51 protein-coding genes, 2 pseudogenes and 1 riboswitch (1 of these 54 only partly in view) are annotated in these 55026 nt (G+C 67.5%); of the genes and pseudogenes, 27 read left to right on the forward strand and 26 right to left on the reverse strand.

Going from position 1 to position 55026, the window contains the following annotated elements; translation table 11 throughout:
• Positions 1 to 391: 391 nt before the first annotated feature.
• On the reverse strand, positions 392 to 967 hold the full coding sequence (locus tag ACI2JH_RS14740) for a DUF4124 domain-containing protein (RefSeq protein WP_101098583.1): 576 nt from the start codon (positions 965 to 967) through the stop codon (positions 392 to 394).
• 46 nt (positions 968 to 1013) lie between these two features.
• The gene (metF, locus tag ACI2JH_RS14745) at positions 1014 to 1841 is read right to left on the reverse strand and encodes a methylenetetrahydrofolate reductase [NAD(P)H] (RefSeq protein WP_101098607.1); all 828 of its coding nucleotides are present in this window, start codon (positions 1839 to 1841) and stop codon (positions 1014 to 1016) included.
• Positions 1842 to 2061: 220 nt separating this feature from the next.
• Here metF and ACI2JH_RS14750 point away from each other — a divergent pair, with 220 nt between their 5' ends.
• The 5 genes from ACI2JH_RS14750 to ACI2JH_RS14770 all read left to right on the forward strand — a co-directional run bounded on the left by ACI2JH_RS14750 (position 2062) and on the right by ACI2JH_RS14770 (position 8117).
• Complete coding sequence (locus ACI2JH_RS14750) at positions 2062 to 2946, forward strand: alpha/beta fold hydrolase (protein WP_404736573.1); 885 nt, start codon at positions 2062 to 2064, stop codon at positions 2944 to 2946.
• A 57-nt stretch (positions 2947 to 3003) separates the two neighbouring features.
• Positions 3004 to 4044 (forward strand): sensor histidine kinase, encoded by a 1041-nt coding sequence (locus ACI2JH_RS14755; protein WP_101098608.1) that lies wholly within the window; start codon positions 3004 to 3006, stop codon positions 4042 to 4044.
• Complete coding sequence (locus ACI2JH_RS14760; RefSeq protein ID WP_101098585.1) at positions 4041 to 4772, forward strand: LytTR family DNA-binding domain-containing protein; 732 nt, start codon at positions 4041 to 4043, stop codon at positions 4770 to 4772. Before ACI2JH_RS14755 ends, ACI2JH_RS14760 begins: the two co-directional genes overlap by 4 nt.
• A 311-nt stretch (positions 4773 to 5083) precedes the next feature.
• A complete protein-coding gene (locus ACI2JH_RS14765) occupies positions 5084 to 7486 on the forward strand; it encodes a hypothetical protein (RefSeq protein WP_404736574.1) in 2403 nt (800 codons plus the stop codon).
• 73 nt (positions 7487 to 7559) lie between these two features.
• Positions 7560 to 8117, forward strand: a complete 558-nt coding sequence (locus ACI2JH_RS14770) for a DUF3228 family protein (RefSeq protein WP_404736575.1) — start codon at positions 7560 to 7562, stop codon at positions 8115 to 8117.
• Between the two features lie 129 nt (positions 8118 to 8246).
• Here the strand turns inward: ACI2JH_RS14770 and ybaK are convergent, their stop codons facing one another.
• Together ybaK and ahcY are read right to left on the reverse strand one after the other, a co-directional pair.
• Positions 8247 to 8714: a Cys-tRNA(Pro) deacylase gene (ybaK, locus tag ACI2JH_RS14775; protein ID WP_319278268.1), complete on the reverse strand. Its 468-nt coding sequence runs from the start codon at positions 8712 to 8714 to the stop codon at positions 8247 to 8249.
• A gap of 156 nt (positions 8715 to 8870) precedes the next feature.
• On the reverse strand, positions 8871 to 10316 hold the full coding sequence (gene ahcY / locus ACI2JH_RS14780) for an adenosylhomocysteinase (protein ID WP_404736576.1): 1446 nt from the start codon (positions 10314 to 10316) through the stop codon (positions 8871 to 8873).
• A gap of 35 nt (positions 10317 to 10351) precedes the next feature.
• Positions 10352 to 10426, reverse strand: a riboswitch (S-adenosyl-L-homocysteine riboswitch).
• A 108-nt stretch (positions 10427 to 10534) separates the two neighbouring features.
• On the opposite strand from ahcY, the gene ACI2JH_RS14785 reads away from it, so the two are divergent.
• The 3 genes from ACI2JH_RS14785 (at position 10535) to ACI2JH_RS14795 (ending at position 16845) form a co-directional block, all read left to right on the forward strand.
• Positions 10535 to 13030, forward strand: coding sequence for a S9 family peptidase (locus ACI2JH_RS14785; RefSeq protein WP_404736577.1), 2496 nt, complete (start codon positions 10535 to 10537; stop codon positions 13028 to 13030).
• Between the two features lie 174 nt (positions 13031 to 13204).
• Positions 13205 to 15916 carry a phosphoenolpyruvate carboxylase gene (gene ppc, locus ACI2JH_RS14790; protein WP_404736578.1) on the forward strand — a complete coding sequence of 904 codons (2712 nt, stop codon included), beginning with the start codon at positions 13205 to 13207 and terminating at the stop codon, positions 15914 to 15916.
• Between the two features lie 653 nt (positions 15917 to 16569).
• Positions 16570 to 16845, forward strand: coding sequence for a hypothetical protein (locus ACI2JH_RS14795; RefSeq protein WP_319278261.1), 276 nt, complete (start codon positions 16570 to 16572; stop codon positions 16843 to 16845).
• A 35-nt stretch (positions 16846 to 16880) separates the two neighbouring features.
• Here ACI2JH_RS14795 and ACI2JH_RS14800 read toward each other — a convergent pair whose 3' ends face one another.
• On the reverse strand, positions 16881 to 17387 hold the full coding sequence (locus ACI2JH_RS14800) for an acyl-CoA thioesterase (RefSeq protein ID WP_101098593.1): 507 nt from the start codon (positions 17385 to 17387) through the stop codon (positions 16881 to 16883).
• A gap of 112 nt (positions 17388 to 17499) precedes the next feature.
• Positions 17500 to 18711: pseudogene (metK, locus tag ACI2JH_RS14805) on the reverse strand (methionine adenosyltransferase).
• A gap of 222 nt (positions 18712 to 18933) precedes the next feature.
• Here metK and ACI2JH_RS14810 point away from each other — a divergent pair.
• Complete coding sequence (locus tag ACI2JH_RS14810; protein WP_349998929.1) at positions 18934 to 19968, forward strand: metal-dependent hydrolase; 1035 nt, start codon at positions 18934 to 18936, stop codon at positions 19966 to 19968.
• 121 nt (positions 19969 to 20089) lie between these two features.
• On the opposite strand, the gene ACI2JH_RS14815 is transcribed toward ACI2JH_RS14810, so the two are convergent.
• From ACI2JH_RS14815 to ACI2JH_RS14830, 4 genes are all read right to left on the reverse strand, one after another.
• A complete protein-coding gene (locus ACI2JH_RS14815) occupies positions 20090 to 20917 on the reverse strand; it encodes a methyltransferase domain-containing protein (protein ID WP_101098596.1) in 828 nt (275 codons plus the stop codon).
• Positions 20918 to 20961: 44 nt separating this feature from the next.
• Positions 20962 to 21957 carry a tRNA dihydrouridine synthase DusB gene (gene dusB / locus ACI2JH_RS14820; protein WP_101098609.1) on the reverse strand — a complete coding sequence of 332 codons (996 nt, stop codon included), beginning with the start codon at positions 21955 to 21957 and terminating at the stop codon, positions 20962 to 20964.
• A 282-nt stretch (positions 21958 to 22239) separates the two neighbouring features.
• Complete coding sequence (locus ACI2JH_RS14825; protein WP_101098597.1) at positions 22240 to 23202, reverse strand: ribokinase; 963 nt, start codon at positions 23200 to 23202, stop codon at positions 22240 to 22242.
• A gap of 42 nt (positions 23203 to 23244) precedes the next feature.
• Positions 23245 to 24543, reverse strand: coding sequence for a NupC/NupG family nucleoside CNT transporter (locus ACI2JH_RS14830; RefSeq protein WP_101098598.1), 1299 nt, complete (start codon positions 24541 to 24543; stop codon positions 23245 to 23247).
• Positions 24544 to 24734: 191 nt separating this feature from the next.
• Between ACI2JH_RS14830 and ACI2JH_RS14835 the strand changes: the two genes are divergently transcribed.
• From ACI2JH_RS14835 to ACI2JH_RS14845, 3 genes are all read left to right on the forward strand, one after another.
• A complete protein-coding gene (locus ACI2JH_RS14835) occupies positions 24735 to 25706 on the forward strand; it encodes an aldo/keto reductase (protein WP_404736579.1) in 972 nt (323 codons plus the stop codon).
• A gap of 194 nt (positions 25707 to 25900) precedes the next feature.
• The gene (hemP, locus tag ACI2JH_RS14840) at positions 25901 to 26095 is read left to right on the forward strand and encodes a hemin uptake protein HemP (protein WP_057507839.1); all 195 of its coding nucleotides are present in this window, start codon (positions 25901 to 25903) and stop codon (positions 26093 to 26095) included.
• A gap of 168 nt (positions 26096 to 26263) precedes the next feature.
• On the forward strand, positions 26264 to 26818 hold the full coding sequence (locus ACI2JH_RS14845; protein WP_404736580.1) for a Hemin transport protein: 555 nt from the start codon (positions 26264 to 26266) through the stop codon (positions 26816 to 26818).
• An 11-nt stretch (positions 26819 to 26829) separates the two neighbouring features.
• On the opposite strand, the gene ACI2JH_RS14850 is transcribed toward ACI2JH_RS14845, so the two are convergent.
• The 4 genes from ACI2JH_RS14850 to ACI2JH_RS14865 form a co-directional block, all read right to left on the reverse strand.
• Positions 26830 to 27168, reverse strand: coding sequence for a DMT family protein (locus ACI2JH_RS14850; RefSeq protein ID WP_057507846.1), 339 nt, complete (start codon positions 27166 to 27168; stop codon positions 26830 to 26832).
• Between the two features lie 64 nt (positions 27169 to 27232).
• Entirely contained in the window at positions 27233 to 28375 is a 1143-nt protein-coding gene (locus tag ACI2JH_RS14855; protein ID WP_404736581.1) for an alginate lyase family protein, read from the reverse strand.
• 246 nt (positions 28376 to 28621) lie between these two features.
• Positions 28622 to 31138: an ABC transporter permease gene (locus ACI2JH_RS14860; RefSeq protein WP_404736582.1), complete on the reverse strand. Its 2517-nt coding sequence runs from the start codon at positions 31136 to 31138 to the stop codon at positions 28622 to 28624.
• Positions 31135 to 31782 (reverse strand): ABC transporter ATP-binding protein, encoded by a 648-nt coding sequence (locus tag ACI2JH_RS14865; RefSeq protein ID WP_404736583.1) that lies wholly within the window; start codon positions 31780 to 31782, stop codon positions 31135 to 31137. The genes ACI2JH_RS14860 and ACI2JH_RS14865 overlap by 4 nt, the downstream gene beginning before the upstream one ends.
• Before the next feature lie 75 nt (positions 31783 to 31857).
• Between ACI2JH_RS14865 and ACI2JH_RS14870 the strand changes: the two genes are divergently transcribed.
• The 3 genes from ACI2JH_RS14870 to ACI2JH_RS14880 all read left to right on the forward strand — a co-directional run bounded on the left by ACI2JH_RS14870 (position 31858) and on the right by ACI2JH_RS14880 (position 34682).
• Positions 31858 to 32502, forward strand: coding sequence for an arylesterase (locus tag ACI2JH_RS14870; protein ID WP_101098611.1), 645 nt, complete (start codon positions 31858 to 31860; stop codon positions 32500 to 32502).
• Between the two features lie 87 nt (positions 32503 to 32589).
• Complete coding sequence (locus tag ACI2JH_RS14875) at positions 32590 to 33303, forward strand: response regulator transcription factor (RefSeq protein WP_042613699.1); 714 nt, start codon at positions 32590 to 32592, stop codon at positions 33301 to 33303.
• Positions 33304 to 33410: 107 nt separating this feature from the next.
• On the forward strand, positions 33411 to 34682 hold the full coding sequence (locus tag ACI2JH_RS14880; RefSeq protein WP_182657043.1) for a HAMP domain-containing sensor histidine kinase: 1272 nt from the start codon (positions 33411 to 33413) through the stop codon (positions 34680 to 34682).
• 80 nt (positions 34683 to 34762) lie between these two features.
• Here ACI2JH_RS14880 and ACI2JH_RS14885 read toward each other — a convergent pair whose 3' ends face one another.
• A complete protein-coding gene (locus ACI2JH_RS14885) occupies positions 34763 to 35470 on the reverse strand; it encodes an SGNH/GDSL hydrolase family protein (RefSeq protein ID WP_372487468.1) in 708 nt (235 codons plus the stop codon).
• A gap of 200 nt (positions 35471 to 35670) precedes the next feature.
• On the opposite strand from ACI2JH_RS14885, the gene ACI2JH_RS14890 reads away from it, so the two are divergent.
• The 8 genes from ACI2JH_RS14890 to ACI2JH_RS14925 all read left to right on the forward strand — a co-directional run bounded on the left by ACI2JH_RS14890 (position 35671) and on the right by ACI2JH_RS14925 (position 41685).
• Positions 35671 to 36051 carry a diacylglycerol kinase gene (locus tag ACI2JH_RS14890; RefSeq protein WP_101098606.1) on the forward strand — a complete coding sequence of 127 codons (381 nt, stop codon included), beginning with the start codon at positions 35671 to 35673 and terminating at the stop codon, positions 36049 to 36051.
• A gap of 33 nt (positions 36052 to 36084) precedes the next feature.
• Complete coding sequence (locus tag ACI2JH_RS14895) at positions 36085 to 36837, forward strand: TerC family protein (protein WP_042613703.1); 753 nt, start codon at positions 36085 to 36087, stop codon at positions 36835 to 36837.
• Between the two features lie 597 nt (positions 36838 to 37434).
• Positions 37435 to 38076, forward strand: coding sequence for a LemA family protein (locus ACI2JH_RS14900; RefSeq protein ID WP_042614774.1), 642 nt, complete (start codon positions 37435 to 37437; stop codon positions 38074 to 38076).
• Positions 38077 to 38079: 3 nt separating this feature from the next.
• A complete protein-coding gene (locus ACI2JH_RS14905) occupies positions 38080 to 38964 on the forward strand; it encodes a TPM domain-containing protein (protein ID WP_404736584.1) in 885 nt (294 codons plus the stop codon).
• Entirely contained in the window at positions 38964 to 39458 is a 495-nt protein-coding gene (locus ACI2JH_RS14910; protein ID WP_182657046.1) for a TPM domain-containing protein, read from the forward strand. Before ACI2JH_RS14905 ends, ACI2JH_RS14910 begins: the two co-directional genes overlap by 1 nt.
• 48 nt (positions 39459 to 39506) lie before the next feature.
• Entirely contained in the window at positions 39507 to 40397 is an 891-nt protein-coding gene (gene lgt / locus ACI2JH_RS14915) for a prolipoprotein diacylglyceryl transferase (RefSeq protein ID WP_404736585.1), read from the forward strand.
• Positions 40394 to 41188, forward strand: coding sequence for a thymidylate synthase (locus tag ACI2JH_RS14920; protein WP_404736586.1), 795 nt, complete (start codon positions 40394 to 40396; stop codon positions 41186 to 41188). Before lgt ends, ACI2JH_RS14920 begins: the two co-directional genes overlap by 4 nt.
• Before the next feature lie 17 nt (positions 41189 to 41205).
• A complete protein-coding gene (locus ACI2JH_RS14925) occupies positions 41206 to 41685 on the forward strand; it encodes a dihydrofolate reductase (protein WP_404736587.1) in 480 nt (159 codons plus the stop codon).
• 15 nt (positions 41686 to 41700) lie between these two features.
• Here the strand turns inward: ACI2JH_RS14925 and ACI2JH_RS14930 are convergent, their stop codons facing one another.
• From ACI2JH_RS14930 to ACI2JH_RS14970, 9 genes and pseudogenes are all read right to left on the reverse strand, one after another.
• A complete protein-coding gene (locus tag ACI2JH_RS14930) occupies positions 41701 to 42738 on the reverse strand; it encodes a symmetrical bis(5'-nucleosyl)-tetraphosphatase (RefSeq protein ID WP_404736588.1) in 1038 nt (345 codons plus the stop codon).
• A 15-nt stretch (positions 42739 to 42753) separates the two neighbouring features.
• Entirely contained in the window at positions 42754 to 43134 is a 381-nt protein-coding gene (gene apaG / locus ACI2JH_RS14935; protein ID WP_042614797.1) for a Co2+/Mg2+ efflux protein ApaG, read from the reverse strand.
• A gap of 13 nt (positions 43135 to 43147) precedes the next feature.
• Positions 43148 to 43960, reverse strand: coding sequence for a 16S rRNA (adenine(1518)-N(6)/adenine(1519)-N(6))-dimethyltransferase RsmA (gene rsmA / locus ACI2JH_RS14940; RefSeq protein WP_404736589.1), 813 nt, complete (start codon positions 43958 to 43960; stop codon positions 43148 to 43150).
• Positions 43957 to 44967 (reverse strand): 4-hydroxythreonine-4-phosphate dehydrogenase PdxA, encoded by a 1011-nt coding sequence (gene pdxA / locus ACI2JH_RS14945; protein ID WP_404736590.1) that lies wholly within the window; start codon positions 44965 to 44967, stop codon positions 43957 to 43959. The genes rsmA and pdxA overlap by 4 nt, the downstream gene beginning before the upstream one ends.
• 18 nt (positions 44968 to 44985) lie before the next feature.
• Positions 44986 to 46317, reverse strand: a pseudogene (locus tag ACI2JH_RS14950) (peptidylprolyl isomerase); the annotation flags it as partial.
• A complete protein-coding gene (gene lptD, locus ACI2JH_RS14955) occupies positions 46314 to 48737 on the reverse strand; it encodes an LPS-assembly protein LptD (RefSeq protein ID WP_101098285.1) in 2424 nt (807 codons plus the stop codon). The gene lptD and the pseudogene ACI2JH_RS14950, both read right to left, overlap by 4 nt.
• A gap of 91 nt (positions 48738 to 48828) precedes the next feature.
• Positions 48829 to 49761, reverse strand: a complete 933-nt coding sequence (locus ACI2JH_RS14960; RefSeq protein ID WP_101098286.1) for a histone deacetylase family protein — start codon at positions 49759 to 49761, stop codon at positions 48829 to 48831.
• Positions 49762 to 49783: 22 nt separating this feature from the next.
• Positions 49784 to 50338, reverse strand: coding sequence for a cob(I)yrinic acid a,c-diamide adenosyltransferase (locus tag ACI2JH_RS14965; RefSeq protein ID WP_349999528.1), 555 nt, complete (start codon positions 50336 to 50338; stop codon positions 49784 to 49786).
• Between the two features lie 10 nt (positions 50339 to 50348).
• The gene (locus tag ACI2JH_RS14970) at positions 50349 to 50933 is read right to left on the reverse strand and encodes a hypothetical protein (RefSeq protein WP_101098288.1); all 585 of its coding nucleotides are present in this window, start codon (positions 50931 to 50933) and stop codon (positions 50349 to 50351) included.
• Positions 50934 to 51040: 107 nt separating this feature from the next.
• On the opposite strand from ACI2JH_RS14970, the gene ubiH reads away from it, so the two are divergent.
• Positions 51041 to 52246, forward strand: coding sequence for a 2-octaprenyl-6-methoxyphenyl hydroxylase (gene ubiH, locus ACI2JH_RS14975; RefSeq protein WP_404736591.1), 1206 nt, complete (start codon positions 51041 to 51043; stop codon positions 52244 to 52246).
• Positions 52243 to 53424 carry a UbiH/UbiF family hydroxylase gene (locus ACI2JH_RS14980; protein WP_319278939.1) on the forward strand — a complete coding sequence of 394 codons (1182 nt, stop codon included), beginning with the start codon at positions 52243 to 52245 and terminating at the stop codon, positions 53422 to 53424. Before ubiH ends, ACI2JH_RS14980 begins: the two co-directional genes overlap by 4 nt.
• A 39-nt stretch (positions 53425 to 53463) precedes the next feature.
• Here ACI2JH_RS14980 and ACI2JH_RS14985 read toward each other — a convergent pair whose 3' ends face one another.
• Positions 53464 to 53853: a hypothetical protein gene (locus tag ACI2JH_RS14985; protein ID WP_101098291.1), complete on the reverse strand. Its 390-nt coding sequence runs from the start codon at positions 53851 to 53853 to the stop codon at positions 53464 to 53466.
• Positions 53854 to 53938: 85 nt separating this feature from the next.
• Between ACI2JH_RS14985 and ACI2JH_RS14990 the strand changes: the two genes are divergently transcribed.
• Together ACI2JH_RS14990 and ACI2JH_RS14995 are read left to right on the forward strand one after the other, a co-directional pair.
• Complete coding sequence (locus ACI2JH_RS14990; RefSeq protein ID WP_404736592.1) at positions 53939 to 54373, forward strand: hypothetical protein; 435 nt, start codon at positions 53939 to 53941, stop codon at positions 54371 to 54373.
• An 18-nt stretch (positions 54374 to 54391) separates the two neighbouring features.
• On the forward strand, positions 54392 to 54928 hold the full coding sequence (locus tag ACI2JH_RS14995) for a hypothetical protein (protein ID WP_404736593.1): 537 nt from the start codon (positions 54392 to 54394) through the stop codon (positions 54926 to 54928).
• A 45-nt stretch (positions 54929 to 54973) separates the two neighbouring features.
• Here ACI2JH_RS14995 and rlmM read toward each other — a convergent pair whose 3' ends face one another.
• On the reverse strand, positions 54974 to 55026 hold the 3' portion of the coding sequence (gene rlmM, locus ACI2JH_RS15000) for a 23S rRNA (cytidine(2498)-2'-O)-methyltransferase RlmM (RefSeq protein ID WP_404736594.1). Its footprint extends 1030 nt past the window's final position; the window shows 53 of its 1083 coding nt (coding positions 1031-1083); the start codon falls outside the window, past its right edge; its stop codon occupies positions 54974 to 54976.

The following is a 55026-nucleotide window of genomic DNA, read 5'->3' on the forward strand; positions in this document are numbered from 1 at the left end:
GGCGCTACAGCGAGCGCGCGGCGCGGCCTGCGTCCGGCATCGGGAACCCGGAACGGAACGCCGCCGAGCATGGCTCGGCGCTACAGCGAGCGCGCGGCGCGGCCTGCGTCCGGCATCGGGAACCCGGAACGGAACGCCGCCGAGCATGGCTCGGCGCTACAGCGAGCGCGCGGCGCGGCCTGCGTCCGGCATCGGGAACCCGGAACGGAACGCCGCCGAGCATGGCTCGGCGCTACAGCGAGCGCGCGGCGCGGCCTGCGTCCGGCATCGGGAACCCGGAACGGAACGCCGCCGAGCATGGCTCGGCGCTACAGCGAGCGCGCAGCGCGGCCTGCGTCCGGCGGCGTCGCGAACCCGGAACGGAACGCCGCCGAGCGCGGCGACGCAGCGGTTACAGCGTGATCCAGAAGCATCCATATTGCCGGCGCAGCCCCAACACGCTGCGCGCCGGCGTGGCGGTGCCCGGCAGTACCTGCTCCAACCGCAGTGCGATCGGATTGGGGCGATCTTCCGCGGGCTCGGCCACGCCTTCCGCCGCGGGCAGCAGCGGTTCCTGCGTCTGCGGATACACCGGCACGATATCCACCAGCGGGCGCCGCGCGATGGACTCCAGCTGGCCCAGGATGCGCTGCGCACCGGCGTCGGATACCGACCCCCACAGGTACAGCGTGGAAAGACGGTTGACGTCGTTCGCCGCCATCGCGCCACGCAGCGCGCCCACCAGTTCACTCAGCCTGCGTGGACAGCTGGCCCCGAGCGTATTGCGCTCCTGGCGGTTGCCGGCCGCCGCGGCGGTGGGTTCCGGCAGCCGCGAACGGGCACCCAGGCTTTCGCAGGGGCGATCAGTGTAGACACTTTGTCCGCCGGCATCGGTGCAGCGGTTCAGGCGCTGCGCCTGCTGCGCATGGGCCGGCGCGGGCAGGGCGGACAGCAGCAGGAGCAACGGCAGGCAGGCAAGGGTTCTCATTGCCTGCAGGGTAGCGCCCGGCGCCCGCCCACGCGATGAAAACGCGTCAGCCGTGCAGCAGTTTCAGCACCGACGTCGTCGGCTTGGCCAGGTTCAACGTGTAGAAATGCAGGCCGGGTGCGCCACCCTCCACCAGTCGCTGGCACAACTGCGCCACTACCTCGGCGCCGAAGGCACGGATCGATTCGCTGTCATCGCCATAGGCCTGCATCTTGCGCCCGATCCAGCGCGGGATTTCCGCGCCGCACTGCTCGGAAAAACGACGCAGCTGGCTGAAGTTGGAGATCGGCATGATGCCCGGCACGATCGGCACGCTGACACCGAGCGCGCGTACCGCATCGACGAAGTGGAAGTACGCATCGGCGTTGTAGAAATACTGGGTGATCGCTGCATCGGCCCCGGCATCCACCTTGGCCTTGAAATGCTTCAGGTCGGCCAGCGCGTCGCTGGCCTGCGGGTGGGTTTCCGGATACGCGCCGACCTCGATGCGGAACGCGTTGCCGTGCTCGGCTCGGATGAAATCGATCAGCTCGGCGGCGTAGCGCAGGTCACCGGGGTGGCCCATGCCCGAAGGCAGGTCGCCGCGCAGGGCGACGATGCGGCTGCAGCCGATGGCGCGGTACAGCTTGAGCAGCTCGCGGATTTCCTGGCGGCTGCCGCCGACGCAGGAAAGATGCGGGGCAGCCTCGAATCGATGGTGCTGCTTGAGGTGGCGCACCGTTTCGGAGGTATAGCTGAGCGTGGAGCCGCCGGCACCGAACGTGCATGAGACGTACTCGGGCCTGAAGCTGCGCAGCTTGGCGGCGGTACGGTCCAGCTGGCTGCGCTGCTCATCGGTCTTGGGTGGGTAGAACTCGAAACTGAGAGAGGTCATGGCGATGGCGGCGGCGGGCTTGGTGTAAGTATATCTCTTCATCGCGATAGATATGCAAGTCATTCGGCCGTCCTGCCTGTCGGCCGCTTGCCGTGCGTCGTTGACCGTTGGTCATTCTTTATGCCGCGCGGCGCCCTGCCACGGCACGCTGTGCTTCCCTGCAACGACTGGAGTTCGACAGATGAAGCGCTCTCTCTCCCGGAACCGAGCCGGACGCGTCATGCTGGCCATGAACGGACTGCTGGCCCTGCTGGCCTGCATCGGCACCAGCCAGGCGGCCACTATCGGAAAGCCCGGCCACCTGCAGGTGGAAGTGGTCGGCAGCGGCCGCCCGGTGCTGATGATTCCCGGCCTCAACAGTGGCGCAGAAGTCTGGCGCGCGACCTGCGCGGCCTTGCAGCCGCAGGTGCAGTGCCACCTGGTGCAGCTGCCCGGTTTTGCAGGTGCAGCCGCGGCCGACCCGCTCCCGGAGGATTTCCTGCCGGCCATGCGTGACGAACTGCTGGCTTACGCCAAAGCGCAGAAACTGCAGCAGCCGGCCGTCATCGGCCACAGCCTTGGAGGCGTGCTGGCGTTGCAGATGGCGATCGCCGCGCCCAACGCGATGGGGCCGCTGGTCATCGTCGATTCGCTGCCGTTCTATGCGGCCATCCAGAATCCGCAGACCACCGCAGCAGGCGCCAAGCCGATGGCCGACCAGATGCGGGCGGGCATGTTGACGGCCGAACCGGCCGCTTACCAAGCCCAGGCCGAGGCGGCATTGAAGGGCATGCTGCATGATCAGGGCCACATGCCGGTGCTGGTGCGCTGGGCCCGCGAAAGCGACCGTGCCACCACGGCGGCGGCGATGCATTCGATGCTGGTGAACGACCTGCGCGATGCGGTGGCAGGCATCCGCTCGCCGGCCCTGGTGCTGGGTAGCTGGGCGGCGTATCGGCCGATGGGGGCCACTGAAGCGTCCACTCGTGGCATCTTCGCGGCACAGTACGCCAACCTGCCGGGTGTGCGTATCGAGATGAGCGCGGAAGGTTTCCACTTCCTGATGTGGGATGATCCGCAGTGGCTGTACGGGCAGATCCGCAGCTTCCTGAAGACCACGGACTGACAAGGCGCCTTGATGCGTGGCGTCAGCCCGCCACGCATGACCCGCCCAGGCAAGCCCATGCACGAACCGAATTCCCCGCTGCGCTTCTGGTTGCTCAATACCACCGCCTGGGCCGCCTACGCGCTGCTCAACGTGTTCCTGATGGCCCAGTTTGGCGGCGCCAGCAGTGGCGGCATGCTGATAGGGGTGACGTTGGCAGGGGCGCTGTGGGCGATCAGCAGCGTGCTCCGCTGGCGTGCGCTCACTGCGCACTGGTGGGACGATCCCGCGCCGTTGCTGCTGTCCAAGCTGGCTGCCAGCGTTGTGTTCGGCGCGCTGCTCGCGCAGGCGGTGATTGCCGCCGTGCTGTTGGCTTCACTGCGCAACGGATGGGTGCGACTGCCCACGGGCACCGCCGATTACAGCTTCGCAACGGCGCTCGGATACTGGCTCAACACAGTCATCGTGCTGGCCTTGTGGACGGGTATATGGGCCGGGCTGCACAGCTTGCGGCGTGCACGCCTGGCCCAGCTGGCGCAGTTGCGCGCCGAAGCCGCGCGCAGCGCACTGGCGCGTGATGCCCTGCGCGCGCGACTCAATCCGCATTTCGTTTTCAACGCCCTGAACAACCTGCGCGCGTTGATCCACGAAGACCCGGAACGCGCACGGGAAATGGTGACCCGATTGTCGCGCAACCTGCGCCACGCGCTGGAACATGGCGGCGCCGGCCGGGTGACACTGGATGAGGAGCTGGCCGTGGTCGATGACTATCTCGCCATCGAAGCGGTTCATTACGAACAGCGTCTGCGCGTGGTCAAGGACATAAGCGCGGACGGCGGCGCGCTGTTGCCGGCCATGGCGCTGCAATTGCTGGTGGAAAATGCGATCAAGCATGGCATCGCGGTGACCCCCTCCGGTGGCGAACTGCACATCGCCGCACGGCAGCAGGACGGCGCGCTGCATATCAACGTGGAGAATCCGCTGGGCGTCGCCGCCGATACCGCCGGCCATGGCGTTGGCCTTGCCTACCTGCGCGCCCAACTGGAAGGCACCAGCGGCCGCTTTGAACTGCGGCGCGAAGGGGACCGCATGCGGGCCGTGCTGGAGGTGCCGCAATGACCGCGCCGTTGCGGGTATTGATTGTGGATGACGCGCGTCTGGCACGGCAGGAACTGCGCACTTTGTTGTCTGGGTTGCCGTGGGTGAGCTGTGTCGGCGAGGCCGATGACGTACCGGCCGCGCGCGAGGCCATCGCCCGCCTGCGTCCAGAGGTGGTACTGCTGGATGTGCAGATGCCTTCCGGCAGCGGCTTCGATGTACTCGATGGGCTGGAAGGGGTGCCGCTGGTGGTGTTCGTCACCGCCTACGATGCCTACGCGGTACAGGCCTTCCAGGCCAACGCACTGGATTATCTGGTCAAACCGGTGGAAGCGCCGCGCCTGCAGCAGGCACTGCAACGCGCGCTGGAGCGGCGCGCATCCGACGAGGCCGGGACGGGCGAACGTGCGCTGCTCGGCCCGCAGGACCAGGTGTTCCTGCGCGATGGTGAACGCTGCTGGTTCGTGGCAGTGGCCGAGATCAGCCGCATCGTGGTGGACGGCAACTACGCGCGCCTGTGGTTCCGCGACCAGAACGCCCTGCTGGCGCGCAGCCTGAGCGCGCTGGAGGCGCGGCTGCCTGCGGCGCTGTTCTTCCGGGCCAACCGCAACACGCTGGTCAACCTGCGGATGGTGCGGGCAGTGGAGCCGACCATCGCCGACGGCTACCAGCTGATCCTGGCCGACGGGGGGCGCGCCGAGGTATCACGCCGGCAGGCCCGCGAACTTCGCGAGCGGATGGCGCTTTGAGTGGGAGCTGCGCGGTGGTGCGATGAACGCAGGCGGCCATTATCTGCAAGCGCGCCACTGGATGCTGCGGGTAACGTCGTGCGACCCGCAAGTGAAGGTTCCCCATGCCCCTTTGTCCCTCGGCGCGCTGTGGTACTTCCGGATCCATCAACGTCATGGACACGCTGCGGTCGTTGTTACCCGCTGCCGGTCCCCTGCAGCTGCGCCAAGTGTGCAACCGCGCACCGCCGCAGGAACGCCCGCGGTTGCCCTCTTCCGCGGTCTGCCGCGAGCTGGTCAGCTGGGGCGGTGACATCCTGCTGCGCCGTGCTGTGCAGGCTGGCGCACGGACGTGGCCGGAGCTGACGCACGTGTATGCGGCAAGCCGCATCGTCCTTGCGCTGTGTGCCGTGCATCGTGGTGAATTCGCCGCAGCGTCCGCGCAGCTGCCATGGGCGGCACTCGCGCCGCCACAGGTGCTGGCCTGGGCACGGGCAACACTGCAAGGGCTGTTGCCGCAATGGGTGATGCTCGGGTTGGACAATGATCCGACGCTGGCGCTGTTGGCCGCCGTGGCGCTGCTGCATGAACTGCATGCAACGCCGGAGAGCAGCCATCTGCCGGCACCGTCCTGGTCTGCCGCCACTACGCTGGGCAGGCTGCGGGCGGCGTATGAGCGCCTTCGAAGCGTGCTGCAAGCGGACGCGGCGATGGACCGGCTGCGCCTTTCCGGCTCAAGCCATCGACGACCAGATATCGGCAACCGCACGCAGGCAAGCGGTCCCGCGGCGCTGGGCACGGCACTCCAGCGCCGGGGCGCGGGTCCGTTCGGCGACGTTGCCTCGTATGCCGCCAGCCTGGGCGCGCCGTCAACGGGAGCAGGTGCCTGGTTGTTCGCGGGGGCATCGGCATCGCCCAGAGGAGGCGATGGTGCCAGCCACTCGCACCCACACCCGCGGCCGCATGCCGGGCACCTCGGCACGCGGGCGATGACCGGCGGTGGGGAACGCCGCAGTCCGCTGCAGCATCGGCCGATGACGAGCGGAAGCCTGCGCGGCACTGGCAGGCGGCAGGGCGAAAGCAGCCACCGCGAACGCATGCACAGCAATGCGCCCAACGCGATGGCCGGCTACGCAGACGGGCCCAAGGAATTGCTCATGAGTCCGGTCTACCCTGATCAGGCCGGCGGCGGCCCCGCCGGAACCCGACTTGATCCGGCAGTGCAGCCACATGCGGGGGCAGCCCCTCGCGGCGTAGCAGCGGTTGGATCAATGCAGCAGCGGGCCGGGTCCGGGCAGGGCGTCGGGTCGCGCCCGCGGGCGGATGATCCATCCTTCGCAAGCGAGGCGCTGGCCGTGCCCGTTGGTACGGTGGAATGCCTGCAGGTTGACGATGAGCGTGTCGCCCTGCTGCTGGTCAGGCAGCAGCGCTATCGCCCGCCCCTGATGCGGTTCTGCATTCCTTCCAGCGACACGGCCTGGTTCAAGGGCCTGTTCGGTGGATCCAGGGCCACTCCCCGCGGCATGCGGCGCTGGATGGTGAGCGAGCTCGTGCACGAGCATGTGCCGCACACCCTGCGTCCACTGAGCGTACGCCGCCATGGCGGCGCGGACGACATGCTGCTCGATACCCCCTCCCCGTGGCGGTGGCTGGGCGATGAGCGCATCTTCTCCCTGCTGACGGTGTCGCTGCTGGATGACCGGCTGCGACCCGAGGCGCGGGGATGGAACCCGCAGTTCATGCCGCGCAACAGTTTCACGGTGATGCAGCACGCCGGAGTCGATGGCCATGATCGGTTGTATCTTGCCTACTTCCTGCACCGCGAGCACTCCGGAAACAGTGGCGTCAACGCAGGGTTCCTGGAAGTAGAGGTGAGCGCGGCAGGCCAGTTGAGTATTGCCGACAAGGTGCATGGGGCAGGCATCGTCGGCGATACCCTCGAAGTGCTCGTGGCCAGCATCGAGAAGCTGACCGGCCTGCGCTGCACCGATTCGGCCGATCACGTGCTGGAGGGCGACGTGGCCCCGCGGGCGCGCAATATGTTCGTCGATATCAACGAGACGAGGTCACTCCACGCGGATCACCCCCTGCCGTTGAACCGGGCATTGGACCCGTTCTCCCCGGTCGTGATGGAGGCTGTCGGCTACGCTCGGCCCTTCACGCTGTATCTGGGAAGCTTCCTGGCATTGGAGGACAGGATCCTGTTCGCCGATGCAAACGGGCTCAGCGGAGCGCTGTACTACATCGGCGGCGCGTCGGCGGGCGAGGCGCGCGCGCTGCGCTGCGATACGCTCGATGTGTGCACGTTCGCTGCCTTGCACGGCCTGCAGTCGGGCCGGCGCTACACCGCTGATGAGGTGGTCCAGGCACTACAGGAAAATGACCTTCTGTCGATGCCGCAGGAGGCGCCGGCAGCGTCCTCCGGTGATGAGCGAGTGTACGTGCAGGGCGATCAGGCTGCCGCGCCCGCGGCGCTGATGGCATCTTCCGGCCCTCTGCCGGCATCGACGTATGTACTCGATGCAGGCAGGGTGCAGTACACCGACCACGATGGGCGGGCGGGATCGCTGCAATTGCGGTGCGTTGACCGCTGGGGTGATCCACGCTACAGGTGGCTGGGTGCAGGCAACGAGCGCCGATTCGCTGCCCGCATCAGGTTGCACGCCGGCCGCGACTACACGGGAGCCGATATCCGACGCCTGTTCGAAAAGGATGGCTTCGTGGAAGGGGCCTGACGTTTCCCGATTGCGACTATCGCTGCATCGCGCGCCCAGCTAGTCTGGCGGGGTTGACCGCCCTGATGCCGCCATGTCCATCGTACTGACCGAATTCGCTCGTCCCCGCCTGTTTCCGCGTACCCCGCGCGCCAACACCATCCAGGATTGTTCGGCCGAACAGTTCGTGCAGCACCTCAACACGCACGCACCGTTCAAGGTGCTCGATGGCTATGCGCCGTTCTGCAAGCTGCATGTGTACGAGAACTGGACCAGCACGCGCTGCTTGACCGTACCGATCACCGTGGCCAACCAGCACCAGCTGCGCAGCGGCTACGAAGCGCGCAACCGCGACGAACTGCCGGTGCTGGTGCGCTGGTTCGAAGGGGTGGAATCCCCGGTGGCGGACTACCTGGTGGTGATCCTGTACAGCGCCGAGCAGCTGGCGAAGGAGGGGACGCACATCACCGCCGGCTGGGGCATCGTCGGCTGCATCTACACCGCCGAACCCGAAGAAGTGCCGATGGCACCGATTACCATGATGCGCAACGCGCTGGGCGTGGAGGAGGGAGGCTCCGGCGTGCCCCTGGACCGCGAGGCCTACGCGCGCGCGGTGGCGTTCTGGGAAGCCAACGCCAACTGGCGCGGGTGATCGGTCGCGCCGTGGGGATTTATAGCGCCGAGCCATGCTCGGCGAGCGCACCACGCGGCACTTCTGCGGCGATCCATGGACGGCGCGAGAGTCCGCCGAGCATGGCTCGGCGCTACCGCCAGGGCAGGATCAGCGTCGGATCGTGGCGAACACCGCACCGGTCAGCCGCGCCAGTTCGACCGGCGCCAGCTCCACTTCCAGGCCACGCCGTCCAGCACTGACATGCAGCGTCGGCAGTTCCTGCGCGCTGGCATCAATGAACGTACGCAGCCGCTTCTTCTGCCCCAACGGGCTGATGCCACCGACCAGATAGCCGGTCGCGCGCTGCGCCGCATCCACCGGCGCCATCGCGCATCTGCGGCAGCCTGCTGCATCGGCCAGCGCCTTCAGGTCCAACTGCCCGGCCACCGGCACGATGGCCACCAGCAGCTCATGGGTTTCGGTGCTTGCGAGCAGGGTCTTGAACACCTGTTCCGCCTTCAGTCCGAGCTTCTGCACGGCCTCGCCGCCGTAGGAATCGGCCTGCGCGTCGTGCACGTAGCTGCGCACGGTGTGGGCGATTTTCTCGCGTTGGAGCAGGTTGATGGCCGGAGTCATGCCGGCATCGTAGCGCGCTGTTGAACGGCGTGGCTTGACCCGGGCCATGGACTCGGCAAACCGGGATTGCCGGCCAGCACCCGGTACCACCGGGCATCAAACAAGAACGGGCGCCCGAAGGCGCCCGTCCAGACGATCTGCGATGTTACTTGCGGATCAGTAGCGGTAATGCTCCGGCTTGAACGGACCTTCCACCGGCACGCCGATGTAATCGGCCTGTTCCTGGCTCAGGGTGGTCAGCTTGACGCCGATCTTTTCCAGGTGCAGGCGAGCGACTTCCTCGTCCAGCTTCTTCGGCAGCAGGTAGACCTTCTTCTCGTAGCTGTCCTTGTTCGCCCACAGGTCGATCTGCGCCAGGGTCTGGTTGGCGAACGAGTTGGACATCACGAAGCTCGGGTGGCCGGTGGCGCAGCCCAGGTTCACCAGGCGGCCGTCGGCCAGCAGGAAGATCGCATTGCCGTTGTCGAACACGTACTTGTCGACCTGCGGCTTGATGTTGATCTTCTGCACGCCGGCCAACGCGTTGAGCGCATCGACCTGGATCTCGTTGTCGAAGTGGCCGATGTTGCAGACGATGGCCTGGTCCTTCATCTTGCTCAGGTGTTCGATGCGGATGATGTCCTTGTTGCCGGTGGTGGTGACGTAGATGTCGCCACGGCCAAGGGTGGATTCGATGGTGTTGACCTCGAAGCCTTCCATCGCCGCCTGCAGGGCGCAGATCGGATCGATCTCGGTGACCACCACGCGCGCGCCGTAGGCACGCAGCGATGCGGCGCAGCCCTTGCCGACGTCACCGTAGCCACAGACCACGGCGACCTTGCCGGCCAGCATCACGTCCATCGCGCGCTTCAGGCCATCGGCCAGCGACTCGCGGCAGCCGTACAGGTTGTCGAACTTGCTCTTGGTGACCGAGTCGTTGACGTTGATAGCCGGGATCAGCAGGGTGCCGGCCTGGGCCAGCAGGTACAGGCGGTGCACGCCCGTGGTGGTCTCTTCGGAAACGCCCTTCCAGTCCTTGACCACGCGGCCCCAGTAACCCGGGCGCTCGCTGGCCACGCGCTTGAGCAGGTTCTTGATGACCTGCTCTTCATGCGAAGCAGCCGGCTCGTCGACCCAGGTGCTGCCGTTTTCCAGCTCGTAGCCCTTGTGGATCAGCAGGGTGACATCGCCGCCATCGTCGACCACCAGCTCCGGACCGGTCAGGGTGCCGTCGGCCAGGGTGAAGGTCAGCGCGTCCAGCGTGCAGTCCCAGTATTCTTCCAGCGTCTCGCCCTTCCAGGCGAACACCGGCGTACCAGAGGCGGCGATCGCCGCGGCGGCATGATCCTGGGTGGAGAAGATGTTGCACGAGGCCCAGCGCACGTCGGCACCGATGTCCTTCAGCGTTTCGATCAGCACCGCGGTCTGGATCGTCATGTGCAGCGAGCCGGTCACGCGCACGCCCTTCAGCGGCAGGTCGGCCTGGTGCTTGCGGCGGATCGACATCAGGCCCGGCATCTCGTGCTCGGCGATGTCCAGTTCCTTGCGGCCCCAGTCGGCCAGCGAGATATCGGCGATCTTGTAATCACCTTCGGTGGAGAAGGTCTTGGCAACAGCGTTCATTCATTGCTCCGGTTGTGGACGAGCGGCTGCTCGTATCTAGCCGGGCGCCGTTTTACATTGCCACCCTCCGAGCCTGGCCGGGTTGTCCGGTCGCAGCGCCCCTCGGCAGGGGAAGGCGGCCATTATATCGCGGCCCGGGGGGGCCCCAACCATCGGCAGGGGGTGAACAGCGCGGCGGCTGTTAAGGTCGGGTATTCACACGCATCAAAAGGATGGTCATGAGCAAGCGCGCGCGCCGCACGGGGCGTTGGAACGGAGTGGTGCTGGCGATGTCCCTGCTGGCGATGACGCCGGCCGTGTGGGCCGCCGCGCCGACCGCTGCGGCCGCCACCGGCGCCACGGGCTATGAGCTGCCTTCGGCCGCGCTGCAGGCAGTGGTGGACCAGCCACGTGCGCCGGGCCTGTTCCTGTCCCCGCAGCGCGATCTGGCCGCCATGCTGCAGATGCCGCCGTTGCCGTCCATCGAGGTGGTCGCGCAGCCGGAGCTGAAGCTGGCCGGCCGCCGGATCAACCCGCGCACGTTCTCCGACAGCCGTTTCAGCTACGGCGCCAAGCTGTGGCTGATGGGCATCGCCGATGGCAGGGAACGGCAGATCACCGGCCTGCCGCCGGCGCTGTCGGTGGCCAGCCTGGCCTGGTCGCCGGACCAGAAATGGCTGGCCTTCAACCAGGTGGATCCGGCCAGCGGTGCCAACGAGTTGTGGCTGGTGGACGTCGCCAGCGCCAGCGCACGGCGGCTGCGCGGTGAGCTGAACACCGTGCTCGGCGATGGCTACCAGTGGTTGCCCGACAGCCGCGGCCTGCTGGTGATGAGCCGCCTTGGCGATGCCGGCAGCCCGCCGTCGCGCGACGTGGCGCCAACCGGCCCGGCCGTCCAGCAGACCAGTGAGGGCAGTGGCGTGGTGTCCATCCGCACCTACCAGGACCTGCTGAAGAACGAGGCTGACGCGCGCCTGTTCGATTACTACGCCAACAGCCAGCCCACCGAAATCGGCCTGGACGGCCAGTCTCGCGCGGTCGGCACGGCCGGCGTGTACCTCGGCCTGAGCCTGTCACCGGACGGTGGCTACCTGCTCAGCCAGCGCGTGCAGCGGCCGTATTCGTACGTGGTGCCGGTGAGCAGTTTCCCGCGCCGCATCGAAGTGCTCGACCGCGCCGGCAAGCTGGTGCACACCGTGGCCATGCGGCCGCTGGTGGAAGGCCTGCCGACCGGCAACGATGCCGAAGTGACCGGCGTGCGTGACATCAGCTGGCGTGCCGATGCACCGGCCACCCTGGTGTGGGCCGAAGCCCAGGACGGCGGAGACCCGAACCGGCAGGCCAGCATCCGCGATGCGGTGCTGATGCAGGCCGCACCGTTCGACAAGCCGCCGGTGACCCTGGCCCAGCTTGGCAGCCGCTATGCCGGCATCACCTGGGCACGCGGCGACCTGGCCCTGCTCAACGAGTCGTGGTGGAAGACCCGCCGCACCAAGACCTGGTTGATTGCCCCGGATGAGGCGGCGACCGATCCGAAGCTGCTTTTCGACCGCGATGCGCAGGACCGTTACAGCGATCCGGGCAAGCCGGGAACGCTGCGCGACGACAACGGTCGCGCACTGCTGCAGACCAGTGCCGACGGCAACAGCATCTACTTCTACGGTGCCGGTGCATCGCCGGAAGGCGACCGTCCGTTCCTGGACCGCTACGAGCTGGCGACCGGCAAGACCACCCGCCTGTTCCATTCGCAGGCGCCCACCTATTCGGTGCCGATCGCGCTGCTGGGTACGGATGCATCGTCGCTGCTGTTCACCCGCGAAAGCCCGGAGCAGCCGCCGAACTACTTCGTGCAGCCGCTGGGCGATGCGGCGGCGGCACCGCGCGCGCTCACCACGTTTGCCCATCCGCTGCCGCAGCTGCGTGGCGTCAGCAAGGAGCAGATCCGTTACAAGCGCAGGGACGGCGTGGACCTGACCGCGACCCTGCTGCTGCCGCCGGGCTATGACCCCAAGCGTGATGGACCGCGCCCGCTGCTGATGTGGGCCTACCCGGGCGAGTACAAGAGCGCGGCGGCGGCCAGCCAGGTCACCGGCTCGCCGTACCTGTTCAATGCGGTCAGCTACTGGGGCCCGCAGGCGTTCCTGGCCAAGGGCTACGCCGTGCTGGCCAGCCCGACCATGCCGATCATCGGCGAGGGCGACAAGGAGCCCAACGACACCTATCTGGAACAGCTGGTGTCCAACGCACAGGCAGCGGTGGATGAAGTGGTGCGCCGTGGCGTCACCGATCGCGACCACATCGCCATCGGCGGGCACTCCTACGGGGCGTTCATGACCGCCAACCTGCTGGCGCACAGCCGCCTGTTCAAGGCCGGCATCGCGCGCAGCGGCGCTTACAACCGCACGCTGACGCCGTTTGGTTTCCAGGCCGAAGAGCGCAACTACTGGCAGGCGCAGGACACCTATCTGAAGATGTCGCCGTTCAACTACGCAGCCAACATCAAGGATCCGATCCTGTTCATCCATGGCGTGGACGACAACAATTCCGGTACCTTCCCGATGCAGAGCGAGCGCATGTTCGCAGCAGTGAAAGGCCTGGGCGGGACGTCGCGGCTGGTGATGCTGCCCAACGAATCGCACGCCTACCGCGCACGCGAATCGATCATGACGATGCTGGCCGAGAGCGAACGCTGGCTGGAGCAGACCATCGGCAAGGGCGAGCGCATCGGCCGGTAGCGCCGAACGGCAACGGCGTGACGACCAACGGTCGTCACCCACCGATGCAGGGGCGTGACGGCCAGCGGCCGTCACTACCGGGCGTGGCGGTCACTACTGAAACCAACCGTCGGTATTCAATTGAACTGCGCTAGGCTTGGCGAGGGATCCTTGCTTGAGGTTCGTGCGTCGCCGATGAACGAGTTCCGCAGCAGCATCATGTTCGCCAACCCCGATATTCCCCTGCGTGACGACGTGCGCCGCCTCGGCGCACTGGTCGGCGACCTGCTGGTCGAGCAGGTATCGGAGGCCTTCTTCGACGACGTGGAAAGCGTGCGCACCCGCGCCATCGCACGGCGTGAGAACCAATCGCCCCTGTCCGACCTCGCCGATGGGCTGGCCGGCCGCTCCCCGCAGCAGGCCGAAGCGATGGTGCGCGCGTTCAGCACTTACTTCCAGGTGGTCAACATCGCCGAGCGCGTGCACCGCATCCGCCGCCGCCGCGACTACCAGCGCGCCGGCACGCGCACCCCGCAGCCGGATGGCCTGCAGGATGCCTTGCAGCAGCTCAAGGCCCAGGGCGTGACCCTGCAGGAACTGCAGGACTGGTTGCCGCGCATCGACCTCGAGCCGGTGTTCACCGCCCATCCCACCGAGGCGGTACGCCGCGCGCTGCTGGAAAAAGAGCAGCTGATGGTGGCCAGCCTGGTCGACAACCTGGATGGCCAGCGCACGCCCGGCGAAGCGGCCGCCGATGATGCGCGTTTCCGCATGGCGCTCACCGCCTCCTGGCAGACCACTGATTCCTCGCCGGTGCGTCCCACCGTGGATGATGAGCGTGAGCACGTCGGCTTCTACCTGGTGCAGGTGCTGTACCGGGTGATCCCGGTGCTGTACGAATCGCTGCAGCAGGCGCTGGTGGATACCTTCGGCGAAGGCCTGCCCCTGCCGCGGCTGCTGCGCTTCGGCACGTGGGTGGGCGGGGACATGGACGGCAACCCGAATGTGGACGCCGGCACCATCCGCAACACGCTGGATGCACAGCGCCGCGCGGTGCTGGCGCAGTACCAGAAGGAACTGCTGCAGCTGGCCAGCCTGCTCAGCCAATCCACCGAACGGGTGGGCGTCAGCGATGCGCTGCAGGCGCGGCTGGCGGACTACCAGCAGCGGCTGCCGGACGTGCAGTCGCGCCCGCGCCACGGCGACATGCCGTACCGGCTGTTGAACGACCGCATGCGCGCGCGGCTGCAGGCTACGCTGGACGATGCGCCGGGTGCGTATGCCGGGCCGGATGAACTGATCGACGACCTGCAGCTGATCTTCGACAGCCTGCGCGCCAACCGCGGCGAACACGCCGGTGGCTTTGCGGTGCAGCGCCTGCTGTGGCGGGTGAAGACCTTCGGCTTCCACCTGGCGCGGCTGGACGTGCGCCAGGAATCGAGCGTGCATGCGCGCGCGCTGGCCACCGCGCTGGATGGCGAGGCCGCATGGGATGCCCGCGATGCGAAGGCACGCGCGGCCTTGCTGGGGCCCTACGCCAGCGGCGAACAGGCACTGCCGCAGGCGGACGAGGAAGGCAACCAGCGGCTGGATGCGGTGTTCGCCGCGCTGGCCGATGCGCGCCGCCGGCACGGCGCCGATGCGCTGGGCAGCTACATCATTTCAATGGCACATGACCGCGGCGACGTGCTGGCGGTGCTGGCATTGGCGCGGCGTGGCGGACTGGTGGATGAAGCCGGCGGCGTGCCGCTGGATATCGCGCCGTTGTTTGAAACCGTCGACGACCTGAAGCACGGCACCGCAACCCTGCGCGACCTGCTGGCCGACCCGGTGTACCGCGCGCACCTGCACGCGCGCAACGACGTGCAGATGGTGATGCTGGGGTACTCGGACAGCAGCAAGGACGGCGGCATCGCCGCCTCGCGCTGGGGACTGCAGCGGGCCCAGGTGGAACTGCTGGAGGTGGCCGCTGAAAGCGGTATCGCGCTGACCTTCTTCCATGGCCGTGGTGGGTCGATCAGCCGTGGCGGTGGCAAGACCACCCACGCCGTGGATGCATCGCCGCGTGGCAGCATCGACGGTCGCCTGCGGGTCACCGAGCAGGGCGAAGTGATCCACCGCAAGTACGGCATCCGCGCGCTGGCGGTGCGCTCGCTGGAACAGGCCACCGGCGCGGTGCTGCGTTCCAGCCTGCGTCCGCGCGCGCCTGAGCCGCGCGAGGAGGCATGGCGGCCGGTGATGGACGTGGTGGCCGAAGCGAGCAGCACCGCCTACCGTGCGTTCGTCGGCCAGCCGCGCTTCATGGACTACTTCCGCACTGCCACGCCGATCGATGTGATCGAGCGGATGACGCTGGGCTCACGCCCCTCGCGCCGGCTGGGCCAGGATGCGGCGCTGACCAACCTGCGCGCGATTCCCTGGGTGTTCGCCTGGAGCCAGGCGCGTGCGGTGATCCCGGGCTGGTATGGCGTGGGCAGCGGCCTGCAGGCTGCGGTGGATGCCGGACATGAAGACACCCTGCGGCAGATGGCGCGCGACTGGCCGTTCTTCCGGACGTTCCTGGATGACATCGCGATGGTGTTGTCGAAGGGTGACATCACCATCGCCGAACAGTTCTCGCGGCTGTCCGGTGAGCTGCACGGCAGCTTCTTCCCGAAGGTGCAGGACGAATGGGCGCTGACCGAGCGCTGGGTGCTGGCGCTGACCGGCCAGCAGTCGTTGCTGGAACACGACCAGCGGCTGGCGCTGTCGATCCGACTGCGCAACCCCTACGTGGACCCGATCAGCGTGCTGCAGGTGGACCTGCTGCAGCGCTGGCGCGCCAGCGGCGGTGAAGACGAGGACCTGCTGCGCGCGCTGGTGGCCTGCGTCAACGGGGTATCGCAGGGCGTGCAGAACACCGGCTGAGCACGCTGCCGGGGACGCCCCTGTCGGTGGGTGACGAGTGTCCAATGGTGGGTGACGATCGCCTGATGGTGGGTGACGACCGTTGGTCGTCACGCTCCTGGCGGTGAAGCGTGACGACCAACGGTCGTCACCCACCAGATCAAAGTCGTCACCCCCCAGATCAAAGTCGTCACCCGTCCAGGCAGGAACCTTATTCCGACGCAGGCGGGTTCGGTGCTCCTGCCGCAACTGGCGGCGCAGCAGTGCGGCGGCCTTCCTCACCCACTGCCACCAAACGAGAACGGCGTTGATCGCGCTTGCAGCTCAGGTTCTGGACGCGTCAACGGTGGTTTGCACGGTGTTCATGACATCGGCTGACGATCAATCGTCGTCATCTACTATGGACGGTGCTCACTGAGTGGGTCAGTGTGGCATGGGTCCATGACTCAGGTGGCGCCGATTCAGCTGGCGCCCGGTTGGCAGGACAGTCCAGTCTGCGGGCGGATGCGGTGCCATCAGACGCATCCAGCCGAGGGGGGCGCAACGGGCGCCCATGCTGGACGTATGTGGACCGGAGGGGGCGCGGGACACAGAGTCGTGTGCCATGAATCAGAACGCGGATGGGTGCTGCCCGCCTCTAAGCTCGAGCCTCCTTCTACGAGGTGAGGTGTTCCATGAATGTAATCGTGCAACGTGCCAGCCCGCTGCCTATCGTGGCCTTCCTGATGGCGATCGCGGGATGGACGCTGCTGCCGGTAATCGGCAGCATCATCGCCCTGATATGTGCCGGCCAAGCGCGTAGGGAGGCCGCTCACCGCGCTGATCTTGCCGATGATGGGGGGCTGCTCAAGGCAGCGCAGGTGCTGGGCTGGTCGGCCATCGGCGTAGCGCTGCTGGTTGTGGCGGCACTGCTCGTGCTGCTGCGTGTGTCGGCCCACCAGGTCGCCTGACGCACTGAACCATCCCGCCGCCGTCGCCGGCCGGATCAGACCTCCGGCGCCGGCGGGTTGGAGGCCAGCAGTTCCAGGTGGCGCTGTTCCATTTCCTGCCGCAACTGGCGCCGCAGCAGGGCGGCGGCGTGCCGGCGCTTCTCGTCGGAAGAGGTGGGCTGCAACGCAGGCACGGCCGTGGGGCGGCCCTCCTCATCCACTGCCACCATGGTGAAGAAGCAGCTGTTGGCGTGGCGCACGCTCCGCTTGAGGATGTCCTCGGCCACGACCTTGACGCCGATCTCCATCGACGAGGTGCCGGTGTAGTTCACCGACGCCAGGAAGGTGACCAGCTCGCCGACCGCGATCGGCTGGCGGAACATCACCTGGTCCACCGACAGGGTCACCACGTAACGCCCGGCATAGCGGCTCGCGCAGGCGTAGGCCACCTGGTCGAGCAGGCGCAGCACGGCGCCGCCGTGGACCTTGCCGGAGAAATTGGCCATGTCCGGTGTCATCAACACCGTCATGGTGAGCTGGTGGGATTTGAGTTCGGTCGACATGTGACCATCTTCGCATGGGGCGCCCTGCCGGGTAGCGCCGTGTCATGCTCGGCGCTACCCAAAAAGAAGGGCCGCTTGCGCGGCCCTTCGGATGGTGCGTGGTGCTTATCGCTTACTTCAGCTTCGCATCCGCGCGCAGGGCGGCGGCGCGGTCGGTCTTCTCCCAGGAGAAGGCCGTGGCATTGACGGTCTCGCCGTTGCCATCGAGGTAGCTGAAATCCTTCGGCTTGCGGCCGAAGTGGCCGTAGGCCGCAGTCTGCTGGTACATCGGGTGGATCAGGTCGAGCATCTTGATGATGCCGTACGGGCGCAGGTCGAAATGCTTGCGGATCAGCTTTTCGATCTGCTCGTCCGGAATCCTGCCGGTGCCGAAGGTGGTGACCGAGATCGAGGTCGGCTCGGCCACGCCGATGGCGTAGGAGACCTGCACTTCGCAACGATCAGCCAGACCTGCCGCCACGACGTTCTTGGCGACGTAGCGGGCCGCATAGGCCGCCGAACGGTCGACCTTGGACGGATCCTTGCCGGAGAACGCACCGCCACCGTGACGGGCCCAGCCGCCGTAGGTGTCGACGATGATCTTGCGGCCGGTCAGGCCGCAGTCGCCCACCGGGCCGCCGATCTCGAACTTGCCGGTCGGGTTGATGTGGAACTTGGTGCCCTTGTGCAGCCACTTGGCCGGCAGCACCGGCTTGATGATCTCTTCGCGGACCGCTTCGATCAGGTCCTTCTGCTTGATGCCCGGGGCATGCTGGGTGGACAGCACGACGGCGTCGATGGCCGAGACCTGGCCGTCTTCATAGCGCAGGGTGACCTGGCTCTTGGCGTCCGGGCGCAGCCAGGACAGCGGCGAGTTCTTCTTCTTGCGGATCTTGGCCTGCTGCTCGACCAGGCGGTGCGACAGATGGATCGCCGCCGGCATGTAGCTGTCGGTCTAGTTGGTGGCGTAGCCGAACATCAGGCCCTGGTCGCCAGCGCCCATTTCTTCGGGCTTCTTGCGGTCAACGCCCTGGGCGATGTGCGGGGACTGCTTGCCGATCAGGTTCAGCACGCCGCAGGTGGCGCCGTCGAAGCCGACGTCGGAGCTGTTGTAGCCGATATCCAGGATCACCTGGCGGGTCAGGGCTTCCAGATCGATCCACGCGCTGGTGGTGATCTCGCCGGCCACGATGGCCACGCCGGTCTTGACCATGGTCTCGCAGGCCACGCGGGCGCGCTGGTCCTTGGCCAGGATCGCGTCCAGGACCGCATCGGAAATCTGGTCGGCGATCTTGTCCGGATGGCCTTCGGAGACCGATTCGGAAGTGAACAGGTAGCTGGACATCAGGCGTTATATCCTTTAATTCGGATGGAAAGATGGGCGCGAATGATACACGGCGCGCGTCGCACGTGCATTGTGGACTGCGACAGGTTGCCGGTGGTTAAGGTCGCGTGCCCGGTGTGAGGGTAGCCGGGAACCGTGACCGGACCGTGGTGGCGCCGCGGCACGCGCGGCCAGCGCAGCGGCAGCAGACCATCGGCAACGCGCGGCTGCTAGCATCGCTCGATGGACTCCCTTACCCAGATCGTACTCGGTGGCGCCGTAGCCGCCGCCATTGCCCCGGCCGGCCATCGCCGTGCCGCCCTGCTGGCCGGTGCCGCGCTCGGCACGCTGCCCGACCTGGACGCGCTGTGGCTCGGCTTCAGGGCCGCCGACCCGGTGGCGGTGATGACCGAACATCGCAGTTTCAGCCATTCGCTGCTGGTGCTGCCGTGGGTCGCCGCGCTGGTCTGGTGGCTGTTCAAGCGCTTCGGCAACGGCCGGGTGGCGCAGTCTCCGCTGCGCTGGTTCTGGGCCATGCAGCTGGCGCTGGTGACCCACCCGCTGCTGGACGCAATGACCGTGTACGGCACCCAGCTGTGGTGGCCGCTGCGGCCATCGCCGGTGATGGGCTCGAACATCTTCATCATCGATCCGCTGTACACCGTGTGGTTGCTGCTGGGCTGCGTGCTGGCCTGGTTCGGGCGCAGCCGGCCCTGGGCCGGCAAGGCGCTGGCGGTCGCCCTGGTGGTCAGCAGTGGTTACCTGGGATGGAGCCTGCTGGCCAAGGCGCAGGTGGACCGCGCCGCGCAGCGCAGCCTGGCCGCGATGGGCCTGGGCGATGCGCCGCGGTTCTCGGTGCCCATGCCGTTCAACACCCTGCTGTGGCGGGTGGTGGCGATGACCCCCAGCGGCTACGTGGTGGCTGATCGCTCGCTGGTTGCGGACAAGGGGGAGATGCATTTCGAAGGATTCGCCTCCAACGTGCAGGCGCTGCGCCAGGCTGCCGATATTCCGGCCGTGCAGCGGCTGGAATGGTTCAATCGTGGCTTCATGCGCGCGCAGGTGGTGGATGGCCGGCTGGTGCTGAGCGACCTGCGGATGGGCCTGGAACCGGATTACACGTTCAATTTCGCGGTGGCGGCCGAGCGCGAAGGGCGGTGGCAGGGCATCGTGCCGGAGCAGGTGCGTGGCGATTACAGCAGCCCCGAAGCGCGCGCTGACATCAGCCGTCGATTGGGGCGGATGTGGGACCGGATCTGGCACGAGCCCGTACGGTAGCGCCGAGCCATGCTCGGCGGGATCTGTCCGGCGTGATGGTGCCTGACGCAGGCCGCGCTGGGCGCTCGGCGAGCACGGCTCGGCGCTACCAGGGCAGATCGCGTGCGTATCGGGGCGACGGTCAATAAACCGTCGCGCGGGCCTGCACGAAGGAGAAGAAGAACACCGCGTTCGGATCGTTCTGCACCTGGCGGAACTCGCGGCGCATGCCGTCCACGGTCTCTTCGTCCACCGTACCGGCCTGCAGCAGCTGCTCGGCTGCCGACAGCAGCACCTGTTCCCAGAAGGCGATCATCGTCTTGCGGCGTGCCGGCTCGCGGTTGTCCAGGTGGATGGTCTTGATGTCGGTCTGCACGTCGCGGAAGCCGCCGGCGAGCAGCAGGTTGCCCAGCTTGGCACCGACGAACGGATCGCCGCCGTTGTCGTGCTGGAAGTCGTTGAAGGCCATCCAGTAGCGCCAGATATGCGGCGAATACGGGTCCAGCAGGAACGAGGCGTTCATCACCTCGGTGATGTACACCGGCGAGCCGGGTGACAACACCCGGCGCACTTCGCTCAGCACCCTGGCCGGCGAGGGCACGTGTTCCAGCACCCAGCACAGGAAGGCGCCATCGAAGGCGCGCGCGCCGAATGGCAGCTCACCGGCATCGGCGTGCTGCAGCACGTAGCGGTCGCTGCACCACGGCGTTTTCTCCAGGTTGGCGCGTGCGGTGGCCAGCTGGGCTTCGCTCAGGTCCACGCCGGTGACGTGCAGTTCCGGAAAACGGCGCAGCAGGATTTCGGTCTGCGCGCCGACGCCACTGCCCACTTCCAGCAGGCGGCGCACGCCGGTGTAATCGATGTGGCCGAAGATGGTCGGTTCCAGCAGGCGGGCCTGGGTCATCAGGCGCTCCTGTTCGGTGCTGGAGAAGCCATGAAGATAGGTGGGCGAAGAAATCGGCGGCGTCATGGGGGAGTATCCGGGTAGCGCCGGGCCAGTGCCCGGCGAAGGGGTCAATCAACGGAAGCTGTTTCTCGCGTGTCCGCGATCAATCGATCGAAGTAGTCCGTGGTCAGCGCGATCTGGCTGGCAGGGTCCTCGGCCCGGTTCACCACGGCGCGGAACGCCGCGTTTTCCGGGCGATCCTTGGCGTACCACCCCAAGTGCTTGCGCGCGATGCGCACGCCCTGCGGTTCACCGTAGAACGCGTGCAGTGCCTGCAGGTGGCCGAGCAGGAGGTCGCGCACTTCGCACAGCGGCGGCGGGGGCAGTTCTTCGCCGGTGGCCAGGTAGTGCGCCACTTCGCGGAAGATCCAGGGACGCCCCTGCGCGGCGCGGCCGATCATCACCGCATCCACGCCGGTGACGGCGAGCACGTGGGCGGCCTTGCGCGGCGAATCGATGTCGCCGTTTGCGATGACCGGGATCCTCAGCGCCGCCTTGATCGCAGCGATGGTCTGGTACTCGGCCTGGCCGGTGTAGTGCTGGTCGCGGGTGCGGCCGTGCACGGCCAACGCGGCGATGCCGCTGTCTTCGGCGATGTGGGCGATGCGCGGGCCGTTGCGGTGGTCGCAGTCCCAACCGGTGCGGATCTTCAGCGTCACCGGCACGTCGACGGCGTTGACCACCGCGGTGAGGATGCGCGCCACCAGGTCTTCATCGCGCATCAGCGCCGAGCCGGCCCAGGCGTTGCACACCTTCTTGGCCGGGCAGCCCATGTTGATGTCGATGATCTGCGCGCCGTGGTCGACGTTGTAGCGTGCCGCCTCGGCCAGCTGCTGCGGTTCGGTGCCGGCGATCTGCACGCTGATCGGGTCGGGCTCGCCGTCGTGGTCCATCCGGTGCAGGGACTTGCGGGTGGTCCAGAAGCGCGGATCGGAGATGGTCATCTCCGAGGCAGCCAGCCCCGCGCCCAGGCGCTTGCACAGCAGCCGGAACGGCTTGTCGGTAACGCCGGCCATGGGCGCCAGCACGACGTTGGGAACAATGGAATATGGGCCGATCTGCATGCGGCCATTGTAGTGCGGCAGGGCAGGCCAGGCCGCTGCCGGCAGCCCCCGGTTCAGGCCGATCCGGATGGGGCTCATGCCACACCGGCATCAGCAGATGCTTGACGGTTGCTTCCGCCGCCCCCACGCGCAGGTCATGGTGGTCGGCTGGCATGCACCCGGCATGACCGGGTGGTAGCGCAAAGCCATGCTCGGCGAGCGCGGCGGCAACGGCAACAGCGTGACGACCAACGGTCGTCACCCACCAAGGGCACCGGTCGTCATTACCAGGCTGGCGGCGCGTTACGCCGGCTGATCGTCCGGGGTGAAGTGGGGCATCGCTGCGGCGGCGCCTTCCTTTTCGGTGGAACGGCCGGCGAACTGGTTGGCGAAGCGCACGTGGCGCGTGAACGGGGCATCCGGCGAGTGCGCGATGGAGGCCACCAGCGCACCGTTGAAGGCATCACCGGCACCGGTGGTATCGATGGCCTGCACCTGCTCGGCGCCCACGCGGTAGTACGGCTGGCTGTCACCACGCAGGGTGTCTTCGTCGTGCGACACGAACACGCCCACCGCACCGAGGGTCACCACCACGGTGCCACTGCCGACCAGCTTGCGGCACAGCGCATGCAGGCTGGCGCCGTCCAGCGCGGCGACATCGTTGGGATCGATCCGCTCGCCGACATGGCGGCTGAGCAGCGCGGCGAACTCGGTTTCATTCGGGGTGATGACATCGGCCAGCTTGAGCAGACCGATGCTCGAGGGCGCGTCGGCCGGGGCCGCGTTGAGCACGGTGGTGACGCCGGCTTCGCGCGCTACCGCCAGGGCGGCTTCGATGGTTTCCACCGGCGATTCCAGCTGCACCAGCACCACCTTGGCGCCTGCCAGCAGCGCCTGCTGCTGCTGCACGAAGCCGATGCTCAGCGCGGCATTGGCGCCCGGTCCGATGACGATGGTGTTGCGGCCGCGTGCATCGACATAGATGCCACCGGTGCCGGTCGGTTCGGTGCTCGCCTCCGCGCTCAGGGTGAAGCCATCCTGGGCTGCCAGGCCGCGGGCCATGGCACCACCGGCATCATCGCCCAGCGCGCAGACGAAGGTGGTTTCCGCACCGGCGCGGCGTGCGGCCACGGCCTGGTTGAAGCCCTTGCCGCCCGGGCCGGTGCTGTAGCGCCCGGCGATGGTCGCGCCGGGGGCGGGCAGTGCTTCGCACCGCCACACATGATCGACATTGAAGGAACCGACGACGACGACGTTGCTGCTCATAGGAAAACGGTTCTCAGTGAAGCGCGGTGGTACCCGAGGGTATCAACCAAAGTGGGTCAGGACGCCGGCGATCGTGGCGGTCATGAAAGTGGCAATGGTACCGCCCAGCACGGCGCGCAGGCCGAACCGGGCCAGATCCTGGCGTCGTTCCGGGGCGAGGCCACCGATGCCGCCGATCTGGATCGCGATGGAGCTGAAGTTGGCGAAGCCGCACAGCGCGTAGGTGGCGATCAGGCGGCCCTCTTCGGACAAGGTAACGCCCGGGACCTGGCCATTGATGATGCGCGACAGTTCGCTGTAGGCGACGAACTCGTTGATGACCACCTTCTGGCCGATCAGCGAGCCGACCGTGCTGGCATCGGCCCACGGGGTGCCGATCACCCAGGCGATCGGGGCCAGCAGGTAGCCGAAGATGGTAGACAGGTTGGTCGGGCGGCCGATCGCCGTGGCCAGGCCGGTCACTTCACCGAGCCAGGTCAGCGGAGCGTTCAGCAGCGCGATCAGCGCGATGAAGGCCAGCAGCATCGCACCGATGTTCAGTGCCAGCCTCAGGCCATCGGCAGCGCCACCGGCGGCGGCGTCGATGATGTTGCTGGAGGTCTTCTCCACTTCCATCTTGACCGTGCCGCGGGTCAGCGGGGTGCCGGTTTCCGGGATCAGCAGCTTGGCCACCACCAGCGTAGCGGGCGCGGCCATGATGCTGGCGGCCAGCAGGTGCTTGGCATAGAAGGCCTGGGATTCCGGATCGCCGCCGCCGAGCATGCCGACGTAGGCCGCAAGCACGCCACCGGCGATGTGGGCCATGCCGCCGATCATCATGGTCAGCAGCTCGGATTCGGTCATCCGCGAAATGTAGGGGCGCACCGTCAGCGGGGCCTCTGTCTGGCCGATGAACACACTGGCGCAGACGCTGGTGGTTTCCGCACCGGACACGCGCATCACCTTGGTGATCGCCAGCGCCATCACGCGCACGATCGCCTGCATCACGTTGAGGTGGTACAGCACGCCCATCAGCGCGGAGAAGAAGATGATGGTCGGCAGCACCTGGAAGGCGAAGATGAAGCCGTAGCTCTCCACGTTCATCAGCGAGCCGAAGATGAAGCCGGAGCCTTCGTTGACGAAGCTCAGCACCTTCACGAAGCCATGGCCCAGCGCATCGAACACGTCGCGGCCACCCGGTACCAGCAGCACCACGGCGGCAAACGCGATCTGCAGCAGCAGGCCGGTCGCAACCAGCTTCCAGTCCACCGCGCGCTTGTTGTTGGAGAACAGCCAGGTAATGCCGATGAGCACCGCCAGACCAAACAGGCCGAAGCCGATCCTGCCCAAACCTTCGACCATGTTGAATCCCCTGAGGGCACCGCGAAAAACGGGAAGCCTAGAGCAGGGCAGGGGCCGGGGCAAGGAAAAGCGCGCAGCGAGGGGCGATCAGCGCCGATCCGCTCTGTATTGACAAGGGATGCAGGCGACGTGGCGCGGTTAGAATGAACCCCCTTCCGGCCCGATCTGCGGGCCTGCAGCAGGAGTCGTGCATGCTCTACCGCCGCCTTGGAACCTCCGGGTTGAAGCTTTCCGCGCTGTCCTTCGGCGCCTGGGTCACCTTTGGCAGCCAGGTGGCCCGGGACCAGGCGCGCAACCTGGTGGCGGCAGCCTGGGACAACGGTATCAACTTCTTCGACAACGCCGAGGGCTATGCCAACGGCCGCGCCGAGCAGGTGATGGGCGATGTGATCGCCGACCTGCGGCTGCCGCGCGATGGCTTCTGCGTGTCCAGCAAGGTGTTCTTCGGCAGTGCGGTGGACCCGGCACCGACCCAGCGCGGGCTGTCGCGCAAGCACGTGACCGATGCCTGCCATGCGGCGCTGAAGCGGCTGCGGGTGGATTACCTGGACCTTTATTACTGCCATCGCCCCGACGCAGACACGCCGATCGCCGAGACCGTGCATGCGATGGACGCCCTGGTCCGGCAGGGCAAAGTGCTGTACTGGGGGACTTCGGAATGGTCGGCCACGCAGATCCAGGAAGCGCTGGATATCGCCCGCCGCCACAACCTGCAGGGCCCCACCATGGAGCAGCCGCAGTACAACCTGCTGCACCGCGAGCGGGTGGAACGCGAGTACGCGCCGCTGTATGCCGAGGCCGGACTGGGCATCACCACCTTCTCGCCGCTGGCATCGGGGCTGCTGACCGGCAAGTACAACGATGGCTTCCCGGCCGGTTCGCGCTTGGGGCTGGATGACATGGCCTGGCTGCAGGACATCGTGCTGGGTGCCGACGGCGCCACGCGCCTGCAACAGGTACGGCGCTACACCGCACTGGCGGCCGAGCTGGGCGTCGCCCCCGCCACCCTGGCCATCGCCTGGTGCCTGCGCAATCCGAATGTGTCCAGCGTGATCCTGGGCGCCAGCCGGGTGGAGCAGCTGCTGCAGAACCTGCAGGCCCTTGAGCGGGTGGGGACGCTGGAAGACGCTGCCTGGGGCCAGGTGGAAGCGGCATTCGCCTGATGGAGGGAGCGCCGAGCCAAGCTCGGCGGGCCTTTCGGGGATGCGTTGGGCCTACGCCGGCGCCGCGTTGATAGTTCAGGCCTATTGTAATTCTGGCTTCAATCATCAATCCCATCAATCAATTTGAGAATGGGTGTTGATTGCGAACTGAGAATCGTTATCATTTGAGTCGTCCCTCGCACCGAGTCCAGACGATGAATGCTCAAGCAGTGCTGCTTCGTCCCGAAACCCTGACCCTCCGTGACCGCCCGGTCCGTGCCGTGCCCGCCGAGGAAGTGATCGACAGCGAGGCCCTGCTGAAAGGGCGTCGCGAGATCCTCATCCAGCATGGCGACCGCTTTTACCGGCTGCGCCACACCAGCAACGACAAGTTGATCCTGACCAAGTAAACGGGTCGGCCGCCTCTCTCCGGAGGCAGCGCCGCGCCGTGGCGCGACGCGGTCGGTCGTCCCTGCTGCCTCTCTCCCCCTCGGTCTTCCAGCCAGCGCCTTCGTTGCGCTGCTGGTGGCCCCGGGGGATCCCTTCCCGCACGGCCAAGTGCACAACACGGTGATCCCATGAGCAGAGCCTTGTCCGCAGTACGCGCGACCATGCCGCGCGGCATACCGTCATCGCAGTCCGTCAGCCGGCCTGCCGCCCGTCAGCTGGCCGCCCTCGGCACCGTGCTGTGCCTGTACCGCGCCGACAGCAATGAATTGGCCGGTTGGCAGGATGCGGTTGCCGCCCACGCCTGCCAAGGCCTGGACAGTGAGGGCGTGCGCGAGAGCCTGTGCTTCACCAATGCACGCGGCCGCTGCTGCTGGCGGCTGTACCTTCTGCCGGACAGCGATTTCCTCGCCTGGGACCGTCTTGTGGCTGGGCTGGCGGTACGTTCGGCCGCCGACGACGATGCCAGTGTCGGTGAGCGCCTGTGGCGGCGACTTGCCGGCAGCCTGGGCGGGCAGCGATGGCGCATGTGCGCGGTGCAGCTGCATGCGGTGGATCAAGGCAGCGGACTGGCGGTGAGCCTCGCGCCGCTGTCATCGCTGGGCTGCGCGACCGCGCGGCGCATCGCGCGGCTGGAAAGCGCCGAAGGCGCGGCAGAATCAGCTCCGCTCGCCCTGCATGCCTGAGGCGTGCAGGGTCATTCCTTGAACATCAGCAGGGCGGCCACCACGATCAACGCGAATGCCGCGTAGTGGTTCCACTTCAGCGGCTGGTCCAGGTAGAACGCGGAGAACACCGCGAACACCACCAAAGTGATGACTTCCTGCATGCCCTTGAGCTGCGGTGCCGAGTACACCGCACTGCCCAGCCGGTTGCCCGGCACCTGCAGGCAGTACTCGAAGAACGCGATTCCCCAGCTGATCAGGATCACCGTCATCAACGGTGCGCTCTTGAATTTCAGGTGCCCATACCAGGCGAAGGTCATGAAGATGTTGCTGCCCAGGAGCAGCAGCACGGGGTAGAGGTACTGGGCCATGTCGATCACGCCGGTGGAGTCGGCGGATTATGCGCCTGCGGCGTGCGCGACAGGTCAACAGCCTTCATTCGATGAGCGCGGAACCGTGCGTCAGGGTTTCCCACAGGAAGTGGAAGTCGCCTTGGCTGGGCCGATGCGAGGCCAGCCATGCAGCGGTGTGGGGAAGTGCCTGTCCCAGGCGGCCCGCGAAGTGCGAGTAGCCGATCTCCAGCGTGCCGCGCACATCGGAAACCAGGTTGCCCTTGCACAACCACGCAGGAACGACGGGGCGCGCCAGCATGTCGGTGTGGAACTCCATCGCAGCGACCAGGCGTTCGCCCTGCGCCTGGTACAGGCTGCCACCCTGCACACGGTTGGTTTCGGCCGCGTTGAGATAAGCCGCCAGGCCGTACGCTGTATGTTCCAGGTCGCGGCAGGTTTCTTCGGCCAGTCCGGCCGCCATGACGGTCTGGCCGAACCACAGGGTTTCGATGGGGGTATTGCAGCCGGGACGCGGCAACGGCGTGGCACCGTCCACCGTCAGGTAGACATAGATCGGCAGGCGCGTGTGCCAATCGGCCACGGCGCGGTCATGGATATCGCGGCGATCGGTGTAGATGCCCATGTTCATGCGTGCCTCGATGCCGCTGGCATGCCAGTTTCCGCCCGGGCAGGGCCCCATGCGGTCGATGTCCGGCAGATACTGGGCGATCAGCCAGTCGCCGAAGCGTCGGGCATCGGCTTGCGGCCACGCCGTGCTGGTGTGCCGGATGAGTTCGGCCGCACGCGTCCACAGCTGCGCAGTCCAGGACGCCTGCAGCGGTGCGTTGCTGTTGGCGTGGCCAGCGGTCAGCGTGGTGGCCCAGGCGTCCATGATCTCCACGGCCTTGCGTGCATGCGCCTCCTCGCCCAGGTAAGCCCACAGCAGCGCATGCGTATAGGCGGCCTTGGCGTCATCGCGTTCGGGCTTGCAGCCGATGCTGGGTTTGTCGAAGGAACCACATTCCACCCGCGCGACCGGGGTAGCGACATGCTCCAGCGACGCGAAGGGGCTCTGGCGCATGGCGGCCATGGCAGAGGTCTTGAGCGGATCTCCCGCCCGCAGCGCGGTCCGCGTTGCCTGCAGCGCGGGCGCGTCGAGCAGGATGCCGGGATGGACGAATGCCTGCCCGTGGACGAGGGCGGGGGACAACAGGGCCAGTGAGAGCAGCAGCACGGGGGCGCGCATCGGGGCAGTCTCCTTGAAGGAGTCTCCACGCTAATCGCGTCCGGTACCGGGGGTTATCGGCTAACAACCGACTTCCGCGTCGGTAACGCCCGCTCCGCAGACGACACGGCCCCGGAATCTGTCCGAGGGGCGGGCGGTGGGGATGGCGCGAAACGAGGCCCGCATGGACGCAGTTTTTGCCGTCCCCCGCCCAGCCCCACCGCCCGACCCTGGCACGTAGCCAGCCGTCAGCCCTCCACCCGCAGGCTATGCCTCGCGCAATGCCAGCGCCGGCGGCGTATGCAGGATCCGCCGCGTGCCCCACCATCCGGCGAACACACTCAGCGCCACCCCGCACGCACCACCGGCCAACAATCCCGGCCATGGCGGCGACAGCGCCAGTTCGAACACCTGCCGCGACACCACGACCCCGATGACTGCCGCTGCACCGACCGCCAGGATCGCCGCCAGCAGTCCCAACGCGCCGAACTCCACCAGCACCGCACCGCGCAGCTGGCGCCGCGTGGCCCCCAGCGTGCGCAGCACCGCGCTGTCATAGCGCCGCTCGCCAGCGGTCGACTGCAGCGCCGCCAGCAGCACCAGCACGCCAGCCAGCAGGCTGAAACCCATCACCACCTGGATGGCCTGCGCGACCCGGTCCATCACCTGCCGCACCTCGCTGATCAGTCCATCGATATCCAGCAGCGACAGATTCGGCTGCTCGCGTACCAGCTGACCCAGTCCGGCCGCCTTGGCGCGCGGCAGATGGAAGGCCGAGATCAGGTTGTGCGGGGCATCGCCTACCGCGTTGGCGTTGACCAGCACGAAGAAGTTGACCCGGAAGCTGTTCCACTCGGCCTTGCGGATGCTGGTGATGGTGTAGTCACGCTGCTGTTCGCCGACCTGCATTGTCACCCGGTCACCCAGCTTGGCGCCGTAGCGGCTGGCCCAGCCTTCTTCCACCGAGGCCTCGGCGGCAGTGCTGTCGGCAGCCCAGAAACGGCCCTGCAGCAACTGGTTGGCCGGCGGGAAGGTGGTGCGCCAGCTGAAGTTCAGCGGCCGGTCGCGGTCGTTGTCCGCAGCGCCTGCTGGCTGCGTGCCGTTGTCCTGCGCCGCGTCCTGGTCATCGCCACGCCGACGCGGTGCGTCACCGTTCAATGCCAGCAGGCGACCGGTGGCGAACGGTTCCACGCTGGCATCCACCGCACCCTGCGCCGTCAGCGCATCCAGCACGATCTGGCGCTGGTCCGGCTGGATGTTCATCAGGAAATAGTTCGGTGTATCCGCCGGCAGGCGATCGCGCCACTGCTGCAGCAGGCCCGGACCGACCACGGCCAGGATCAACAGCGAACACAGCGACAACGACAGCCCGACCAGCTGCATCACCGCCAGCGCGCGGCGGCGGGTCAATGCGGCCAGGCCGAGGCGCCAGTTGCCGTGCAGGCGATGCTGCAGGCCGCGCACCAGCATCAGCAGGGCAAAGCCCCCACCGGCGGCGAGCAGCGCCAGCGCGGCCAGTCCGCCCAGCACCCACAAGGCCAGCTTGAGGTCGCCGGTGACCTGCACGGTCAGCGCCAGGCTGGCCAGCAGGGCGCCGGCATACACCAGCAGCGAGGCCGGTGGCAGGGTCGCGAAACTGCGGTTGAGCACGCGCATCGGCGGCACGTTGCGCAGCCGCAGCAGCGGCGGCAGGCCGAAGCCGAGCAGCAGCAGCAGACCGATGCCGGCCCCGGTCAGTGCCGGCAGCGCCTGCGGCAGTGGCAGCCGCTGCGGCACCAGCCCGCCGAGGATCTGCACCAGCCCTTCCTGCGCCGCCATGCCCACCAGCACACCGACCACGCAGGCCGGGATCGCCATCAACAACAGCTGCAGCGCCAGGCTGCCAAGGATGTCGCGCTGGCGCGCCCCCAGGCAGCGCAATACGGCAACCTGGTCGATCCGGCTCAGCGCGAAACGGTTGGCCGCCAGCGCGGTGGCGACGCCGGACAACAGCACCGCCAGCAAGGCGCTCAAGCCGAGGAAACGCCCAGCCAGCTGGAACGACTCACGTACCCCGCGCTGGGTATCGCCCACGCCGAGAAGGCGCAGTCCCTGCACGCGCGGTTGCAGCCACTGGCGGAACTGGGCGATGGCCTCCGGCTCGCCGACGAACATCGTGCGGTAGCTGATGCGGCTGCCCGGATCGAGCAGGCCGGTGCCTTCCACGTCGGCGCGGTTGACCAACAGGGTGGGCGACAGGGTGAGCAGTTCGCTGGATGTATCCGGCTCGGATTCGATGCTTCCCGTTACCCGCAAGGTGCCTGCGCCGAACTCCAGCGCATCGCCGATGCGCAGATCCAGGGCCTGCAGCAGGCGTGGATCAGCAAAGGCTTCCCCGCGTGCCGGTGCAGCGGCAGACTCGTTCAACACGGCATCGGCGCCGGTCCGCACACGCAGTTGGCCGCGCAGCGGGTAACCGGCTTCCACCGCCTTGATGGTGGCCATCTGGCTGGCTTCGCCATGGAACAGCACGCTGCCGAAGGCGGCGATGCGGGTGCTCTGCAGTCCGCGCCGGGTGCCTTCGCCGACCAGTTCGGCCGGCGCTTCGGCGCGCCCGCTGATGCCGAGATCACCGCCCAGCATCTCCGCAGTGCTGTTGGCCAGCGCCAGGTTGACCCGGTCCACCAGCGTGCCGACCGCGGTCATCACCGCTACGCCCAGCACCAGGGCGGCAAACACCGTCAGCAGGTCGCCGGCCAGCGCTTCGCGGCGCAGTGAACGCAGCGCGTGGCGCAGCAGGTTCATGCGTCCGCCCCGTGCGTGACCTGCTGCAGGCGGCCGTTGTCGATGCGATGGATGAACTGGCAGCGCTGCGCCAGGCGCAGGTCGTGGGTGACCAGCACCAGGGTGGTGGCGCTGTCGGCATTCAAGGCGAACAGCAGGTCGCTGATGTGCTGGCCGGTGGCCTGGTCCAGCGAGCCGGTGGGTTCATCGGCGAACAGGATGCGCGGGCGCGCCACGAAGGCCCGCGCCAGCGCCACGCGCTGTTGTTCGCCACCGGACAGCTGGCGCGGATAGTGCCGCGCGCGGTGCGCCAGGCCCACCGCTTCGAGCACCTGCTCGACCCGGGCAGGATCCTCGCGCCCGGCCAGTTCCAGCGGCAGGGCGATGTTCTCCGCCGCGGTCAGCGCCGGCAGCAGGTGGAAGCTCTGGAACACGAAGCCGACCGCGCGCGCGCGCAGCTGGGCGCGGGCTTCTTCGTCCAGGCTGCCGAGCACGCTGCCGGCCAGGGTGATGCTGCCGCGGCTGGGCAGGTCCAGCCCGGCCAGCAGGCCGAGCAGGGTGGTCTTGCCCGAACCGGAGGCGCCGACGATGGCAACCGAGGTGCCTTCATGTACCGTCATGCTGATGTTGTCCAGTATGTGGACTTCACCCTCCGGGCCATGCACGGATTTGCCGACCTGGTCGACGGCGATGGCGACGGGCGCGCTGCGGGGGGACAGGCTGTCGATGAGGAGGCTCCAATGCGCGTTACAGGAAAAGGCCGGAACATCGGCCGGATGGGAATGCTGCTGGCATGGTTGCTGCTGTTGCCGGTGCTGGCGTGTGCCAAAGGTCAAGCAACCACCGTGCTGGTGCTCGGCGACAGCCTCAGTGCCGCCCACAATATCCCGGCCGGCACCGGCTGGGTGGACCTGCTGGGCAAGCGGCTCAGCACCCGTTCGGGCTCGCCGGCACGGGTGGTCAATGCCAGCATGAGCGGGGAAACCACCGCCGGGGCGGCGACCCGCCTGCCGGGACTGCTGGCGCGGGAGAAGCCTGGTGTGGTGGTCATCGCGCTGGGCGGCAACGATGCGCTGCGCGGGCTGACGCCCGCCCAGATCCGCGCCAACCTGGAGAAGATGATCGTGGCCAGCCAGCAGGGCGGCGCCAAGGTGCTGATGCTCGGCATCGATGTCCCGCCGAACTATGGCCCGGCGTACCGGCAGCGCCTGGCCGCGGTGTATCGCGCGCTGGCCGATCAGTACAAGGTGCCCTTGCTGCCGTTCCTGCTGGAGGGTGTCGCGCTGCAGCCGGGAATGATGCAGTCCGACGGCCTGCACCCCACCGCCAGCGCCCAGCCGAAGGTGCTTTCCAACGTCTGGCCGCTGCTGCAGCCGCTGCTCTGAAGCGTTCAGTGAGGGTCTGCGTCCACTTCACGCGGCGTGCACCGTCGATCCGGCATGTTTCACAAAGCTGAAGTTAGAGGGAAGACCATGCGTCAGACGAAGGAAACCTCCGGCCTTGTTCTGGTCGTCGAGGACAACCGCAATATCTCCGAGATGATCGGTGAGTATCTGGAAGGTCGTGGTTTCGAGGTCGACTATGCCCAGGACGGCTTGGACGGTTATCGTCTGGCGGCCGAAAACAGCTACGACGTGGTCGTGCTGGACCTGATGCTGCCGCGCCTGGACGGGATCGAAGTATGCCGCCGCCTGCGCAATGACGCCCGCAAGTCCACGCCGGTGCTGATGCTGACCGCGCGCGATACGCTGGATGACAAGCTCACCGGCCTGGGCTTTGGCGCCGATGACTACCTGACCAAGCCGTTCGCTATCCAGGAACTGGAAGCACGCCTGCGTGCCCTGATCCGTCGTGAGCGCCGGCAGGTGGGTTCGGAAGTGCTGAAGGTCGCCGACCTGGTGCTGGACCCGGTCAGCATGCGCGCCACCCGCGCCGGCACTGAACTGCAGCTTTCGCCGATCGGCCTGCGCCTGCTGACCATCCTGATGCGCGAATCGCCGCGCGTGGTCACCCGGCAGGAAATCGAACGCGAGATCTGGGGCAACGGGCTGCCGGATTCGGACACCCTGCGCAGCCATCTGTACAACCTGCGCAAGATCATCGACAAGCCGTTCGACCGTCCGCTGCTGCATACCGTGCAGAGTGCTGGCTACCGCATCGCCGATATCGCCCAGCCGATGGGCTGACATCGCCGTCATGATCCCTGTGCAGGCCGCCAACGGCCCCTGCACGGGGGGCTGACGCACCCGCTGCCTATACTCGGCGCGGCCATCTTCTGTAGTGACCTCGCCTGATGCCGCACGGCCTGCCGCGCAAGATACGTATCGCTTTCATCCTGCAGGCCATGCTGGCCAGCCTCGGCATCCTGCTTGGTGCGTGGCTGGTGTCGCTGGTGATCAAGCACAGCCTGGTCAGCGCTGCGCTGCGCGAGGAAGCGGCGTACTTCTGGACGCTGCACGAGGCCTCGCCGACCCAGCCCCCGCCCAATACCCAGAACATCCGCGGCTATCTGGTGGAAACCGGGCGATCCAGTCTTTCGCTGCCGGCCAACCTGCGTGAACTGCCGCCCGGCTTCCATGAACTGCGCCGCGACGACCAGCTGGTCTGGGTGGACGTGCGTCCGCAGGGGCGGCTGTACCTGGTGTTCCTGCGCTCACGTGCGGAGTTGCTGGCGTTCTGGTTCGGCATCGTGCCGGTGCTGTTGACCCTGCTGGCGGTGTACGGCGCCAGCTGGGTTACCTACCGCGCTTCCAAACGGCTGGTGTCGCCGGTCAACTGGCTGGCGCGCCGGGTATCACGCTGGGACCCGGCCAAGCCGCAGGCCAGCGACCTGGATCCGCAGAAGCTGCCCGCTGACATGCAGGGGGAGACGCGGCAGCTGGCCGCCGCCCTGCATTCGCTGGCCAACCGGGTCACCGAGAACGTCGCCCGCGAGCGCAACTTCACCCGCGATGCCAGCCATGAGCTGCGTACCCCGTTGACCGTGATCCGGGTTGCCAGTGACATGGCGCTGGCCGATGAAACCGCATCGCCGCGCCAGCAGCGCAGCCTGCAGCGCATCCAGCGCGCCGGTCGCGAGATGGAGGCGGTGATCGACGCCTTCCTGATCCTGGCGCGCGAAGCCGATGTCGAGCCGCAGATGGAGATGTTCGACGTGGTCGAGGTGGTGCGCCACGAGGTGGACACCGCCACCGAACTGATGGCCGATCGCCCGGTGCACGTGGAGTTGCATTCCAGTGGCGTGGTCGAGCTGCACGGCCCGCCGCGGGTGCTGCAGGTGGTGATCAGCAACCTGGTGCGCAACGCCTGCAACTACACCGACGAAGGCCGCGTGGACGTGTTCGTCGAACACGACCGGGTGCGCGTGCACGATACCGGCATCGGCATGTCACCCGAAGCGCTGGAAAAGGCGTTCGAGCCGTTCTACCGTGCCGAGCCGGACCGCCCGCAGGGCACCGGGCTGGGCCTGTCGATCGTGCGCCGTCTTTGCGACCGCTTCGGCTGGAAGGTCACCCTGACCAGCCAGCCGGGCAAGGGCACCGAGGCCACCGTCATCTTCCGCTGAGCCCGGATGCGGGTAGCGCCGTGCCATGCCCGGCGAGCGAAACGGACGCCGAACGCATGATGGCCAGCGGCGGTCACTACTCAATCACAGCTGACCTTCGGCGCCAGCGCCTTCTTCCAGATCGCATACCCGGCCGGCGTCATGTGCAGCATGTCCTCGCGGAACAGCGATGGATCGGGTTGCCCGTCGCGGCCCAGCATCGGCGTGTAGATGTCGGTGTAGCCGGTCCTGGGCAGGGCAGCCAACGCGCTGCGGATCATTGTGTTGGCTTCGAGGATGCCCGGCAGCAGGTGTGCACGCGATGGGCTCGGCTTGATCGAAATGTACTCCACCGTCGTCGAGGGCAGGTCGCGGTGCACGCGGGCCACGAAGGCGACCACGTCGTCGCGGACCTGGGCCGGCGTGCGGCCACTGTTGAGATCGTTGTCGCCGGCATACAGGAACACCTTGCAGGGCGCGTAGGGCACCACGATGCGGTCGGCGTACCAGGTGCTGTCGCGCACTTCCGACCCGCCGAAACCGCGGTTGAACACCGGTTTGCCCGGGAAATCGGCGGCCAGGCTGTCCCACATGCGGATAGAGGAACTGCCGACGAATTCGATGCCCTCGCGCGGCGGCGGGCTGGCCTGGTCGGCCTTGGCGAAGGCAGCCATGTCACCGGCCCAGGCCACGTTGGACACTTCTTCGGGCACCTGCGCGGGCCGCGGTGGCGACAGCGCGTGGGCGAAGCCGGCGGTGGACAGGCCGAGGGCGAGGGCGAGCAGCAGCGGGCGGCGTGGCAGGTTCATCAAAAACTCCAACAGGGTGCAGTGTCCGATCATAACGGCGCGGGGGGCGCCGCTGCCGGCCGCGGCGGGATGGCAGGCATGGCCTTATGGCAAAATAGGCCCCTGCTGCCCACCCTGGCCTTACATGACCGTCCGCTTCCTGTCCCTGCGGTTGCTTCGTTGCGACCTGATCGCCTGCGATCCCGCCGGAGCACGCTCCCATGGCTGACCAGTTCGGCCACATGCCGCGTGGACCGCGTCGCATCCTGCAGGCCGCGCGCTGGTCCTGGCAGGGTCTGCGCGCGGCCTGGCTGCACGAATCCTCGTTCCGGCTGGAAGCGTGGCTGCTGGTGCTGTTCACCCCGGTGGCGCTGTGGCTGGGTGACAGTGCGATCGAACGCATCCTGATGATCGGCTCGATGCTGCTGGTGCTGGCCACCGAGCTGCTGAATTCGGCCATCGAGGCAGTGATCGAACGCTACGGCCCGGAGATCCACGAACTGGCCGGTCGTGCCAAGGACATGGGGTCGGCCGCAGTGTTCGTGCTGATGATGAATGTGCTGCTGTGCTGGGGGCTGATCCTGGTGCCCCGCTTGTTCTGACCCCCTTTCCCGACTTACTGCGAAGACCCCCCCATGCCCTTTGTTGAACTGCTCTCCGATCCGAACGTCTGGCTGACCCTGCTCACGCTGAGTGCGCTGGAAATCGTGCTCGGCATCGACAACCTGGTGTTCATTTCCATCGCGGTCAGCAAGCTGCCCGAAGCGCGCCGTCCGTTCGCGCGCAAGCTGGGCATCGCGGTGGCCTGCATCACCCGCATCCTGCTGCTGGTGTCGCTGGCTTACCTGGCGCACATGCAGGCCAACCTGTTCACCGTGGCCGGCATGGGCATTTCCATCCGTGACCTGGTGCTGATCCTGGGTGGCCTGTTCCTGATCATCAAGGGCGGCATGGAAATCCGCGAGCTGATCACTGGCGGTGAGGACGAAGATCCGACCACCACCAAGGCCTCGGCGGTGTTCGGAATGGTGATCCTGCAGATCGCGATCATCGACATCGTGTTCTCGCTGGACTCGGTCATCACCGCCGTCGGCATTGCCGACCACGTGCCGGTGATGGTGGCGGCGATCCTGCTGTCGGTGGCGGTGATGCTGCTGGCGGCCAACCCGCTGGGCCGCTTCATCGACGCCAATCCGACGGTGAAGATGCTGGCGCTGGCCTTCATCCTGCTGATCGGCGCGGTGCTGATCCTGGATGGCCTGGACGTGCACGTGCCCAAGCCGTACATCTATGCGGCGATGGGGTTCTCGGTGCTGGTGGAGTGGCTGAACCTGCTGATGCGGCGCCGTGCGGTGGCCCATCACGTGCCGGGTGCCGGCAACTGGTGATCGGGTGTGGTTGCCGGGCCTGCGGCCCGGCTGCCCGCTTTTGAAGCAACGTCAACGTCAACGTCCAGAGCTGCAGGGCTGCAGGGCTGCGTGGTGGCGGGGCGGGGTGGGTCGGCGGGGGACGGCAAAGGCCGCTCCTGCGGGCCTCGTTTCGCGCCATCCATGGCGCTCAACACCCCCGCCAACCCAACCCGCCCCACCTTCGACAGGTCCATGGTGGCCCGGACATGCGGGCATCGGTAGCGCCGACCCATGGTCGGCGTATGTCTGGGTGAAGGGGGTTGATGGTTTCCGCCGACCATGGGTCGGCGCTACCGCTTTTTCTTTTTTCTTTTTTCCGCGGCTGGCGGCCCCCGGAACCTGTCAGGGCGCCGGGCGGGTGGGTCGTGCAGGACCGTCTGTTCGCATGGATGCGAACAGCGAGCCCCCATGGACGGGTTTACGGCGTGTCCTGCATGGCCCACCCGCCCGGCGCCAACCCGGCTGCCGTAAGCCAGCCAGCCGCGAGGGGGTCCCGCCCGTTCGACCCACCCCGCAGCAACCCATTCACCTGGAACATGCGATGCTCCGGCTTCCAACACCCCGTGGAGCCCGGCCATGCGCCTGCTGACCCGCCTCATCCCCTTGCTCCTGCTGGCTTCCCTGTTGTCCGGCTGCGGCTACAACGCCATCCAGCAGAAGGACGAATCGGTCAAGGCCAGCTGGGCCGAAGTGCTCAACCAGTACAAGCGCCGCGCCGACCTGGTGCCCAACCTGGTCAACACCGTGCAGGGCTTCGCCACCCAGGAACGCCAGGTGCTGACCGAAGTTACCGAGGCCCGTTCCCGGGTCGGCCAGATCAACGTCAACGCCGATGACGAAGCCTCGCTGCGCCAGTTCCAGCAGGCCCAGGGCGAGCTCGGCAGTGCGCTGTCGCGACTGCTGGTGGTCACCGAGAATTATCCGGTGCTCAAGTCCGATGCCAATTTCCGCGACCTGCAGGCCCAGCTGGAAGGCACCGAGAACCGCATCACCGTGGCGCGCGGCCGCTACATCCAGCAGGTGCAGGACTACAACACCTACATCCGCTCGTTCCCCCAGGTGGTGACCGCGAAGATCTTCGGTTACCAGGTCAAGCCGAACTTCACCGTGGAAAATGAAGCGCAGATTTCCAACGCGCCAGAAGTGAAGTTCAACACCGGTGCGCCGGCGCCGCAGCCTGCACCGCAGCAGGCGCCGGCCCCGCAGCCGGGCGGCTGATCGATGCACCTGCGCCTGCTTGGCTGGTTGCTGTTGCTGTGCCTGCCGCTGGGCAGCGTGCAGGCGCAGGACCCGGCCACGATCCCGAAGCTGGATTCTCCGGTGGTCGATACCACCGGCACCCTGGATGCCGCGCAGACCCGCCAACTGCAGCAGCAGGCGATCGAACTTCAGCAGCGCAAGGGCAGCCAGCTGCAGGTGCTGATCGTGCCCAGCACGCAGCCGGAAGACATCGCGCAGTACACCACCCGGGTATTCGAACAGTGGCAGGTCGGTCGCAAGGGCGTGGATGACGGGGTGCTGCTGGTAGTCGCCAAGGATGATCGACGGGTCCGCATCGAACCGGGCTACGGCCTGGAAGGCGCGATCCCGGATGCGGTCGCCAACCGCGTGATCCAGGAATACCTGGTGCCGTCGTTCCGCGCCGGCGACTATGCCGGTGGCATCACCGAGGCCACCGGTGTACTGGTCAAGCTGATCGATGGCGAGCCGCTGCCTGCCCCGGTCAGCGCGCATCGCGCACCGCAGGGCGGCGGCGACGGTTGGGTGGTGGCGGTAGTGATCGGTTTCTTTGTCGGGTCGATCCTGCGCGCGGTGCTCGGCCGCCTGCCGCGGCCGGTGCGCGGGCTGATCGCCGCGGGCGGCGCGGCCGTCCTGGCCTTCCTGTTTACTTCACTGCTGCTGGCCAGCGGTATCGCCGGCATCGTCGGCATGCTGATGGCGGTGACCTCCGGGCATCCGGGCCGGTTCGCCGGCGGCGGCGGTTGGGGCGGCGTCAGCTGGGGCGGAGGTGGCGGCTTCGGTGGCGGCGGTGGATTCGGCGGCGGCGGTGGCTGGGGCGGTGGCGGTGGCCGCTCCGGTGGCGGCGGCGCATCGGGAGGCTGGTGATGATCGGACGCGCACTGCGGCACATCGTGTCCCCGTCGGTACGGCGGACCTTCCCGGCCAGCACCCTGCAGGCGATCACCCAGGCCATCGCCGCAGGCGAACGACACCATGGCGGGCAGGTCATGTTCGCGGTGGAAGCCGATCTGCCGCTGGATGCGCTGTGGCGCGGGGTGACCGCGCGCCAGGCCGCCGAGCGTGCCTTCGCGCAGCTGCGGACGTGGGATACCGAACACAACAACGGCGTGCTGATCTACCTCCTGCTGGCCGACCATGCCATCGAAATCGTCGCCGATCGCGGCCTGCACGGGCGGGTTGCCGAAGCCGACTGGCAGCGGATCTGCGCAGCGCTCCGCGAGGGGTTGCGTGGACGTGATCCCGCGGCTGCCCTGGTGCAGGCGATCGATGAAGTATCGACCCTGTTGGCCGGGCACTTTCCGCCGGGCGCACGGTCAGACCATGACGCGTTGCCGGATTGGCCACAGATTCTGGGTTGAGTCCCGCTGGCGGCGCTAAAATAACCCGATCCCCGCAAGGCACCGTCCATGATCTATTTCCACGATATCGACCCCATTGCCATCTCGCTGGGGCCGATCCAGGTGCACTGGTACGGCATCATGTACCTGCTTGGCTTCGCCTCGGCCTGGTGGCTGGGCAAGCGCCGCATCGCTGCCGGGCGCCTGCCGGGCGTCAATGCCGACGGCTTCTCCGACCTGCTGTTCTACGCGATGCTCGGCGTGGTGGTGGGCGGCCGCGTGGGCTACATGCTGTTCTATGCGCTGGGCGATTTCCTTTCCAACCCGCTGCTGCTGTTCAAGGTGTGGGATGGCGGCATGAGCTTCCACGGCGGCCTGTTGGGCGTGCTCGGGGCCAGCTGGTGGTGGTCGCGCAGGCACCGCCTGCACTTTTTCGACACCATGGATTTCGTCGCGCCGCTGGTGCCGCTGGGGCTGGGCTTCGGGCGCGTGGGCAACTTCATCGGCGATGAGCTGTGGGGCAAGTTCACCGACGGCAGCTGGGGCGTGGTGTTCCCGTCGGGGCTGCCGGCGCCGCTGGCACAGCTCGATACCGCCGCGCTGAAGGCGGAGTTCGCCGCCGGCGCGCTGAACCAGTACGCCCGCCATCCTTCGCAGCTGTATGAAGCCTTCCTGGAAGGCCTGGTGATGTTCGCGGTGCTGTGGGCGGTGTCGGCCAAGCCGCGCAGCCGTTACCTGGTATCGGGCCTGTTCGCGCTGATGTACGGCCTGTTCCGCTTCGCGGTGGAGTTCGTGCGGATGCCGGACAACGGCGTCTACGTGGCCTTCGACTGGCTGACCCGTGGCCAGATCCTGAGCCTGCCGCTGGTGGCGCTGGGCCTGGTGCTGCTGTGGATGTCCCGCCGCGCGCCGGTGCTGCAGCCGTCGTTGCCGGCTGCCCCGGCCGGAGCCAGGCCATGAAGCCCTATCTGGACCTGCTGCGGCACGTGCTGGAACACGGCGCCGAAAAGAGCGACCGTACCGGCACCGGTACGCGCAGCGTGTTCGGCTGGCAGATGCGCTACGACCTGGCCGATGGCTTCCCGCTGGTCACCACCAAGAAGCTGCACCTGCGCTCGATCATCCACGAGCTGCTGTGGTTCCTGCAGGGCGATACCAACATCGGTTACCTGAAAGACAACCAGGTGCGGATATGGGACGAGTGGGCCGACGAGAACGGCGACCTCGGGCCGGTCTATGGCAAGCAGTGGCGCAGCTGGGCGGCCGCCGATGGCCGGCAGATCGACCAGATGCAGTGGCTGGTGGACGAGATCAAGCGCAATCCGGATTCGCGCCGGCTGGTGATCAGTGCCTGGAATGTGGGCGAGCTGCCGCAGATGGCGTTGATGCCGTGCCACAGCCTGTTCCAGTTCTACGTGGTCCACGGCAAGCTCAGCTGCCAGCTGTACCAGCGCAGTGGGGACATCTTCCTCGGGGTGCCATTCAACATCGCCAGCTATGCGCTGCTGACCCACATGGTGGCGCAGGCCACGGGCCTGGGCGTGGGGGATTTCGTGCACACGCTGGGCGATGCCCACCTGTACTCGAACCATTTCGAGCAGGCCCGCGAGCAGCTGGCGCGCGAACCCCGCGCGCTGCCGAGGCTGTGGTTGAATCCGGAGGTCACCGACCTGTTCGGCTTCCGCTTCGAGGACATCCGCATCGACGGTTACGATCCGCATCCGGCGATCAAGGCCCCGGTGGCGGTGTGAGTTCCCCGCGCCTTTCGATGATCGCAGCGCTCGACCGCAGGCGCGGCATCGGCCACGGCAACCAGCTGCCCTGGCACCTGCCCGATGACCTGAAGCATTTCAAGGCGCTCACGTTGGGCAAGCCGGTGTTGATGGGGCGCAAGACCGCGCAATCGCTCGGTCGCGCGCTGCCCGGGCGAACCAATCTGGTGCTGACCCGCAGTGGCCAGGCGCCGTTCGACGGCATGCGCGCGGTGGCATCGCTGGAACAGGCGCTGGCGATCTGCCGCTCCGAAGCTGCCGACGAACTGTGCGTGATCGGCGGCGGTGAGATCTATCGCCTGATGATGGAGCAGGCCAGCGACCTGTACCTGACCTGGGTGGACACCGAGGTGCCGGCCGATACCCATTTCCCTGTCGTCGATGAAGCCTTGTGGCAGCAGGCGGACAGCCAGCTGCATGCGGCCGATGCGCGGCATCCGTTCGCGTTCCGCTTCGTGCACTACACCCGCCGCTGAGCGCGGGTGCAGCGGTCAGTCCGCCGTGGGCGGACTGCCTGCACCACCACCGCCGTTGCCGCGGCCACGACCGCGCCGACGGCGCGGTCCACGGGTACGCGTCTCGCCGCCTGCAGGCTGCCCGCCGGGCTGCGCCTGCGCGGGCGGCTGTGGCTTGGGCTGCGCGGCCTGCTGGGCTTCCGGGCGCGGTCTGGGGGCACGTGCCGGCGGACGCGCGCCAGGCACCGGTGCCGGCACATCGCGGCCGGGTACCTGCACCACGCGCAGTTCGTCGGTATCCAGCTGCAGCGCGGTCAACTTGCCGCCCCACACCGCGCCGGTATCGATGGCATGCACGCCCTGGGTGATGGTCAGGCCAAGCGCCGACCAGTGGCCGCACACAACCTTGAGGTCACGCTCGACACGGCCCGGCACTTCGAACCACGGGTACAGGCCCTGTTCCTGGGTGCCCGGGGTGCCTTTGTCCTCGATGCCGATGCGTCCCCGCGTGGTGCAGTAACGCATGCGGGTGAAGAAGTTGATGATCGCCCGCGAACGGTCATAACCGGTCAGGTTCGGCGCCCAGATCGGCTTGTCGCCGTACATGTTGCGCAGCAGCTTGCGGTAGCCGTTGCCGTGCAGCTGCTGCTCGACTTCGCGCGCATGTTTTTCGGCCATCTGGGTGGTCCACTTGGGCGCCATGCCGGCATGCACCATCATCCAGCCCAGCTCACGGTCGGTGTGCACCAGCTTCTGCATGCGCAGCCAGTCCAGCAGCACGTCGCGGTCTTCGGCGGTGACCACGCGCAGCAGGTCCGGGTTGACCTTGCGCTGTTCTTCTTCGCTGCGTGCACCCACCGCCAGCAGCGAAAGATCGTGGTTGCCCAGCACCACCACGCTATGGTCGCGCAGCGAATGCACCAGCCGCAGCGTTTCCAGCGACTGCCCGCCGCGGTTGACCAGGTCGCCAGCGAACCACAGGGTGTCCTGCGCCGGATCGAAGCGGATTTTTTCCAGCAACCGCTGGGTAACGTCATAGCAACCCTGCAGGTCGCCGATAGCCCACACGCTCATGGCCTGGCCTCCGTGTCAGTGCAGGGTTCGGGGAATGGTCAGCACGAACGGCGCGATGTCGGCGGCGAACTCGGTGCCGTCGTCGGCCACCATGTCGTAGTGCCCCTGCATCGTGCCGTGCTCCGTACCGAGCATGACACCGGAGGTGTAACGGAAGTCTTCACCGGGACGCAGCCGCGGCTGCTCGCCGACCACCCCATCGCCGTCGACATGCTCCACGCGGCCTTCGGCGTCGGTGATGCGCCAGTGGCGCGCCACCAGGCGTGCCGCGACCCGGCCGCTGTTGCGGATGCGGATGGTGTAGGCAAAGGCGAAGCGTCCGTCCTCGGGGGCGGACTGGTCATCGAGGAAGCGCGGAGCCACTTCCACGTCCATGGCGTACTGGTCGTCGTGCATCTTGGCAGTGTAATCAGCTTGCATTGGCCAGGGCGACGAATTCCGCCACCTCCAGCTGTTCGGCACGGGCATCGGGGCGCACGCCGGCAGCGGCGAACTGTTCGGCGCCGACCACGTTGTTCAGCGCATTGCGCAGGGTCTTGCGTCGCTGGCCGAAAGCGGCCTTGACCACATCGGCGAAGCGCTTGGCATCGTGGATGCCGACCGTGGACGGATCACGCGGCACCAGCCGCACCACGGCCGAATCGACCTTCGGCGGCGGCCGGAACGCACCCGGCGGCACCACGAACAGCGAGGTCACTTCGCAGTACGCCTGCAGCATCACGCTGAGGCGGCCGAAGACCTTGCTGCCCGGGCCGGCGGCCATGCGGTCGACCACTTCCTTCTGCAGCATGAAGTGCATGTCGCGCACCACGGCGGCATGGTCCAGCGCATGGAACAGGATCGGCGAGGAGATGTTGTAGGGCAGGTTGCCGACCAGCCGGATCTGTCCACTGCCACCTTCGGCCTGCGCCAGCGCGGTGAAATCCACCCGCAGCACGTCGCTCTGGATGATGGTCAGCGCGCCCAGCGGCGCGGCTGCGGCGGTCAGCGGTGCGATCAGATCGCGGTCGAACTCGATGACGGTCAGTTCGGGATGCTGGCGCAGCAGCGGCAGGGTGATCGCACCCTGGCCGGGGCCGATCTCCACCAGGCGGTCGCCGGGCTTGGGATTGACCGCGCGCACGATGCTGTCGATGTAATGGCGGTCGGCCAGGAAGTGCTGGCCCAACTGCTTCTTGGCCGGGGCGGTGAATGCCGTGCCAGAGGGGGAATACTGGTTCATGCGCTAAGTCTACGTTGCCGGGCCAGTTGCGCACACAGGGTAGTGGCGGCCTGCAGGCTGGAAGGATCGGCGATGCCTCGTCCGGCCAGCTCCAGCGCGGTGCCATGGTCGACCGCCACGCGCGGGTAGGGCAGGCCGAGGGTGAGGTTCACCGCCTGTTCGAATCCGGAATACTTCAGCACCGGCAGCCCCTGGTCGTGATACATCGCCAGCACGCTGTCGACGCCGGCCAGCTTGCCCGGCAGGAACGCGGTGTCGGCCGGCAGCGGGCCGACCAGCTGCATCCCTTCGGCGCGCAGGCGCTGCAGCAGCGGGATGATCAGATCGAGCTCTTCGCGGCCCAGGTGGCCGTCTTCCCCAGCGTGCGGATTCAACCCCAGCACCGCGATGCGCGGATGGGCGAGGCCGAACTCATGCCGCAGGGCGGCATGCAGGGTGCGCAGGGTGTGCTCCAGCCCCTCGGCGGTGATCGCATCGGCGACCTCGCGCAGCGGCAGGTGGGTAGTTGCCAGCGCGACGCGCACGATGGCATTGGCCAGCATCATCACCACCTTGGCCCCGGCCTGGTCGGCCAGCAGTTCGGTGGTGCCGCTGTAGGCGATGCCGCCCTGGTTGATCACCGCCTTGTGCACCGGGCCGGTCACCACCCCGTTCAGGCGGCCGTCCAGGCACGCTTGGCCGGCGGCCTGCAGCGCCCCGATCACGGCGGCGGCGTTGCGTGGGTCGGCCTGGCCGAACCGGCTGGGCACCGCATTGGCAAGGGGGTGCAGGCGCAGGTCGCCCGGCAGGCGCGCTTCGGCATCGGCCGGCAGCAGTTGCAGCGGCAGCGACAGCGCGGCGGCTGCCGCGTGCAGGGTAGCGGGGTCTGCGAAGGCCAGCAGCCGGCAATCAGTGCGCGGCTGCTGGATCAGGCGGATACAGAGTTCCGGACCGATCCCGGCGGGCTCGCCCGGCACCAGGGCGAGCTCCGGGAGCACCGCTCCTGCGAGCTTCGCGCCTGGGAGCATGGCTCAGGACTGCGGCGGGGTGGCGGTGTTTTCCGCCCGGTCACCGCTGCGGAAGCTGACGTAGGCTTCGCCACGCAGTTCGGACAGGAAGCGGTTGTACTCTTCTTCCAGCTTGCGACGGCCAATGGTTTCGCGGACCTGCGCGCGCTGGTTGTCCACGCCGACGTCGGTCTGGCGGGTCGCCACGCGCTGCACCACGTGCCAGCCGGCATCGGTGCGGAACGGCTGGCTGATGTTGCCGTCGGTCACGCCTTCCACCTGGCGGCCGAAGTCAGGACCGAAGGCATCGACCGGGAACCAGCCCAGGTCGCCGCCCTGGCCGCGGCTGTTGGTGTCTTCGGACGACTCGCGGGCCACGGCCTGGAAATCAGCGCCACCGGCGATGCGGGCACGCAGGGTATCGATCTTCGCCTTGGCGGCGGCATCATTCTGCTGGTCGGTCACGCGCACCAGGATGTGGCGGGCGTGGTATTCGGTGATGGTCTGGCCGGTGGACGCGGCCGCATTGGCATCGCGGACTTCCACCAGCTTCAGCAGCTGGAAGCCGCTCGGGCCACGCAGCGGACCGACCACGTCGCCGGCCTTCATGTCCTGCATCACCTGCAGGAACGCCTGCGGGATCTCGTCCATGGAGCGCCAGCCGAGGTCGCCGCCTTCCAGTGCATTGGGGCTGTCCGAGTAACGGACGGCGGCCGCGTTGAAGTCCAGTTCGCCCTTGTCCAGCAGCGCCTTGACGCCGTCGGCCTTCTGCTTGCCGGTGGCGATCTGGTTGGCATCGGCGCCATCGGGGGTGGCGATCAGGATGTGTGCGAGGTGGTACTGGGTGCCGGTGACGGCCTGCTGCTTGATGGCCGCATCCACTTCGCCTTCGCTGACGCTGACGCGGCTCTGCGCGTAGCTCTGGCGCAGGCGCTGGACGATGATCTCGTCACGCACCGAGCGGCGGAATTCATCGAAATCGATGCCGTCCTGGGCCAGGCGGGCGCGCAGGGTCTCCAGGTTGCTGCCGTTCTGCTGGGCGATCGAGTTGATCGCCTGGTTCAGTTCCTGGTCCGACACGCGGATGCCGCTGCCTTCGGCGCGGGTCACCTGCAGCTTGACCAGCACCAGCCGCTCCAGCACCTGCCGGCTCAGCACATCGTCCGGCGGCAGCTGGTTCTCGCGACCGGCGTACTGGGTCTTGATGTTGGCCAGCGCGCGGTCCAGTTCGCTCTGCAGGATGACGTCTTCGTCGACGACGGCGGCGATGCGATCCAGTGCCTGGGTCTGCTGGGCCAGTACCTGCAAGGGTACGGACGCAGTGGACACCGCCAGCAGGGAGGCGAGTAGGACGGGGAAGGTCTTGGTCATGGGATCAGGTTCGGATCGTAGTCGTCGCGGGTCGCGCCGGTGGTGCTGGGGGGCACGAGATAGAGGTCGTCGCGGTTGTAGCCGAGGATAGCACGGCGCAGCGTACGGTCCGTGTTCTGGCCGATGGAGCTCAGGCCCTTCAGGACGAACTCCAGCTGGAACGAGGTATTCAGCTCGCCCTCGCGGTTGCGTACGTAGCGGCGGGCCAGGGCGCGCACGGCCAGGCAGCAGCTGTCCCACTGCACGCCACCGATGATTTCCAGCGGCTTGCTGTCTTCGATGGAGTAGTAGTAACGGCCGACCACGCTCCAGCGGGGGTTGATCGGGTACAGGAAGGACAGGTCGCCCTGCTTGAGCAGGTTGCTGCCATCGGGGTTGATGCGGTGGCGGTAGGTCAGGTTGACGATGCCGTCGTTGGACATCAGGTAGCGCGCACGCACGCTGGCCAGGTCTTCGCGCTTGTTCTTGGGGTCCCACTGGTAGGTGGCGCCCAGGTTCCAGCGGTCGTTGATCATGTAGTTGGTATCGGCGATCCAGGCCGACTTGCCCTGTTCCACCGGGCTGGGGTTGCTCGGCAGGGTGACGCGGGAATCGTCGAAATACAGGATCTGGCCGATACTGGCCGAGAACCGCTCGCGGCCGCTGCTCTGGTCGATGAAGCGGGTGCTCAGCGCCATCGTCAGCTGGTTGGCGTCGTTCTGGCGGTCCGCGCCGGTATAGCGCGAATCGCGGAACAGCTGGCCCCAGCTGAAGGTGAAGTCACGCGTATCGAAGACCGGCAGCTCGCTCTGGTCGCGGTACGGGGTGCGCAGGTAGAACAGGCGCGGTTCCAGCGTATGCAGGTAGGGCTTGTCGCCGATGGTGGTCTCGCGGTCGAAGAACATGCCCGCGTCCAGGCTGGCGATCGGCACGCTGCGATGCGGCGAAGTGTTGCCGCGCAGCTGCTCCGGGGTCGGGTTGGTGATCCCCGCAGCGGCCAGGTTGTTGGCGCGGATGCTGTCGGCCAGGCCCTGTTCCAGGTCGTAACCGGTGTAGCGCCAGGCCAGCGTCGGGGTGACATACCAGGCCGCGCCACTGAAGGGCATGGTCACGTAGGGCTTGATGTCCAGCCGCGAACCGCCGAGCACTTCGGTGCTGGTGCCATCGCGCTCGTATTCGTCTTCGGGCCCGAGCTTGCCATGGATGTCGTCGTGCACGAAGCGCACCGCTTCGGCATACACACCCACTTCCAGCCACGGCAGGATCGGCTGGTCCCAGGTGCCGAACAGGCGCGGCTGACGGTTGTAGGGCAGCGCCGCTTCGGTCAGGGTGTAATCGGTCAGCTGCCAGTAGTCGGCCATCAACCCGGCGGTCCAGTTTTCACCGGTGCCGTAGATCCCCGCCTGGCTCTGCAGGTTGGACGCGGTCACGCCCAGCAGCTTGTTGGCGAAGTCTTCCAGGTAGCGCTCGTCGCTGACCCACGCCAGCCCGGCGCGGGCCTGCCAGTTCGGGTTGAAGTTGTGGTAACCGGAATACTCGAGGCGGCCACGATCCTTTTCGCGCAGCTTGTCATCGGGCAGGTAGGCGGTACGCAGCTCGCCGCGGCCACCGTCGTACAGATAGCGGAATTCGTTGTCCAGCATGAAGCCGCGCTTGCTCATGTAGCGCGGGGTCAGCGTGTCGTCGTAGTTCGGCGCCAGGTTGAAGTAGATCGGCTGGGCGTAATCGAACCCGTTGCGCCCGGACAGGCCCAGCTCCGGGTACAGCAGACCGGTCTGGCGGCGATCATCGATCGGGAACTTGAAGTACGGCGCCCACAGCACCGGCACCTTGCCGATGCGCAGCACGGCGTTGCGCGCGGTGCCGAAGCCTTCGTCGTTGTCCACTTCGATCTGCGGGGCGGACAGTTTCCAGATCGGCTGGGAGGGATCGCAGGTGGTATAGGTGGAGCGGTGCATCTGCCCCACCGCACCCTGCAGGTCCACCGATTCGGCGCCACCGTTGCCACGTCGCGACACCAGCTGGTACTGGATGTCGGAGATCTTGTGGGTGTCCGCTTCCTGGTTGCCCTCGGCGCGCTTGGCCACCATCCGGATCGACGAATCGGAGTAGCGGACATTGCCTTCGGCGGTGTAATTGCCCGTTTCCGTATCGAAGCTCAGGTGGTCGGTACCGAGGAACTGGTCACCGCGCTTGAGCGCGACGTTGCCCTGGTACTGCGGCACCGTGGAGGTGCCATACAGCTGGTCGCCCTCGATGTCGGTGGGCTGTTGGGTGCGCGTTTCCGCGGCAGCCTTGTCCGCCGGCGGTGCGTCGCCAAAGGCGGGCAGGGCGTCGGTGGCAGGGCACAGACCCCAGTTCGGCGCTTTGTCTTCGGCGAACGCCGGCAGGCAGAGGGCGATACTCAGGGGGAGGGGCAGCAGGCGGAAGGCTTTGCGCACGCGTGATGGTTCAGGCGAAAACGATCCGTAGCTTGCCCCATCCCTTGCATAGGGGCAATGAAGGCCGCTCATCTTCGGCGGCCGGGGTTCATCAGGCGGCCCCCGCCTGGCCCTCCAGCAGGGCACCGACATGGGCCACGCTGGACTCGGCCAGGGCCTGCAGGTCATAGCCGCCTTCCAGCATCGACACCACCCGGCCGGCACCATGGCGGCGGGCCAGTGCGTGCAGTTCGGTGGTGATCCAGGCGAAGTCCTCCGCTTCCAGCATCAGGTCGGCCTGCGGGTCGCGCAGGTGCGCGTCGAAGCCGGCCGACACCAGCAGCAGCTGCGGCCGGAAGTCATCGATGGCAGGCAGCATCTCGTCGGCCCAGACGTTGCGGAAGCGCAGGCTGCCGCTGCCCGGCGGCAGCAGGATGTTCAGCAGGTTGCCCGCGCCACGGTCGCGGCGCAGCCCGGAGTTCGGGAACAGGCCGGCCTGGTGGGTGCTGTAGTAAGCCACCCGGGGATCCAGCTGGAAGATGTCCTGGGTGCCGTTGCCATGGTGCACGTCGAAGTCGACCACGGCGATCCGCTCCAGCCCGTAGCGGTCGCGCGCATGCGCGGCGGCTACCGCGATGTTGTTGAGCAGGCAGAACCCCATCGCCGTGCTGGCGGTGGCGTGGTGGCCGGGCGGGCGCACCGCGCAGAAGGCCAGCGGGTCTTCGCCCAGCATCACTGCATCCACCGCGGCGATGCCGGCGCCGGCGGCATGCAGGGCGGCGGCGGCCGACCCGGGCGAGGTGCGGGTGTCCATGTCGATCTGCCGCAGCTCGGCGGTCTGTGCCTGCAGCACCAGGTCGATCAGCCCGGCATCGTGCACGCGGGCCAGGTCGCCGCGCTTGGCCGACGGCGCCTGGCGCCACTCCAGCCGTGCCGGGAACGCGGCGTGCAGCGCATCGAGCACGGCCTGCAGGCGTTGCGGGGATTCAGGATGGTCCGGACCGGGGTCGTGCTGCAGGCAGGAAGGATGGGTGTAGACCAGCATGGGCGCAGGGGATCCGGAAAGGTCAGCCGTGGCGGCGCGAATGCTGCCAGAGTACTTCGCCGGCACCGTCGGCGCGGGCCAGTACGCGGGCCAGCACGAACAGCAGGTCGGAAAGCCGGTTGAGGTAATGCAGTGCCTGCGGCCGCACCGCTTCCACGCGCGACAGGGCGACCGTCTCGCGTTCTGCCCGGCGCACGATGGTGCGGGCCAGGTGGCAGCGTGCGGCGGCCTCGCCACCGGCCGGCAGGATGAATTCCTTCAGCATGGGCAGGTCGGCGTTGTAGTGATCCAGCTGCTGTTCCAGCGCGGTGACGTCGGCATCGGTGATCGCCGCATGGCCGGGGATGCACAGCTCCCCGCCCAGATCGAACAACTGGTGCTGGAGCCGGGTCAGCAGCGCCTGTACGTCGGCAGGCAGGGGCACGGCCAGCAGCACGCCGAGCGCCGAATTGGCCTCGTCGACCGTGCCGAAGGCGGCAACGCGCGCATCGTCCTTGCCGACCCGGCTGCCGTCGCCCAGCCCGGTGCTGCCGTCATCGCCGGTGCGGGTATAGATGCGCGAAAGCCGGTTGCCCATCTGCCGTGCCTCAGCCGCGCACGTCACGCTGCGCCTGGCGCAGCTTGCCGACCTGCTCCACTGCCAACTGCAGCGCAGCGGCCAGTCCGACGTACAGCGCGGTGGTACCGAGGTAAGGCACGAACCAGTCCGCGTAGTTCTTCAGCCAGCCGCCCACGGTGGGATCGGCTACGTTGCGGGTGGTCCAGTAGAAACCGCCCTGCGCGAACAGGTGGCAGACCGCAACCGCGGCGACCACCAGCACGATCGCCCTGGGCAGCGTGGACCATTGCGCGCCCCGGTAACCGTGGCCCAGCGCCATGCCGCCGGCCCACATAGCGAAGTAGGCGGGCAGCAGCATCCAGTAACCCGGCGACACGCAGTAGTGCTGCCAGAAATCCAGCCCGAGGTTGCCGATGACGATCCAGTCGACCAGCACCGCCAGCGCCATCAGCAGCGGGAAGGCCCAGCGGGTCCAGCTGCGCAGGTAGAAGCCGCCGATGAAGAACACCGCCCAGGAGGCATCCGGGATGGCGGCGAAATGGTTCACCCGGGTGGCGGCCATCAACAGCACCAGGCAGGTCAGCACGAAGGCACGTTGCGGGGAGGTGGTCATCAGGACGCGCACGGGGAAGTGAACAAAGCCCATTCTAGACCGGCTGCACGCCGCGTGCAGGGGCGGCGGCGGGGCAGGGGTGGCGGGCGAACGCGTATCATGCGGGCATGAGCGAACGAGTTGATGTCCTGATCATCGGCGGCGGGCTGGTCGGCGCCAGCCTGGCCATCGCGCTGCAGCGTATCGGCCGCAGTGCCTGCCTGCTGGAAGCCAGCGCCGCCGGTTCGCTGCCGGCCGTGTTCGACCAGCGCAACCTCAGCTTCGCTGCCGCCACGGTCAATGCGCTGACCGCGCTGGGGGTGATGCAGAAGCTGTCCAGTGCGCCGGGCCCGATCACCCGCATCCATGTCAGTCGCGCCGGGGACTTCGGTCGCGTGCAGTTGGCGGCCGCCGACTACGGCCGGCCGTGGTTTGGGCAGGTGGTGGTGGCGCGCGACTTCGGCATGGCACTGGAAGCGCGGCTGCAGGAACTGCCGCAGCTGCAGCGGCGGGCCCCGGCGCGTTTCATCGGCCTGGGCGCGGTCGTCGATGGCTATCGCCAGGTCCAGGTGCACGATGAGGCCGGTGAGCACATGCTGCAGGCGCGGCTGGTGGTCGGTGCCGATGGCACCGCCAGCGGCGTACGCAGCGCGCTGGGGATCGGGGTGGAGGAACATGATTTCCAGCAGACGCTGTTCGTGGCGCGCGTGCGCAGCCAACGCGCACCGGATGGCACCGCATGGGAGCGGCTCACCGATACCGGCCCGACCGCCCTGCTGCCGCGCGGTGACCGCCATTTTGGTGTGGTGCATGGCGTAGCCCGCGATGAAGCAGATGCCGTCATGGCACTGGACGAGGCGGCCTGGCTGGCGCGGCTGCAGGCGGCGCTGGGCTGGCGCGCCGGACGGCTGCTGGAGTCTGGTCCGCGCGCGGCCTATCCGTTGCGGCAGGTGTTGTCGCGCGCACTGGTCGGCGAACGCGCGGTGCTGCTCGGCAATGCGGCGCAGACCATCCACCCGCTGGGCGCGCAGGGCTTCAACCTGGGCCTGCGCGATGCGCTGACCCTGGCCGAGCTGCTGGAAACCGAGGGCGATGCCGGTGCCGATGCGCTGCTGCAGGCCTATGCAGCGCGAAGGGAGGAAGACCGGGCGCAGACCATCGCGTTCTCTGGTGGATTGGCGCGCCTGACCAGCAACGATGCTCCGCTGCTGCGTCCGCTGCGCAGCCTTGGCCTGCTGGCGGCCCAGGCCACCTCGCTGCAGTCGATGCTGGTCGGGGGCTCGATGGGCTTCCGGGGCGAGGTACCGAAATTGTGCCGTGGAGAAGCCGCATGAGCCGCCGCGCACGTACCGATGTGGTGATCGTCGGCGGCGGCGTGGTCGGCGCTGCCTGTGCGCTGGCACTGGCCGACGCCGGTCTGTCGGTGGCGGTGGTCGAAGGCCATGAGCCGGCGCCGTGGCAGGCGGCGCAACCGGACCTGCGGGTGTTCGCCTTCGCTGCGGACAACGTGCAGCTGCTCCAGCGGCTCGGCGTGTGGGAGTCGATCGCGCGCGGTCGCGCGCATCCGTACCGCCGCATGCAGGTATGGGATGCTGCCGGGGGCGATGACCTGGTGTTCGACGCGGACCGTTTTGGCCGCAGCGAACTGGGCTGGATCATCGAAAACGGCCTGCTGGTCGATCGCCTGTGGGCGGCCCTGCCGGCCGCCGGCGTCGATGTGCATTGCCCGGCCCGGGTCGAAGGGATGGAACAGGACGAGCACGGGGTGCGCCTGCGCCTGCACGACGGGCGCCGCATCGAAGCGACGCTGGCCATCGCCGCTGATGGCGCCGAATCCACCTTGCGCCAGCTGGCCGGGATCGAGGTGGAGCGACACGATTACCATCAGCGCGGCGTGGTGGCCTATGTGGACAGTGCGCTGCCGAACCAGGCCACGGCATGGCAGCGTTTCCTGCCGGGGGGGCCGTTGGCGCTGCTGCCGGTGGCCGAACGGCGCAGTTCGATCGTCTGGACCCTGCCGGAGGAAGAGGCGCAGCGCGTGCTGCAGCTGGACGAGGCCGCGTTCAACCGCGAACTCACGCGCGCCTTCGGAGGCCGCCTGGGGGAACTGCAACTGGTATCGAAGCGGGCCGCATTCCCGCTGCGCCGCCAGCTGGCCCGCCACTATGTCGCCGGCCGCGTGCTGGCGCTGGGCGACGCGGCGCACGTGGTGCATCCGCTGGCCGGCCAGGGCGTCAACCTTGGCCTGCGCGACGTGGCCGCCTTGCAGCGCTGGCTGGCACCTTCGGCGCAGCGCCGCGGCCAGCCGCAGCTGTCACCGCAGCGGCTGCAGCGCTGGGCGCGCGAACGCCGCAGTGACAATACGATCGCCGCCTACAGCTTCGATGGCATCAACCGGTTGTTCTCCAACGACGAGCTGCACCTGACCCTGGCCCGCGGTCGCGTGCTCGGCTGCACCGGCAAGCTGTCGCCGCTGCTGCAGCTGTTCTGGAAGCGCGCGGCGGGGGTGTGATCGGTGGAGGGGGGTGACGATCGTTGGTCGTCACAGCCTTCAATCCAGCAACCAGCCCGCCAGATCTTCCCGGTCCAGCTTGCCCCGTCGCTTCACGTCCAGCGAAATGAACTCATCGGCCAGCGACGGATTGGCCTGCGCCTCGTCACGACTGATGTAGCCGTCACCGTCGAGGTCCAGTTCGGCGAAGTGGATCCGGTACTGGCCCGCCGCGCTGGACGGCGTCAGCGAACGCACGGTCACCGGCGTTTCGCCCAGCGGCACCACGATGTCCACGCTGCCGGTCACCCGGCCTGCAGACAGTTCCTGCGCGCGCACCACGCCGCTGTCATCGCGCAGCGGCTGGCTCTCGGCCGCGGGACGGGATTGCTGGGCCAGGGCGGGGCCGGCAGCCAGCAGGATCAGCAGAACGATGTAACGGGAGGGCATGGCAGGTTCCTCTGGGGTGGGGTGGGGGTGTGCGTGGCGCGGCTTGATTTTGAAAGCCGGCACGGTGCGCGCTGGGCATAGTCCCATGATCCTTCCCGTGCGAGCGTACCCGTCCATGAATGTCAGCAGCTTGGTCACCCGGATCTTCTGCCCTGTCAGCTTCAACAAACAGCAGTTGGCCAAAGCAATAGTTGCGGATCCGAGCGCTGAGCGGTCGAAGATCGCCAGGGCATTGTCGACGCTCGCCAACACGTGCGATTTCAAGCCAAATGGGAACGCGGCGCTCATATCCAGGCGCGGTCTGGAACGTTTCGTGGCCTCATCTTCGACGTCCATCGACATCACCGAGGCAAATGCGCTCGTCCAGGGCCTGCGCAACCTGCAGAACGACGTGAGGTCCCAGGAGAAAGCTGCGTGGGCCAACGCCGGAATGCGCGGAAGCTCGAATGAGCAGCGGGCCCGGGTATTGCGGGAGTGCGTGGCGGCGCTGCAGCATCTCTACACGTCACCGAGATCCTGAGGCGAGGCCGCTGCCTGCATGAAAATTCCATCGTCCATTCCATTCCGCTCCTGCTTTCCGGCAGCAGGCGGCTCGCGTACTGATCGACCCAGCGTGAAAGGACGGTGCGGCCGGTTCGCGCACCGGCTGCTGGCCTGTGCCGGCCTGCGTGAGCGGTCCAGTCCGATACCTGCATCCACCGCGCTGGTGGCGCAGCTGCGCAATGTCCTTGATCACACAGATGAGGCAAGGAAACGAGAGGTCCGACCTTCATCCGTTGCCGAAAAAGCCTGTACCCGGTTGCGGGGCCGGCTCGTCGGTGACGAAACCTGCGCCTGCACGTACGCCGATCTTGCCAAAGATCTGAACCGGCTCGAAAACGCGTATGCCAGGCAAGAGCTGGAACTGCGGCAGTCATGGCGCAACAGCTGGTTGTCCGGCACGGAGACCTACGGCGATCACCTCGGCAATCCTGTGGATCACCGGAGCGAGGCGGCCGCGACCGTGATGAGGGCCATCATCCTGGCGCGTAGTGAAGTGCACAACCTGCGCCGGATGACGCCGTATATAAGCTGAGGTGCTTGAGTGCAGCCTCAAGCACCGGCAGCAACCAGGCGTTCATCAGCGCAGCGGCGAGGCCAGCACGGTGATCTCTTCGCGGTCGTGGTAGAGCT

The sequence above is a fragment of the Stenotrophomonas sp. NPDC078853 genome (assembly GCF_044901215.1).
Lineage (GTDB): Bacteria > Pseudomonadota > Gammaproteobacteria > Xanthomonadales > Xanthomonadaceae > Stenotrophomonas > Stenotrophomonas lacuserhaii.

Bases quoted from the DNA above. Each gene is read 5' to 3' on its own strand.
- ACI2JH_RS14905 (WP_404736584.1), top strand. From the start codon at position 38,080: ATGCACCTGCGCCTGCTTGGCTGGTTGCTGTTGCTGTGCCTGCCGCTG.
- ACI2JH_RS14880 (WP_182657043.1), top strand. From the start codon at position 33,411: ATGCCGCACGGCCTGCCGCGCAAGATACGTATCGCTTTCATCCTGCAG.
- ACI2JH_RS14810 (WP_349998929.1), top strand. From the start codon at position 18,934: ATGGACTCCCTTACCCAGATCGTACTCGGTGGCGCCGTAGCCGCCGCC.
- ACI2JH_RS14830 (WP_101098598.1), bottom strand. From the start codon at position 24,543: ATGGTCGAAGGTTTGGGCAGGATCGGCTTCGGCCTGTTTGGTCTGGCG.
- ACI2JH_RS14995 (WP_404736593.1), top strand. From the start codon at position 54,392: ATGAAAATTCCATCGTCCATTCCATTCCGCTCCTGCTTTCCGGCAGCA.
- ACI2JH_RS14885 (WP_372487468.1), bottom strand. From the start codon at position 35,470: ATGAACCTGCCACGCCGCCCGCTGCTGCTCGCCCTCGCCCTCGGCCTG.
- ppc (WP_404736578.1), top strand. From the start codon at position 13,205: ATGAACGAGTTCCGCAGCAGCATCATGTTCGCCAACCCCGATATTCCC.
- rsmA (WP_404736589.1), bottom strand. From the start codon at position 43,960: ATGAACCAGTATTCCCCCTCTGGCACGGCATTCACCGCCCCGGCCAAG.
- ACI2JH_RS14800 (WP_101098593.1), bottom strand. From the start codon at position 17,387: ATGTCGACCGAACTCAAATCCCACCAGCTCACCATGACGGTGTTGATG.
- ACI2JH_RS14890 (WP_101098606.1), top strand. From the start codon at position 35,671: ATGGCTGACCAGTTCGGCCACATGCCGCGTGGACCGCGTCGCATCCTG.
- ubiH (WP_404736591.1), top strand. From the start codon at position 51,041: ATGAGCGAACGAGTTGATGTCCTGATCATCGGCGGCGGGCTGGTCGGC.
- ahcY (WP_404736576.1), bottom strand. From the start codon at position 10,316: ATGAACGCTGTTGCCAAGACCTTCTCCACCGAAGGTGATTACAAGATC.
- ACI2JH_RS14795 (WP_319278261.1), top strand. From the start codon at position 16,570: ATGAATGTAATCGTGCAACGTGCCAGCCCGCTGCCTATCGTGGCCTTC.
- apaG (WP_042614797.1), bottom strand. From the start codon at position 43,134: ATGCACGACGACCAGTACGCCATGGACGTGGAAGTGGCTCCGCGCTTC.
- ACI2JH_RS14850 (WP_057507846.1), bottom strand. From the start codon at position 27,168: ATGGCCCAGTACCTCTACCCCGTGCTGCTGCTCCTGGGCAGCAACATC.
- ACI2JH_RS14925 (WP_404736587.1), top strand. From the start codon at position 41,206: ATGATCGCAGCGCTCGACCGCAGGCGCGGCATCGGCCACGGCAACCAG.
- ACI2JH_RS14985 (WP_101098291.1), bottom strand. From the start codon at position 53,853: ATGCCCTCCCGTTACATCGTTCTGCTGATCCTGCTGGCTGCCGGCCCC.
- ACI2JH_RS14970 (WP_101098288.1), bottom strand. From the start codon at position 50,933: ATGACCACCTCCCCGCAACGTGCCTTCGTGCTGACCTGCCTGGTGCTG.
- ybaK (WP_319278268.1), bottom strand. From the start codon at position 8,714: ATGACTCCGGCCATCAACCTGCTCCAACGCGAGAAAATCGCCCACACC.
- ACI2JH_RS14750 (WP_404736573.1), top strand. From the start codon at position 2,062: ATGCTGGCCATGAACGGACTGCTGGCCCTGCTGGCCTGCATCGGCACC.
- ACI2JH_RS14855 (WP_404736581.1), bottom strand. From the start codon at position 28,375: ATGCGCGCCCCCGTGCTGCTGCTCTCACTGGCCCTGTTGTCCCCCGCC.
- ACI2JH_RS14845 (WP_404736580.1), top strand. From the start codon at position 26,264: ATGAGCAGAGCCTTGTCCGCAGTACGCGCGACCATGCCGCGCGGCATA.
- ACI2JH_RS14875 (WP_042613699.1), top strand. From the start codon at position 32,590: ATGCGTCAGACGAAGGAAACCTCCGGCCTTGTTCTGGTCGTCGAGGAC.
- ACI2JH_RS14825 (WP_101098597.1), bottom strand. From the start codon at position 23,202: ATGAGCAGCAACGTCGTCGTCGTCGGTTCCTTCAATGTCGATCATGTG.
- ACI2JH_RS14980 (WP_319278939.1), top strand. From the start codon at position 52,243: ATGAGCCGCCGCGCACGTACCGATGTGGTGATCGTCGGCGGCGGCGTG.
- ACI2JH_RS14895 (WP_042613703.1), top strand. From the start codon at position 36,085: ATGCCCTTTGTTGAACTGCTCTCCGATCCGAACGTCTGGCTGACCCTG.
- ACI2JH_RS14760 (WP_101098585.1), top strand. From the start codon at position 4,041: ATGACCGCGCCGTTGCGGGTATTGATTGTGGATGACGCGCGTCTGGCA.
- metF (WP_101098607.1), bottom strand. From the start codon at position 1,841: ATGACCTCTCTCAGTTTCGAGTTCTACCCACCCAAGACCGATGAGCAG.
- ACI2JH_RS14920 (WP_404736586.1), top strand. From the start codon at position 40,394: ATGAAGCCCTATCTGGACCTGCTGCGGCACGTGCTGGAACACGGCGCC.
- ACI2JH_RS14965 (WP_349999528.1), bottom strand. From the start codon at position 50,338: ATGGGCAACCGGCTTTCGCGCATCTATACCCGCACCGGCGATGACGGC.
- ACI2JH_RS14755 (WP_101098608.1), top strand. From the start codon at position 3,004: ATGCACGAACCGAATTCCCCGCTGCGCTTCTGGTTGCTCAATACCACC.
- lgt (WP_404736585.1), top strand. From the start codon at position 39,507: ATGATCTATTTCCACGATATCGACCCCATTGCCATCTCGCTGGGGCCG.
- ACI2JH_RS14740 (WP_101098583.1), bottom strand. From the start codon at position 967: ATGAGAACCCTTGCCTGCCTGCCGTTGCTCCTGCTGCTGTCCGCCCTG.
- dusB (WP_101098609.1), bottom strand. From the start codon at position 21,957: ATGCAGATCGGCCCATATTCCATTGTTCCCAACGTCGTGCTGGCGCCC.
- ACI2JH_RS14870 (WP_101098611.1), top strand. From the start codon at position 31,858: ATGCGCGTTACAGGAAAAGGCCGGAACATCGGCCGGATGGGAATGCTG.
- ACI2JH_RS14910 (WP_182657046.1), top strand. From the start codon at position 38,964: ATGATCGGACGCGCACTGCGGCACATCGTGTCCCCGTCGGTACGGCGG.
- ACI2JH_RS14930 (WP_404736588.1), bottom strand. From the start codon at position 42,738: ATGAGCGTGTGGGCTATCGGCGACCTGCAGGGTTGCTATGACGTTACC.
- pdxA (WP_404736590.1), bottom strand. From the start codon at position 44,967: ATGCTCCCAGGCGCGAAGCTCGCAGGAGCGGTGCTCCCGGAGCTCGCC.
- ACI2JH_RS14990 (WP_404736592.1), top strand. From the start codon at position 53,939: ATGATCCTTCCCGTGCGAGCGTACCCGTCCATGAATGTCAGCAGCTTG.
- hemP (WP_057507839.1), top strand. From the start codon at position 25,901: ATGAATGCTCAAGCAGTGCTGCTTCGTCCCGAAACCCTGACCCTCCGT.
- ACI2JH_RS14770 (WP_404736575.1), top strand. From the start codon at position 7,560: ATGTCCATCGTACTGACCGAATTCGCTCGTCCCCGCCTGTTTCCGCGT.
- ACI2JH_RS14900 (WP_042614774.1), top strand. From the start codon at position 37,435: ATGCGCCTGCTGACCCGCCTCATCCCCTTGCTCCTGCTGGCTTCCCTG.
- ACI2JH_RS14960 (WP_101098286.1), bottom strand. From the start codon at position 49,761: ATGCTGGTCTACACCCATCCTTCCTGCCTGCAGCACGACCCCGGTCCG.
- ACI2JH_RS14835 (WP_404736579.1), top strand. From the start codon at position 24,735: ATGCTCTACCGCCGCCTTGGAACCTCCGGGTTGAAGCTTTCCGCGCTG.
- ACI2JH_RS14815 (WP_101098596.1), bottom strand. From the start codon at position 20,917: ATGACGCCGCCGATTTCTTCGCCCACCTATCTTCATGGCTTCTCCAGC.
- ACI2JH_RS14860 (WP_404736582.1), bottom strand. From the start codon at position 31,138: ATGAACCTGCTGCGCCACGCGCTGCGTTCACTGCGCCGCGAAGCGCTG.
- ACI2JH_RS14785 (WP_404736577.1), top strand. From the start codon at position 10,535: ATGAGCAAGCGCGCGCGCCGCACGGGGCGTTGGAACGGAGTGGTGCTG.